This window comes from Streptomyces sp. NPDC005962, assembly GCF_040629205.1.
Lineage (GTDB): Bacteria > Actinomycetota > Actinomycetes > Streptomycetales > Streptomycetaceae > Streptomyces.
On record NZ_JBEXVE010000015.1, the window covers coordinates 55,977 to 113,647 of the forward strand.

Below are 57,671 nucleotides of genomic sequence, written 5' to 3' on the forward strand. Positions count from 1 at the left end.
TCGGCGACCACGGTTTCGGCCACATTGATGAGCATCTTCATGGGGGCGTTCGTCCTCCACCGGAAGGGGGCTGTGCACCGCTGCAACAGCGTACGGACCCGACGCGGTCATGGCACCCCTGGGGCGCTGAGCCGAACGGCCTAATAAGCAGAAAAAGGTACATAGGCATCATATGGTGCGCGCATGGAGAACACTGCCGCACCGGCGGCCGCCACCGCGCGCCCGCGCCCGCATCCACCCCGGCCGCCGCGCCACCGGCGCCGCGCGCCGTGGCTCGCGGTGGTCGCCGTCGGCTACGCGGTGGTCCAGCTCGCCGTGGTCGTCCCGCACGTCGGGCACGCGCTGGGGTGGGACGAGTCCGTCTACGTCTCCCAGGTGGACCCGCGCGGCCCGGCCGCGTACTTCAGCGCACCGCGCTCCCGCGGCATCAGCATGCTGGTCTCCCCGGTGGTCGCCGCCACGTCCTCCATCACGGCGCTCCGCATCCTCCTCACGGTGCTTTCCGCGGGCGCGCTCTACGCCGCCTTCCGCGTCTGGAACAGGTTGCTGCCGCGCGGCCCGGTCGCGCTCGCCGCGCTCCTCTTCGCCGGGCTGTGGATCACCACGATCAGCGGCCCGGCCGTGATGCCCAACCTCTGGGTCGCGCTCGGTGCGGTGGCCGCCGTCGGCTGGTTCCTGCGGCTGCCCCACGAGCGCCACGCCCGCTGGTGGCTCGCCGCGGTCGTCGCCGGTGTCACGCTCGTCCGCACCCCCGACGGCGGCTGGCTGGCCCTTCCGCTGCTGGCCGTCGCCCTCCGGGTGCGGATCTGGCGGCCCGCCCTGCCCGCGCTGGCGGGCGGGCTCCTGCTCGGCGCCGCGCAGTGGATCGGCGAGGCCTACGACCGCTTCGGCGGCATCGGCGGGCGGCTGGACGTCTCCAGCGAGGTCGAGGGCGGCATGGGCCTCCACTTCGCTGTGGGCGCCGCGCTGCGCAGCCTCAACGGGCCGCAGCTGTGCCGCCCGTGCGAGGTGTCGCTGAGCCATCCGGAGCTGACCCTGTGGTGGCTGTCGCTGCCGGTGCTGACCCTCGCCGCCGCCGGCCTCGCCCTGCGGGACCGTCACGAACGGCGGACCCGGGTGCGCGTCGGGCTCGGTCGGCCCCAGATGCAGCGCGACCCCGGCCTTCCGGTCACCGTGCTGCCCATCGTCTGCGCGGCCTCCCTCGCCGTCCCCTACCTGCTGCTCATCGACTACTCCGCGCCGCGCTTCCTGATGCCCTCCTACGCCCTGCTCGCCCTGCCCATCGCCGCGCTCGGCTTCCGCGCCGTCCGCGACGCGCGCTCGCCGCGCCACATGGCCACCGCGCTCGGGATCGTCGTCCTGCTCCACCTGGCCAGCCAGTTCGCCGTCCTCGCGCACACCTCGGCGGTGTCCGAGAAGACCACCGGGCGCTACCGCACCGCCGCCGACGGGCTGAAGCGGCTGGGGCTGCGGCCGCCGTGTCTGGTGGCCGGTGACCGGGCCCTGCCCGTCGCGTACCACGCGGGCTGCGGCTCCGCCCAGACCAGCGGGAACAACCGCTCCACCACCGTCACCGGGCTGCTGCGCCGGGCCGCGCACGAGCCCACCGCGCTGCTCGTCCGGCGCGACGGCGACGCCCGGCCGCCGTCGTACGCCCGCACCTGGATCGGTTTCCCGCTGCCGGGGACGGCGTGGAGCGCCTATCTGCCGCCGGACCAGGCGCGCCAAGTGGCCTCGCGCGGCGCGGGGGAATCGGGGGAGTCTCTCCAGTCGCGTAAATCCGGACAGGAGGCGTCGGAAAATCCCGCGAACATGGGCGCCATGACGACGTATCCGATCACCAGTTGGGCCGGATTCCAGACGGCGGAGCCCGGCTTCGCCACGGCCGCGCAGGAGCGCTTCGAGGCCTACCGCACCCATGTCCTGGCCACCGTGCGCCAGGACGGCTCCCCGCGGGTGACCCCTCTGGAGGTCAACTTCCGCTTCGGGGAGCTGTGGCTCGGCATGATGCCCGACTCGCGCAAGGCCGTCGACCTGCGCCGCGACCGGCGCTTCTCCCTCCAGGCCAACCCGGGCCCCACCGGCACCTCCGGCGGCGACATCCGGATCAGCGGCCGGGCCGTCGAGGTGACCGACCCGGATTCGCTCGCCCGCTTCGCCGCCGAGGTCCACCCGCCCGAGCCCTTCCACCTCTTCCGCGCCGAGGTGACCGAGGTCGTGCACACCGCGGTCGAGGGGTCCGACCTGGTGCTGCGTACCTGGCGCCCGGGCCATCCCGTACAGGTCGTACGGCGCGGTACGGACGACAGCCCGCCCCGGACGGACGAGGAGAGCTGAGCACCGGCGGTCCGGGGCGGAATGCCCGATGGCCCATGGCCCTTCCGAATTTTTGGAACGCGTTCTACCGTGCCCCTCGATCCCAGGACGCTCCCAGACCGCCGTCGTGGCGCACGCGAGACTCCAGGAGGGGCCGTGGACCTCGAATACACCCCTGAACAGCGGCAGTTACGAGCCGAGCTGCGCACCTATTTCGCCGAGCTGGTCCCCGACGACGCCTACGCCCGCTACGCGGACCCCGCCGGGCAGAAGCGGTTCTACCGCGAGACCATCCGCCGCCTCGGCACCGACGGCTGGCTGGGCGTGGGCTGGCCCCGGGAGTACGGCGGGCGGGGGCTGGGCCCGGTCGAACAGTTCATCTTCTTCGACGAGGCCGCCCAGGCGAACGTACCGCTGCCGCTGATGGCCCTCAACACGGTCGGCCCCACGCTCATGCGCTACGGCACCGACGAGCAGAAGCGGTACTTCCTGCCGCGCGTCCTCTCCGGCGAGATCGACTTCGCGATCGGCTACAGCGAACCCGACGCCGGAACCGACCTCGCCGCCCTCACCACCCGCGCCGTACGCGACGGCGACGACTACGTGGTGAACGGCCAGAAGACCTGGACCACCAACGGCGACACCGCCGACTGGGTCTGGCTCGCGGTCCGCACCGACCCCGACGCCAAGCCCCACAAGGGCATCAGCATCCTGCTCGTGCCGACCACCGACCCCGGCTACTCCTGCACCGTCATCACGACCCTCGCCTCGCACGACACCACCGCCAGCTACTACGAGGACATCCGGGTCCCGGCCGCCCGCCGCGTCGGCGCCGAGAACGAGGGCTGGCGGATGATCACCACCCAGCTCAACTACGAACGCGTCACCCTCGCCGCCCACGGCACCATGGCCATCCGCGCCCTGCGCGGCGTCCGGCAGTGGGCCGCCGACACCAAGCTCCCGGACGGCCGCCGGGTCATCGACCTGGCCTGGGTCCGCGCCCGGCTGGCCCGCACCCACGCCCGGCTGGACGCCATGAAGCTGCTCAACTGGCAGATGGTGGACGCCCTCCAGCGCGACACCCTCACCCCGTACGACGCCTCCGCCGTCAAGGTCTACGGCTCCGAGGCGCGCCGTGACGCCTACGCCTGGCTGATGGAGGTGGTCGGCGCCGCGGGCCCGCTCAAGGAGGGCTCGGCGGGCGCGGTCCTCCACGGGGAACTGGAGCGCGGCTACCGCAGCAGCGTCGTCTTCACCTTCGGCGGCGGCAACAACGAGATCCAGCGGGAGATCATCTCCTGGCTCGGCCTGGGCATGCCACGGGTGCGCCGCTGATCCGCTTGTGACCAGGCTTTTTAGTTGGCACAAAAGCAGGATAGTTGGCATCGAGATCACCATCATCTCAGAGGTGGCGACGCATCATTTCGATGCAGGAGGCTCGGGCCGCGTTTGAGTGATCCCGGGGGTCCGCGGCCCCAAGGTTCACACGCTGTCGGTGGTGATCGGCGGCTGCTCTCAGGCGAGACTCATGTGCGCGCCGGCTTCCGATCGTGCCGTGGCCACAAGGATCGCGTAGGGGCCGGCGACGGCCGATGCTTCGATCTGAAGCCACGCCTGGTGGAAGGCCATGCGTGCCAGCAGGCCGCTGACCTCGTCGGTGAGCCGTTGCCGCACGGCGGACGAGGAATCGGGGCGCCGCCGTATACGGTACGGAATCTCCAAGTACTCCTCGACCGCCGTCAGGGCTTCGGATTCAGCCTAAGACATGGTTTAGGAATGGTTCGATGTCACGCCCTGTGCAGTGATGATCCGGGTGTGGGACGTCAGGATCTCTTGGACCGCGGTGACAATCTGTGTTGTCGAGACACTCACGGGCCGGACGATGTCACTGATCTGTGCGCCAGGTGAAGCGATGCACGTGTTGTCGGCGTGGCCCAGGCTTATCACAGTGCCCCCGACCAGTGCCGGGACGAAACGCCAAACTGTAGTCCACCGGGCCCGCCGGCTCGAAGGCTCTGGACTTGCTCGCTCTATGGACTGTCCGCGCCTCGGCTGCCCCAAAGGTAGCCGAGATGACGCAGTAGGCATTCCCGCGCGCAGGCTGTCCTTAAATTCGAAGATTGAAGATTATGCGCTCTCTGGCTGGTCCATGATAATCGGCTACAGGTTCCGAGATGTCGAACCCCAGCGATCGATGAAAAATGATCGACTGCTTATTTATAGTCGGAGTGATAGCTCGAATGGTATCTCGCCCGTCGTCTCTTGCTGTGTCGAAGAAGCGCTCATAGAGACTGCGTCCTATGCCAGTGCCTCTGTGAATGGGGTCGACTCCGGAGAAGTGTATGTACGCCTCGCGTTGCCTTGCGGGTGAAAAGAATCCCACCAAGAATCCGGACAGAGTTCCCTTGGATTCAGCGATGAAGCTGGTTTCGTAGAAGTGATCGAGGAAGAGTCGAGGGAGAACGGGGCTCACGGTGCGCCCCCACCAGTCATCCATGACCGAAACGATGGGATCGTAGTCTTCGGGAGTGGCCTTTCGGATGTGAATCGCTTCATCCATGGGGTGTACTTTCTGTGCGAGCTTTTCTGCGGCGGCCTCAAATAAGTTCTGGCAACGGGTGTTTGAATGAGGGCATTGATGTGTTGCGCACTGTCGTCTCTATGGCTGCGGCTGCTGCGACGAGGTCATGGTCGCGGTAATGGTGGCCGATGAGTTGGATACCGATGGGAAGGCCTTCGGCAGTTGCAGCACACGGGAGTGTGAGGGCGGGGTGTTCGGTGAGGTTGAAGGTGTAGGTCAGCCATGCCCAGTCCAGGTAGTTCGCGGGACGGCCTCGCACAGTGTCGGGGTGGTCTGCTCCGGGGGCGAAGGGTGGGACGGCGCAGGTGGGGGTGATCGCGACGTCGTACGGAGCGAGGAACTCGCTCATCTCGGCCTTGTACTGCTGTCGTTGTAGATGAGCTGCTGCGAGGTCGGCCCCTGTGAAGCAGGCGGCCTCGCGTACAACGGCTGCCAGCCCGGTATCGAGGTCCTCTCCCGGGTCAGGGAACAGAGTGGCGAATCCGGTGGTCCAGATGACGTGCAGCAGGTCGAACCGGTCGTGAGGAGTGGCGTCGAGGACGTTCACTGTGTGGCCTGCGTCTTCGAGCCTGGCGACGGCCTGGGCGATGGGGCCGGAGACTGTCTCTTCTGGGGTACGGCCACCGAGTGTTGGCAGATAGGCGATCCGCAGCGAGCGGGGCGGGCGCTTGCACGCTCGGACGAAGCCTCCGGGAGAGTGGGGAAGGGAGGTGGGGTCCCGGTGGTCGGGGCCGCTGAGGACGTCCAGCAGGAGTGCTGCGTCGGCGACGGTGCGGGCGAGAGGGCCGTTGGCGACTATGGGGCCCAGCGGTGTGGGTGGAAAGTACGGGATGATGCCGGTGCTGGGCTTGATGCCGACGGTTCCGCAGAAGGATGCGGGAATTCGGACGGATCCAGCACCGTCCCCGCCCTGTGCCACCGGGGTGAAGCCTGCGGCGACAGCTGCGGCCGCCCCGCCGCTGGATCCTCCCGCCGTATGCGTGAGTGAGTGCGGGTTGCGGGCCGGGCCGTTGACCCGGTTACCGGAGTCCGCTTTCCAGCCCGCTTCGGAGGTGGTCGTCTTGCCCAGGAGTGCTCCACCGCTGGTCAGCAGTCGCTGGGCGAGTGGTGAATCGGCCGACGGGATCCAGTCCCTGGTGCGGGCGGAGCCCTTGGTGGTCCGTATCCCCGTAGTTGGGACGAGGTCTTTGAGCGCGAAGGGGATGCCCAACAGTGGTCGGGCAGGGGCGGTTTCTGAGGTACGCCATTCGTCTTCGGCCGCGCGGGCGTCGGCGAGGGCACGGTCGGCGGTGATGGTGACGAACGCGTTGACATGCTCGTCGTACTGGGCGATCCGGTCGAGATGAGCCTGCGCAACCTCGACTGGAGAGACCTCCTTGCGCGCGTAGAGCTCTCGGAGCTGGGCGGCGGTCTTCCAAGTCAGGTCGTCGGTGGGGGCGGTCAGGTCGGCCTCGCGGGGGACGGTGTCACTCATGCGTGGGCTCCGGGAGTGAGATCGGCGTCGGCGGCCCGCTCCGCCGGATCTGGGGTGACAAGGTCGACGCCGGACTTTTCCGGTGCCGTCTCGCGAAGGTTGAAGAGGGTGGCGAGCGATATGGCGACGGCCACGATCACGTACCAGGCGGGGGCGAGGTCGCTGTGGATGACCTCGGTAAGCCAGGTAAGGACGAAGGGTGAGGCGACCGAGGCGACGACGGCGAGACTGAATCCCAGAGAGACTCCTGAGTAGCGCACCCGGGTGGGGAAGAGCTCGACCCAGGCGCACACCAGCGGGCCGGTGTAGCAGCCGAGTGCCAGACCCCCGACCGCGACTTGGAGAACCATGGCGACGCCGGGGCCGCTGCTGGGGATAATGGCGTACATCGGCAGCACCAGGACGAGCATGGCGAATCCGCCGATGAACATCAGGGGTTTACGGCCGACGGTGTCCGAGATCCGTCCGGCGAGCGGGATGGTGAGGGCATAGACCGCGATCGCCACCGATGCGGTGATCAGCGATGCGCCTGCAGTGTAGTTCAGCTCGGTCCGCATAAACGTTGGGGTGTAGACGAGCACGACGTAGTAACAGACGGTCTGGCCCAGGGCGATGCCCGCGACACGTAGCACATCCCGGTGGTGCGTGCGCAGTACTTCCCGCAGCGGGGACGACGCGACGGTGTCGGTCTCCACGAGCTGCTGGAAGGCGGCAGAGTCTTCGAGCCGTAGCCGGATGTAGAGGCCGATGGCGCCGAGGGGAAGGGCGAGCAGGAAGCCGACGCGCCAGCCCCAGGACTGGAGCTGTTGTGCTGTGAGGCTCTGGGTGATGAGGAAGGAGAAGAGGGAGCCCGCGAGCAGACCGAGGCCGGTGCTGGAGGGCATGAAGCTCACGAAGAATCCTCGCCGGGAGCTCGGTGCGGCCTCGGCGATCAGAGCTGCGCCGCCCGCGTACTCGCCGCCGGCCGAGAAGCCCTGCACGATGCGGGCCACGACCAGCAGGATGGGGGCAGCGACGCCAATGGTGTCGTAGCTGGGTATCAGACCGATCGACGCACTGGACAGCGACATGAGGATCAGCACGATGGCCAGAGTCTTCCGGCGGCCGATCCGGTCGCCGTACCGGGCGAAGACTATGCCGCCGAGGGGCCGGGTGATGACAGGCAGCGCGAACACGCCGAAGGTCGCCAGCAGAGCGCCAGTGGGATTGCTCTGCTCGAAGAACACCGACGAGATGGTCACTGCCATGAACCCGTAGATGCTGTAGTCGAACCACTCGATGAAGTTGCCTATCGCGCCTGCGGTGATGGGTCTGCGTGTCGAGCCGGGGAGGGGAACGGCCATGATCGTGGAGCTCCTGTCGGAGCAGCGGGTGCTGCTGCGTGGTGTGGAGTCGGTTGATCGAAGGTGTCGACCCGCTGACCATAGGGCGACCTGAGCCACAGGACTAGGCCGATGATCCTGGCCTAAGGGCAGGGTTGTCCTATAGTGCGGGCCATGCCCACCCCGAACCGTCCCAGCGGCCGGCCTGGCCTTGCCTATCACCGGACCTGCGGTGATGCCGGAACCCCCGGCGTCCTGATGCCCTGCCGCGTGCAGCCGGCGGCCATGATCCGGCGCACCTTGCCGGGAGGGCCGGGATGACCCTGAACCAGCTCAGAGCGTTTGTCGAAGCCGAACGGCTCGGCTCGTTCACTGCGGCTGCAATGGCGATGGACATTGCCCAGGCCTCAGTCTCCGAACTTGTGCGGCGCCTTGAGGAGGAGCTGGACGCGGTCCTTTTCGTCCGCGGTAGCCGACGGTTGACGCTCACCGCAGCGGGCCAAGAACTTCTGCCGTTCGCGCAGGAGACCCTGCACGCGGCGGACGGCGGCGTCCGAGCGGTTCGGTCGCTGGGGTCCCTGGGCGGAGGGACCGCGACGTTCGGGGTTCTGCGCAACGCGGACTATTACTTGCTCTCCAATCTCGTACAGACGTTTCATGCCCAGTACCCGTCGGTCCGGGTCCGGCTGGTGGGCCAGAACTCCGCTGAGACCGGAGCCGCCGTAGCGGCGGGCACGATCGAGGCCGGCTTGGTCGTTCTACCGATCGATGACGAAGGGCTGAGCGTCAGGCCGCTGATGCGCGATGAGGTCTTCTTCGTCAGCGCAGACCGCGACCGCACGCGCGCTCCGGTGACCATTGAGGCGCTCGCCGCCGCACAGCTGGTGCTCTACGACGCGCACTACGGCTGGAAGGACCCCACCCGGCGGCAGATCGCTGAACGGGCTCAGCTCGCTGGGGTGCGCATCGATCCGATAATTGAACTGGAGCATGTCGAAGCCGCACTGCACTTGGCCGCCTCCGGGGTCGGCGACACGATCGCCAGCGCCGCTGTGATCAACAGCTCCGCCTTTCCGGCCGGCCTGCACACCGTGTCGTTCGCGGACCCGCTCTACGACACGATCGCGCTGGTGAGGCGCAGTGGGCACCCTCTCTCGCGTGCCACCAGGGAACTCGCCCGTCTGGCTGAAGACACCATCCGGGGGCTTTCGGACGGCGCGTAATCACCGTCTCCCGCCATGCTGCATGACCATCGGGGCGCTTTGGCTCACCTGCAGTCCTGCGAGCTCAGCCATCGCCTGACACATAGGTTAACCCTGTGGAAAGGGCAGGAAATGCTCCTCTAGTCCTGTGGCTGGATGTAGGCCTACGGTCCGGTGTCATGCAGATCACCTCCAGCGAAACCCAGGCACTCGCCCCCTTCCAGTGGCTCAAGCAGCCCGCTGTGGACGGTCCGCCCGCCCAGCGCGACCCGAAGGTCGTGGAACGCGTGTCGGAGATGCTCTCGAACATCGAGCGCAAGGGTCTTGACGCGGTACGCACCTACGCCCAGGAACTCGACGGCTGGTCCGGCGATCTCGAGATCAACGCCACCGAACTGAAAAAGTCCGGCGATGCCCTGCCTGTCGATGTCCGCTCCGCCCTCGAGCTCGGATACGAGCGCACTCACCGCTTCGCCTCCGCGCAGCGCGAGCATCTGACCGACTTCGAGATCGAACTCGCCCCCGGCGTGGCCGGCGGACAGCGCTATGTCCCCGTCACCCGTGTCGGTGCCTACCTCCCCGCCGGCCGCTTCCCGCTGCTCGCCAGTGCGTTCATGACCGTCGGTGTGGCCAAAGCCGCCGGCGTGCCCACGGTACTGTCCTGCACTCCGCCCTCCGGCGAGCACGGCGCGCATCCGGCTGTGCTGTATGGCGCCTACCTGTCACGCGCCGACCGCGTATTCGCCATCGGCGGTGTCCAGGCCCTGGGCGCGATGGCCTTCGGCCTGCTCGGCGACGCACCGGTCGACATGCTGGTCGGAGCCGGGAACGCCTTCGTCACCGAGGCCAAGCGACAGCTGTTCGGCCGCGTCGGCATCGACCTGCTGGCCGGCCCCTCCGAGGTCGCAGTGATCGCCGACGAGACCGCGGACCCGGAATGGGTCGCTGCCGACCTGCTCGGCCAGGCCGAGCACGGGCCGAACTCCCCGGCCGCGCTGATCACCACGTCGGCAGAGGCCGGGCGCAAGGTCATCGCGGCGATCGACAAACAGCTCGAGTCTCTCGCCACCCGTGAGATCGCCGGCGCTGCCTGGCGGGACTTCGGCTCGGTCATCGTGGTCCGCGACGCTCACGAGGCCGTGGCCGTGGCGGACGTACTCGGACCAGAGCACCTTGAGATCCAGACCGCTGACGACGACTTCTTCCTGGAAAACCTGACCAACTACGGTTCGCTGTTCCTCGGCCCCTGGAGCACCGTCGCCTACTCCGACAAGGGCATCGCCGGCACCAACCACGTGCTGCCGACCGGTAAGACAGCCCGCTACAACTCAGGGCTCTCCGTCTCCCGCTTCCTCAAGCCCCTGACATACCAGCGGGTGGCCAAGGAAGGCACCGCCGCCCTGGCCCCCGCGGTCGAGCGGATCTCCGCATTCGAGGGCCTGGCCGCTCACGGGGCCACCGCCACCATCCGTATCGACAAGGTCGGTCGTCACTCGGGCGCCTTCGACGGAACCTCCGCGGTCGACCGCGACTAGCACCACCTGCTCTCCTCGCCTCTGCACCGCGCAGAGGCGAGGGGCCTCGACACAAGAGATGCTTCCAGACGGCTGCGGCAGAGGTGTCTTCGTCGCTCATGCCGTCGCCGCCTGTGACCAGCAGGTGCCGAGCGACCGGCCGGCAGATTTGTGGTCACATACTCACCAGGACCATCCCATGCCAGATCAAGGACGTATTGCCTCGTCGTCGCACGGCTCAGGCACACAACTCACCCAAGGCCTCAAGAGCCGCCAGATCACCATGATCTCCATCGGAGGCGTGATCGGGGCCGGGCTCTTCGTCGGTTCGTCCAACGCCATCGCCACCGCAGGCCCCGCGGTACTGATCTCGTTCCTGGCCGCCGCCGCACTGGTGGTCCTGGTGATGCAGATGCTCGGAGAGATGGCCGTCGCGAACCCTGACACCGGATCCTTCTCCACCTACGCCGACCGCGCACTGGGACGCTGGGCCGGGTTCTCCATCGGCTGGCTCTACTGGTGGTTCTACATCCTCGTCATCCCCATCGAAGCCATCGCCGCGGGCGAGGTACTGAGCGGCATCACCGGCGTCCCGAGCTGGATCCCGGCGTTCGCCGTCATCGTCATCCTGGCGGGCACAAACCTCCTTACCGTCCGTAACTACGGCGAATTCGAGTACTGGTTCGCGCTGCTCAAGGTCATCGCCATCGTGGGCTTCCTCGTCCTCGGCGCACTGGCCATCTTCGGCTTGCTTCCAGGCTCCTCGACCGGCGGCATCTCGCACCTCTGGAGCAATGGCGGATTTACTCCCAAGGGCACGACCGCGATCCTCGCCGCTCTGCTGACCGCCATGTTCAGCTTCCAGGGCAGCGAGATCGTCACCATCGCCGCAGCTGAGTCCGAAGAGCCGAAGAACAACATCAAGAAGGCCATCCGCGCCGTCGTATGGCGCCTCGGCCTGTTCTACCTCGGGTCGATCTTCATCGTGGTCAGTCTGGTGCCCTGGAACGCCGACGGCTTGGCTTCCGGCTCCTACCAGGCAGTCCTCGAACGCATGAACATCCCGGGCGCGCGGCAGATCATGGACATCGTCGTCATCATCGCGGTCTGCAGCTGTCTGAACTCCGCCATCTACACCGCCTCCCGAATGGCCTTCTCACTCGCCAAACGCCAGGACGCCCCGTCCGCCTTCGCAGTCACCTCCTCTGGCGGCGTGCCACGCAACGCCGTCGTCGCGTCCACTGTCATCGGCATGGCAGCCGTCGTCGCGAACTACCTGCTACCGAGTGTCTTCACGTATCTGCTGGCATCCAGCGGAGCGATCGCACTGATGATGTACATGGTCATCGCGATCACCCAGTACGCCACCCGACGCCGCCAGAACCACTCGCCCGAAGTGCGCATGTGGCTCTTCCCCTACCTCACCCTGGCAACCATCGCCTTCATCGCCGCCGTCCTCATCCTCATGGCCATACTCCCCGGCCACCGCCTCGAACTCTGGCTGTCACTCGGCCTCGCCGCGATCCTGGTAGCCCTCGGCCTGCGGGTACAGCACAAGCACGGCACTCGCCCGCCAGCGCAGGCAGACCGCGAGCTGGCAACCACCTCCATCAGCGGCGAAAAAGCCGAGAGCACACACGAACCACAGCGGTGACAACGCGTCGCAGCGCCAACTTACGGTTCCCCGTTCCTGGGGTCCGTCTTCAACGCAGCGTCGTCCGCCAGGAAGGCGGGCCCCACGGCGGCTGGTGCGCGCGATCGCATGGCGGAGGACCGTCCTCGTAGCTGGTCTGCTGGGGCGATTCCGACAACACAGCGAGCGTGCGTTCCAGCCACCGGCGGTCCAGAGGGGCAACAACGCCCCCACCAAAGACACCCGGGGGATCGTCAAGACCGGAATGCAACATGAAGCCGACATGCCACTGCACACATGAACCCACCCTCTGCTTCACCTCCCGCGGGCGGCAACACCTGCGCGGTTACCCCTGTCTGCCCGAAGACCGCGACAGCAGGAACTGAACAGAACCATGGACGAGACTTCTAGGAATCAAGACGCTGGAACCTTCGTCATCATCGGCGAGACGAACCTCGCACGCCGCGTGTGCGCCTCCCTCAAGAATGACGGACACAGCGTCCAGCACCTGACCAGCCCCCGCGACGACGAGCTGCGCACAGCCCTGGCGGATGGGCCCAAGGGTGTCGCTGTCCTCCTGCACGACGATGTCGCGGCCCTTCGTTACGCCCTGGCAGTGGCTCACCTCTCCCCCCGCGTGCCCATGGAGGCGACGATCTTCGATCGCACTGTGGCCGATGAGTTGATCCGCCTCCTGCCACAGTGCGATGTCACATCGCCGGCCGATCTTGTGACACCGACCCTGGCCGGACAGTGCATGGATCCGGAACTCGTCTCCCTCCATACCACCGGGCACCAGGCTCGAGCAGTACGCATGACCGATGGCCGACTGCGCACCGAGTCCTGGACAGCCCGCCGCCGGCTCCGCTGGCAAACCCGACTCGGCAGGATCACGGGGCAGCTCAGGCCCCACGACAAGGGGACGCGCATCATGCTCACCGGCCTGCTTGGCATGGTGGCTGTGCTGTTGGGCGACACCACATGGCTGACACTCCACGGGCACCCTCCGGCGCAGGCATTTTTCGACGCCGCCCGCGTGATCGCCACCGTCGGCCCGGCCACCGCCCCGTCTTCTTCCTCCGGGTACTACGTGGTTTCCGCCGCGGCCATGCTCGGCACAGTCGTCCTCAGCGCGATCTTTACCGCCGGCATCGTCGAGCGCCTCCTCGGCCCGAAGCTGGTCGGACTGATCGGCCCCCGCACACTGCCCCGCTTCGGCCACGTGATCATCGTCGGAATGGGGCAGGTAGGGCTTCGACTGTGCAGCGAACTGCAGCGTCTGGGCGTGCCGGTGGTCGGTGTCGAGCGGAATCCGCATGCCCCCCCAGGTCCGGCTTGCCCGGTCACTCGGCATCCCGGTGCTGACAGGGCATGGCGGCGACCGGGCTGTGCTCGAACAGCTGCATATACGACGTGCCAGAGCCCTGGCAGCTGTCGGCTCGGATGACCTGGACAACATCGCTGTGGCGATCGCAGCCCACGGAGTCTCGCCCGCAACCAGAGTCGTGCTGCGCGCAGGCGAGCACGAAGCAATCGCCGAGACACGATCGCTGCTTCGGGTGGGCTCCATCCGCGACGTCACCAGTCTGGCCGCCGCCTACATCACAGCGCGCCTGCGGGGAGGGCAAGCCGCAGGTGTGCTCGCCTACAAGCACGACGTGTACGTGGAGGCACAAGACGCGACGTTCGCGAAGTGGCCGCTCGCAGCGCGCGATCTGTGTCCGCACGTGGATGTCGCAGTGTCCACGGCCCCTGCCGAAGGCGGCGGCTCTCCCGTAGCTCAGACCTGGCCATGAGCACCTTCGCGCCCTCCACTGATCGCTCACGGCCGTGCCGTAAGCAGCCCGTCTACCAGTCTCCGAGGCCAGTTCAGGACAAGCACCTCATACGGGCTTTGGGCAGTCCGGTCCGATCGGCCCTGGCCATCACCCGCGCCTGCACGCCCGGCGGCCAGCCGAACCCGACACCGCAGAGCACGCGCCCAACTTCGTCGTAAGAGCTCCAGGCACGGCCCGGGAGCCCCTGACCGATCGAGACCACCGGAAATATTGGCAGGTGAATGAGTCATGACATCACCCGTTTCGGACTCTGCAGGCGCCGTTGGCGGCGGCTGGAACGAACGGCGCGAGGACTACGCGCTGCGGCGTGTACCGCTGTCCTACCGGCAGTGGGGGGCCATCTCCCTGACCGGTGTCATGTTGGGCGTCGCCACGGCGATGTTCTTTCTGGCCTGGGGAGGACAGCTCATCATCGCCTACGGCACGGTCAACACGCTGATCGGCATGATCTTCGGCACGGTACTCATTGGCGGTGTCGGGCTCGTCCTTACCCGGATATCAGCCGCCACCGGACTGGACTCCGACCTCATCACCCGTGGTGCCGGGTTCGGCTTCATGGGCTCGGCGTTCACGTCTCTGATCTACACGTTCAACTTCGTGATGTTCTTCGCCTTCGAAGGCGAAATCATGGCTGCCGCCATCCACGACTATTGGCCGGTCATCCCGTCCTGGTCGGTCTACCTCGCGGTCGGGCTGGTGTTCATCCCGCTCACCTGGTGGGGGATCACGGCGATGAACTGGCTGATGTGGGCCACCCTGCCGGTCTATCTCGGGTTCCTCGTATGGACGATCGTCCTTGCCGCAACCAGTGACACACACGCCGCGTTCTGGTCCCACGTCCCGACGACAGTCGCCAACCCCGCAGCGGGCCCGGCGCTGCTGCAGGTGATGGCGGCCAGTCTCGGACTCATCTCCATGGCCACCGGCGCCGCGGACCTGGGCCGGTTCCTCCCGCCCGGCAAGCGGACCGGCGGTGCGGTCGCGCTGGGGTTCGGGTCCATGTTCGTCACGCTGTGCGTCCTGACCATGCTCGGTGGCTGGTTCACCCTGCGATTCGACGGGTCGACCAACCCTGGCGCCTACCTGTCCGGGCTCATGGGCATCTGGGGAGTCCTCTTCGTCATCGTCACCCAGCTGCGCATCAACACCACAAACGTCTACTCGGGTTCACTGGCGTACGCCAACTTCTTCTGCCGCATCTTCCACATCACACCGGGCCGCCAGTACTGGGTCATCCTGACCACAGTCGTTGGCACCGGCCTGATGTTCGGAGGGATCCTCGACCACCTCAACGCGATTCTGACGTTCGAAGCAACCTTCATCATGGCCTGGGTGATGGCCGTCGTCTCCGACATCGTCATCAACAAACGCCTGGGCCTGTCGCCGAGCAACTTCGTCTACAAGCGCGCCCACACGTACAAGTACAACCCGGTCGGGGTCGGAGCCCTGGTCTTCGCTCTGGCCATTGCTCTGCCGCTGGCGTTCAACGTGGCGGGACCTCTCGGGAAGACGCTGGCCCCCTTCGTGTCCGGGATCGTCGCTTTCGCCGCGGCCCCGGCCATCGCCGCCCTTACACGGGGACGCTACTACCTGCCTGCCACCGCTGCCTCCAACATCGACCCGGCGCTCCCCGCGGTCGGCACGGGCTCCATCGCGAACATCGCCTCAGCGCGGGCAGACGCGCACACCCAGGAGGTGAACGGTACGAGCAGGTGCACGACATGCGCGGATTCCTTCGAGCTCGCCGAGTTCGTCAGCTGCCCCTTTCACCAGGGACCGGTCTGCTCGGTCTGCTGCTCTTCCGAGTCCAGATGCAAGGAGATGTGCAAGAGCGAGCAACAGGCTGTCCTGACCATCAAGTCGGCTCCCACACAGTCGGCCTGACACCAGACGTGCCACCAGGGGGGGACCGCCCACCAGAAAGACCAACTCGCCCAGCCTTCGAGGTGATCATGTATTTCCCGTCGACCAGCAATGACCTGCCCGAGACCGCCGACGCACTGGTCATCGGCGCTGGTGCCTCCGGAGCCGTAGCAGTAAGAGAACTCGCCGCCCGTGGGTTCAGCGTTGTGTGCCTGGAACAGGGCGGGTGGACACCGCGCAGCGATTTCGCGGGCGCCACCGCAGAGTGGGAACTGCTGTCCCAGAAGACGTGGCACCCCAACCCGAACGTCCGCTCCGCCACTTCGGACTACCCGATCGAGGTCAGCGATTCCGATGTCAACCCCCTGATGTACAGCGGCGTCGGCGGCAGCACCATCCTGTACGGGGCGCACTGGCTGCGCTCGCTTCCCTCGGACTTCCGGGTGCGCACTCTGGACGGCGTCGCCGACGACTGGCCACTGACCTACGAGGATCTGGAACCTTTCTACGACCGGGCGGACCGGGACATCGGCGCCTCCGGGCTGGCTGGCGACCCCGCCTACCCGGAGAGCACCGCTTACCCGCTGCCGCCGCTGCCGATCGGCAAGGCCGGCCTGAAGGCAGCACGTGGAATGGACAAACTCGGATGGCATTGGTGGCCGGGAACCAACGCCATCGCCTCACGCTCCTACCGCGGTCGCTCGGCCTGCGTACGCCGCGGAACGTGCCAGACCGGCTGCCCCGAGGGCGCCAAGGCGTCCACCGACATCACCCACTGGCCGCAGGCGATCGAACATGGCGCGCGATTGGTGACAGGAGCGCGCGTCACCGAGATCACGGTCAACGCCCGAGGACTGGCAGACGGGGCCGTCTACACAGACCGCTCTGGCATGCAGCACCGTCAGAAGGCGTCCGTAGTTATTGTCGCGGCCAACGGCGTCGGCACACCGCGCTTGCTTTTGCTCTCGACATCGCCGCGCTTCCCCGAAGGCCTCGCGAACTCCTCCGGGCTCGTCGGGAAACGACTGATGATCCACCCCTACGCCGCGGTGGTCGGCACCTACGATGAGCAACTCGAAAGCTGGCTGGGACCAGCCGGCCAGACCATCACCTCCCTGCAGTTCTACGAGACCGACAGCTCGCGCGGATTCGTACGCGGCGGCAAGTGGCAGACCATGCCGACCGGAGGTCCCCTGGGACACCGGTCCGGCTACGGCGGCCGGCCCAGCACCGAGGCGTGGGGGGCCAACTTCCACCGAGCAGCACGCAACGTCGGGCACTCCTTCGAATGGGGCGTCATCGCCGAGGACCTCCCCGACGAGGCCAACCGGGTCGCCCTCGACACCCAACTGACCGACACGGACGGCGTCCCCGCCCCCAAGATCGTCTACAGGACGTCGGAGAACACCCGTCGTCTGCTGGACTTCCACATCGACAGGATGCGCGAAGCCCACGAAGCGGCAGGGGCCGCCTCCACGGTCGACACCCCGCTGATGCGCGACTGTGGCTGGCACCTGCTGGGCACCGCCCGTATGGGCTCTGACCCCGCGACCAGCGTCGTCGACGAATGGGGTCGCGCCCACGACGTACCCAACCTCTACGTGATGGACGGCAGCACGTTCGTCACCTCGACCGGAGTCAACCCGACGGCCACCATCATGGCGCTCGCCCTGCGCTCGGTCGAACGCCTCATCGCGCAACGCATCGACCAGGAGATCCCGGCATGACACCGCACGACCAGTCCGACGACACCCTCATCGAGGGCGACCGCACTCTGTATGGGGCCCTGGCCGACGTTCTCATCCCATCCGCCGAGGGCATGCCCTCGGCCACTGAGGCCGACGTGCCTGGCACCTGGCTCGACCAGGCACTGCGTGCCCGGCCAGACATGTACCGGGCACTCCGCCACACCCTGGACTCGGCACGAGACGCTCCCGCCACGCCCAAGGCTGTACTCGACCATCTCGCCGAGATCAGCCCGGCGGACTTCGAGTCGTTCGCAATGCTCACGGCCGGTGCCTACTACCTCAACCCCTCGGTCCGTGAACGGATCGGCTACCCCGGCCAGGAAGACCGCCCGGCGACCGAAGACGTCGACGCCTACCTGGACCTGCTTGAACATGTCGTCGACCGCGGTCCAGTCTGCCGTCTCACCCCACCTGAGGCGGGCAGCACGCATGCCGAGGATCCCACACGCGGCAAGGAGAACTAGCGCCATGCGCTTGGCCAACAGGACAGCGGTTATCACCGGCGCGGCCACTGGTATTGGTCGCGCCACAGCCCTGCTATTCGCCCGCGAGGGCGCCAATGTGATCGTCGCTGACATCAACGACCCCGAGGGCAACGCGACCGCCGCAGCCATCACCGGGGCGGCCGGACACTCCCACTACGTGCACGCTGACACCTCCCGCGCAAAGGAGGTGGAGTCGCTGCTGCAGCATGCCGCCAACCGCTTCGGGGGGATCGACATCATCGTCAACAGCGCCGGAGTGCAACGCTCGGGCAGCATCACCGGCTTCCCCGAAGCGGACTGGGATCTCATGATGCAGGTCAACCCCAAGACCTGTTTCCTCACTGCCCGCTTCGGCACGCCACTGCTGCAGAAACGCGGCGGCGGGACCATCGTCAACATTGCCTCGATCGCCGGGCTGAAAGGTGGCCCCGGACAGACCGCCTATTCCGCCTCCAAGGGGGCTGTGATCGCCTTCTCCAAAGCACTCGCAGCCGAACTTGCTCCCGACGGCATCCGTGTCAACGCACTGTGTCCAGGCTGGGTGGACACCCCGTTCAACGAGCCGGCCATCGCCTTCATGGGCGGGCGCGCCGCACAGGAGGAGATGGTCACCCGCACCGTCCCTTTGCAGCGCCAAGGCACCCCCGAGGAGATCGCTGCGGCAGCCCTGTTCCTCGCCTCCGACGCCTCCTCCTACCTGACCGGGCAGGCCCTCATCATCGACGGCGGTGTCCTTTGACCGCCCCCACCCTCCGGACACCTGGCTGGGCTCGGCCAGGACCACCATGAACAGGAGCGCCTTGTGACCATCACCCTCACCCAAGCGGAAGCCGCGATCAATGCCGCCAAAGGTCGGGCCGTTGAGTTGGGCGTGCCGATGTCCATCGCTGTCGTAGACGCCGGAGGACACCTCGTCGCTTTCGCCCGCCAGGACGACGCCAACCTCGTCAGCCTGGACATTGCGATCGGCAAGGCATACACCTCAGCTGTCATGCGGATGCCCACCGCTGACATCACCGAACTCGTCCAGCCCGGCGCGCCTCTCTACAACCTCGCCATCGCCAACACCAGCCGCCCCCTGGTCACCTTCGCCGGCGGCCATCCCCTTGGCCACCCGGTCACCGGCGCGATCGGCATCTCTGGCGGAACGGTAGAGCAGGACGACGACGTCGCCCGCGCCGCCCTCGACCCCCGCTGACCCACCCAAAACCGTTGGCCCCCACGGTGTGCACGCCGTACCTGGTCACAACCCCAGAAGGGAGGGCACGTCACGGCGTTGACCACCCCCGGCAGTCGACCGCGGCACAGCAGTGCGCGCTCGATGCGGCTGGTCTCGACCCGCCGTTGGATTCGTGGAGATCAACAGGGACCAGGGCCCGTGCCCGCTCTGCTTTCTGTGTGCCGCTCCTTCGCGTTGCCGACAGCCGACTTCGCAGGCCTGAGGCCAAGCGCTCCGAGATCAGTTGGCTGGGAGGGGTAGGGAGAGGAACGAACTTGATCTCCGGCGGCCTCTTGATCCCGCTCTTCGACGATCAAGGTCATGCCCTCGGCCGTCGCGGAAGCCTTCTGTAGTCCTACCCAACCGTGGGGACAACGTTCGCTGATCTGCGGTCGCGCCCGTAATGTTTCGTCAGTGCCCAGCACAGATCTCCAGACGACGCTGTCATGCTCCATGAACTGAGGATCGTTGCGGCTTCTAACTGATTGAGGACATCGAGTAGCGCGGTGGATGCCAGACCGCACTCACGTGCCAGTCGCTCCGCTTCGGCCATCCCGTGATCGCCTCCTGGAGCAGTGTGGGCCGCGAGACACAGGGCAACAAGTCGGGGAAGAGGCACGCAGCCCGTACGGACACAGCTGGAGGCGCGTAGCGCCCAGTCGGCGGCGCTCAGTCTGTCGGGGCGCTGGGTATTGGGTGAACAATCCGGTGTCGAGCAGGTGGACGACCACGACACGATCACTGGAGCGCGGCTTGTGCAGGGTCGTACGCAGCCACTGTGCCTGTTCGAGTTCCCGCCAGGGGTCCGTGGCCGGTGCCAGCCGAAGGCTGCGCAGCACTCCGAACGGCAAGCGGACTTGGGCCGAGTCGTTCATCCGCAAGGCGCACTGTAGAGCGATCAGCCGGCCAGCGGCTCCTGTGTCGGCCGGTAGTGCCGCGGCGAGGTAGCTGAGCATCTCGCGTACCCGGGTCTGCCCGTCCGGGCTTCTGGGGCGGCGGTGCTTGCGACGGATGTTCGAGTGCGTGGAGGGCGCTGCCGTCGCGCCTGCGATTGCGTCGGGCACGACGGATGCCTGCGAGGTGGCCGCGGCGCAGGCTGTACAGGCGTCGGCGAGACGCCATAGCCGTCCGCCTTGCTCTCGTGCCAGCAAAAGCCGGATGGGCCCGCTGCAACCACGGTGGCGGGGGTGCCAGTGACAGCCGCGCTCGTGGCATTGGCAGGTGCGGAGGTGCGCCGGGATGGGATCGCGGCGGGCGTGGCGAGCCAGGTGAGCCAGGAGTTCCGATCGGGCCGATCGACCGCTCAGCGGTCGCCGACTGTGGGGGCACTGCTGGCACACGAGGATCGGCCCGCCGGGCTGCGGGCGCAGTTCTGCTGTCCAGGCACGGCGGACTCCGGGTCGTGTCGTGCGAAGTCTCATGGGGCGCTGGTCCCTCCCGTCGTTTCCGCGCCGCCCCGCAGAAATCTGGGGGTGGCCGCACACGCTAGTGCAGACCTCTGCCCTGTGCGTGGCGCCATCGCTCGCAAAAAACAGGGCAGAGGTCTGCACTGACAGGGCAGGGCTCTGCACCGTCGGATGGTTAGATGAATTCTTCCGCCCGATCCGGACTTCCATGAGCTGCGTCTGGAACTCTCGCGGCTGCGGGCGGCGCGAGGCTGGAGCTATGACCAGCTCGCAGCAGGCCGTCGAGCTTCTCCTTGGATCGCGAGATGAGGGCGACGTCGAAGCCGTGGCCGCCGAAGACAGCGAGTGCAACCCCGGCGTGGAAGGGCTTTTCACGAGTCCGAACATCGCCGAGGGCCGTTCCGGCGTCGCGCTCCACCTGCGCATCACCGTGCTGGGTCCGGACGCGGCACCCGTCATCGGCGGTCAGGAGAGGTATACGGGGCAGGTGTACCTGCCTGAGGAGTACAACGAGGCCGTGGCGGGGCTCGCACCCTACAACCAGCACACGACCCTGGAGCGGCTGCGCAACGAGGACGACTTGGTCTACCAGTCGGCGGGCGGGCCGGACCTGCTCCTTGACGTGGCGCCGGTCGACCCGCGCGACGTTGAAGCCGGACTGACCGCATCGTTCACCTTGACCGTCGCCTCCGCCTAGGTGCCGCACCCGGGCCCTGGATAGGCGCCGTTCGGGGTCGCGCGCAGGGATCGCCCAAGCCACCCGGCGCCTGCCCCGCGCAGAGCATTGCTCTGCCGGGCAGGAGGATGGTGGTGACCGGTGCGACATCCAACAGAGGTCGTTGGGCCGGGGTTACGGCTTGGCGTTGGCTCCCTGGCGACGGGCCTTGACGGGCTCGGGGAGGAACCGGTTGAGGAAGGCGGTGCGCTGTGTGGCGCGGTCGCCTCCGACGACGTGGTCCTTTCCGGCGAGGAGGGCGTCGACGCCCTGTTTGGCGACGAGCCGTTTGTCATTCTTCCGGCCCTTGCCGATGGAGGTCTGGCCCATGCCGGCGCGGGCATGGAAGTCGCTGTCGGTGGCACCGGGCAGGAGAGCGGTGACAGTGACGCCGGTTCCGCGGAGCTCTTCGCGCAGGGACTCGGCGAAGGAGTAGCCGAACGCCTTCGACGGCCCGTAGACGGTCTCGTAGGGCGTGGGCGTCGTGGCGGAGATGGAGGAGGTGATGAGTATGCGGCCGGCGCCGCGGGCCAGCATGTCGGGCACGACGCGTTTGGCGAGGTGGACGACGGCGTTGATATTGAGGGCGATGAGGTTGAGTTCGTCGTCGAGGTCGGTGTCGGTGGCGAAGGCGCCGCCGATGCTGATGCCGGCATTGAGAACGGCGATGTCCAGGGACCTTCCGGTCTCGTGGACCTGCTTCCAGAGGTTTTCGACGCCGTCATAGGTACCGAGGTCGGCGCGGAGCGGATAGACGGTGGCGCCAAGGGCCCGCAGTCCTTCGGCGACGGTGTCGATGGAGTCGCTGCGGCCGGTGCCGATGATGTCGTAGCCGCGGTTGGCCAGTTCGAGGGCGACTTCGGTGCCGATGCCGTTGGAGGCGCCGGTGACGAAGGCGAGCGGTCGGCGAACGGTGGACGTGGGCATGATGGTTCCTCCCATGAAGGGGGCGTTCGGAGCGCGAGAGAGCCCGTACGGTCGGGCACCGGAACGCTCCTCCTACGGGTTCGAGCCCCGGCGCTCGTGTGGCGGTGCGTCGGCCGGGGTCTGGTCTGTCCGGCGGATGCTCCAGCTGGCGAGGATGCGGAGCTTTTCGAGGTCGGCGTTGGTCTTGCCGGCGTAGATGAACAGGATTTGGTCCGGGTCGCCGGGGAGAGTGAGGGCCTCGTAGGTGATGTCGAGGCGGCCGACCAGGGGGTGGTCGAACCGCTTGGTGCCCCAGGTGCGTTCGACGACGGTGCGCTCGGCCCACCAGGTCACGAACTCGGGGCTCGCAGCCTTGAGTTTGTCGACGAAGCGGGCTGTCTGCGCGTCGTTGGGGTAGCGGCCGGCTTCGGCGCGCAGGACACCGACGACTTCGGAGGTGACCTGGGCCCAGTCGAGGTAGAGGTCGCGAGCGGCAGGGTCCAGGAGCATCCAGCGCAGCAGATTGCGGTCGTCGGTATCGCGCTCGTTGAACGGGGTCAGCAGCGCATCGAGGAGGGCGTTGGAAGCCAGGACCTCGTTGCGGCGCCCGAGGACGAAGGCGGGCTGGTCGTGCATGCCGTCGAGGATGCGCATCAGGTCGGGGCGTACCTGCTGGCGCGGTGTGGGTTCCTTTGCCGCCTGCCGGGGCTGGGGGCGGAGCAGATCGCGCAGGTACTGGGTTTCGGCCTGGGTCAGCTGGAGCGCTTCGGCGATGGACAGGATGACGCCTTCGGAGGCGCTGGTCAGCCGTCCCTGTTCGAGGCGGGTGTAGTAGTCCACGCTGACGCCGGCCAGCTGCGCGACCTCCTCGCGGCGCAGGCCCGGGACGCGGCGGCCCGGGTGGTTCGTCAGCCCGGCCTGTGAGGGCCGGAGCGCGTCACGCCGGGTGCGCAGAAACTCTTTGATCTCCTCGGCTTTCTTCGCCATGTCCTCCAGTGTTCCCCGGCCCCGGGTGAGGTTCCACTGCTGAAGGGGGGCAGGTCTTTCCCGGTCAAGACCAGCCCCCGCTACGGCCTTGGCCTGCGGCTTTGTCGTCACCGGCTGCTCGACCGGCTTCGGCCGTGCCCTGGCCCGGCAGGTTCTCGCAGCCGGTCACCGGGCGGTCGTCACCGCCCGCAGCGCCGACCAGGTGAAGGACATCGTCGATGCCTATGCCGACGACGCGCTCGCACTGCCGCTGGACGTCATCGACCCCGCCGCAGGTGCCGGCCGCGGTCGTCGCCGCCAAGTTCGCCGTCGAGGGCCTCACCGACGCTGAAAAGCCCCGTCACCACCCGCGCTGTCATGAGGTGTCATCGACTGTCGTGACCTGTCACGGGCTCAGACGGGCCGGTGCGTGGGTTGTCGGGTGGCATGACACGCAGTGGTCCGAGCGCTGGTCGGAGTGGTGAGGCCAGTCGGCCTCCGGACGTCCCCGCGACGGGCTCGGGGTGTCCTGTCTGAGGAGTGCGGCATGCGCCTCGCGGAGCTCGGGGCCCGGGTATAACCCCAGTTCATCCGCCAGGCGCCGCCGTACGGAGTCGTACATGTGCAGGGCGTCGACCTGCCGTCCGGCGGCGTGCAGACAGGTCATCAGCTGCGCCGTCAGACTCTCGCGCAGCGGATGCTGGCCCACGGCGTACCTCAGGTCCGCCACGGCCTCCGCCGGCCGGCCGGCCCGCAGTAATCGCTTGGCCAGCGCTTCCAGCGCGTTGAGGCGCGCGTCCTCCCAGGGGATCGCCAGGTCGTGCCAGCAGGCGAATCCCGCCAGGTCGGTCAGGACCTGTCCGCGCCACAGCGCCAGGGCCTCGCGCAGGAGGGAGACGGCGTCGACGTCGTGGATGCGCTCGGAGGCGGCCTCCGCCAGCTGTGTGAACAGGTGGGCGTCCACCCGGTCCGCGTCGATGACGAGCGCGTATCCGGGAGAGCACGTCTCGATCGACACACGGGGTCCGAGTGCCTGTCTGAGCGCGGATATGTGGCCGTGTACGACGGTCCGGGCGTGCTTGGGAGGGGCGCCTTCCCAGAGCACGTTGACCAGCCGGTCCATGGAGACGACCCGGTTCGTGTCCAGCGCCAGCAGGGAAAGCAGCGCGCGCCGCTTGCGGGTCTCCACCCGGATGAGAGTTCCGCTGTCGGTCACCAGCTGCACGGGTCCCAACACGTTTACGCGCAATGGACACGCCTTTCTCGAACCCCCTGCAATACCGGACGCCACCGTAACTTCGCTTCCCTGTCGCGCACAACGGTGCCGTGGGATCTGGGAATCCCCTAGGGAATGTTTACGGAGCGGAAAGGGCGAGGGCCTTGGCCGCTTCGATGCCCCGTGCATCATGTCGGCAAACGAGACCCACATCACCATCACCGGCGCCGTGCCGGAGCTCTTGCGGTCTCGCCATGGCGGGACGGTGCGCTATTGAATTTCCGGTGGAATGCCATTTAGGGTTCGCGATATGGCGAATCAGACCGCAGCCGGTCCGGAGCTTCTTCAATACGTCAGGGACGTCTCCCTCAGGGAAGATGAGATCCTGCGCGATCTGCGCCTGCTGACCGCGGAGCTGCCCGGTGGGGAAGCGATGCAGGTCATGGCCGAGGAGGGGCAGTTCCTCGCGTTTCTGATCGCGTCGACCGGAGCCGCGGAGGTGCTGGAGATCGGCACCTTCACCGGTTACAGCACCCTGTGCATGGCTCGCGCTCTTCCGCCGCACGGGCGATTGGTCACCTGTGACATCAGTGAGCGGTGGCCGGAGATCGGCGCCGATTACTGGCGGCGGGCGGGCGTTTCCGAGCGGATCGAGGTTCGTATCGGTGCGGCGACCGACACTCTTGAGAAGATGATCGCCGAAGGCTGTTCCGATGGTTTCGGTCTTGTTTTCATCGATGGAGACAAGGCGAATTACCCGCGGTACTACGAGCTGGCCTTGCGACTTGTGCGGCCGGGCGGACTGCTGGTGATCGACAACACGCTTTTTTTCGGCCGCGTCATCGACCCCCTCGCCGACGACGCGGACACCGCCGGTGTGCGTGAGGTCAATGCCAGAATCCGCGACGACCAGCGGGTCGATGTCTGCATGCTCCCGGTGGCCGACGGCATCACTCTGGTCCGCCGGAAGTGAGCTCGCAGGCGATCAGCTTGGTCATGGTGGGGGCGTCCCGCCGCTCGGCGGCGAGGTGCAGCAGCTGGACGTCCTCGCCGGAACTCACCGGGACCTGACCCCGGCAGTCGCAGGGCTGCTCGTCGAAGCCGCCGAACCGGTAGGCGATCTCCATCATCCGGTTGCGGTCGGTGGCGCGGAAGTCCGCCAGCAGATGGACACCGGCCCGGGCGGCCTCGTCTGCCAGCCAGTTCAGGATGATCGTCCCGGCGCCGAACGCCACCACCCGGCACGAGGTGGCCAGCAGCTTGAGATGCCACGCCGCCGGGTGCTTTTGGAGCAGCACCACCCCCACGGCGCCGTGCGGCCCGAAGCGGTCGGTCAGCGTCGTGACCAGGACCTCGTGGCCGGGGTCGGCGAGGAGCGCGCGCAGCACCCCGTCCGGGTAGTGCACCCCGGTCGCGTTCATCTGGCTGGTGCGCAGGGTCAGTTCCTCGACCCGCGTCAGCTCGTCCTCCGTGGCCCGCTCGATGCGCATCTCCATGTCCAGCGAGCGCAGGAAGTCCTCGTGCGAGCCGGTGAACCGTGACTGCTCGTCCGTGCGCCGGAAGCCCGCCTGGTACATCTTCCGGCGCTGCCGCGAGTCGGCGGTCACCGACCCCGGGCTGAACTCGGGCAGGCCGAGCAGCGCCGTGGCGTCCTCCGCCGGATAGCAGCGCACATCCGGGAGGTGGTAGGCGACCTCGGCCCGCTCGGCCGGCTGGTCGTCGATGAAGGCGATGGTGCCGGGGGCGAAATTCAGCTGCTCGGTGATCCGGCCTACGGCGTCCGACTTACGCCCCCAGCCGATCTCCGGGAGGACGAAGTAGTCGGCGACGCCGAGCGCCTCCAACCGCGACCAGGCGAGGTCGTGGTCGTTGCGGCTGCACACCGACTGGAGTATGCCGCGCGCGTCCAGAGCGGCGATCACCTCGCGGATCGCCTCGGGCAGGACGACGTTCCCGTCCTCCAGCAACGTGCCCTGCCAGAGCGTGTTGTCGAGGTCCCAGACCAGGCACTTCACGGTCACGGGCGGGACCGCCGGGGCGGTGTCGCTCATGTTCGGCTCCTCGTGGCGGCGTCGGCCAGGATCAGCTGGCACACCTCGTTGCTGCCCTCGATGATTTCCATCAGCTTGGCGTCGCGGTACGCCCGGGCCACGACGTGACCGTCCTGCGCCCCGGCCGACGCGAGCACCTGGACCGCGGCCGCCGCGCCCTTGGCCGCCTGCCCGGCGCTGACGTACTTGGCCAGCACGACGGCGGTGGCCAGGTCGGCGGCGTTGTCGTCCCAGCAGCGGCTGGCGTACTCGCAGGCCCGGGTGGCGACCTGCTCGGCGGCCCACAGGTCGGCCAGGTGCCGGGCGACGAGCTGGTGCTGCCCCAGCGGTTGGCCGAACTGGTGCCGGGTCGCGGCGTGGTCGACGGCCGCCGCCACACAGGCCCGCAGAATCCCGGCGCACCCCCAGGCGACGGAGATCCGGCCGTACGCCAGGGCCGTCGTCACCAGCAGGGGCAGCGGCTGCCGCCCGCCGCCCAGCAGGCTGTCGAGCGGCAACCGCACCCCGTCGAGCTGGACATCGGCGTGCCCGGCCGCGCGGCAGCCCAGCGGATCGGCCACCCGCCGCACCCGGACCCCGGGGGCGGTCCGGGGGACCACCACCACGGCGGCGCCCTCGTCCATCCGGGCGATGACCAGGAGGAGATCGGCGTAGTCGGCGGCGGTCACCCACTTCTTGCGGCCGGTGAGCACCAGGGTGTCCCCGTCGGTGGTGACGGTGGTCTCGATGGCCGACAGGTCGCTGCCCGCCTGCGGTTCGCTGAAGGCCACGGCGGCGGTGTCGCCCGAGGCCAGCCGCGGCAGCAGCGCCGCCGCCTGCGCCGGGTCACCGAGCCGTTCGACCATCCACGCGGCCATGCCCTGCGAGGTCATGACGCTCCGCAGCGAGCTGCACAGACTGCCGACGTGCGCGGTGAACTCCCCGCTGTCCGCGCTGCTCCACCCCAATCCGCCGTACCGGGCCGGGAGCTGGGTCGCGAGCTGCCCTGCCGCACCGAGTTTCCGCACCAGCTCCTCGGGCAGCAGGCCCGCCCGGTCCCAGTCGGACGCCCGGTCGCCGACCAGCTCGGTGACCGCCGAGGCCGCCGCGGCGACGGCTTCACGCACCGGAGCCCCCGGAGCCGCCGGGCCCACCGGAGCCGCCGTGGGCCGGTTCCCGGAGCCGTTCGACCAGCGCGGCCATCCCCAGCACCGTGCGGAAGTTCTCCATCCGCAGATCGGCGCCGCGGATGGCGATGCCGTACGTCCGCTCCAGGTGCACCACCAGCTCCATGGCGAAGAGCGAGGACAGCCCACCGGAACCGAAGACATCCGAGTCGGTCGCCCAGGTCTTCCCCGTGCGCTTCGCCAGGAACCCCAGCAGGTCCGTCTGGACCGTGCCGGGGCCGCCGATGGGGTCGGATGACGTGGTCATGCCTGCTCTCCCTCGTAGTCGTAGAAGCCGCGCCCGCTCTTGCGGCCGAGGTGGCCCGCCCGCACCAGCTCCAGCAGCAAGTCGCAGGGGCGGCACCCTTCGTCGCCGGTCCGGCTGTGCAGCACCCACAGCGAGTCGACGAGGTTGTCCAGCCCGATGAGGTCGGCGGTGCGCAGCGGGCCCGTCGGATGACCCAGACAGCCCTGCATCAGCCGGTCGACCGACTCCGCGCTCGCGGTGCCCGCCGCCACCACCCGGACCGCATCGTTGATCATGGGGTGCAGGATGCGGCTGGTGACGAAGCCCGGCGCGTCGTCCACCACGATCGGCTCCCGGCGCAGCGCGGCGAGCAGGGCCCGCAGCGCGTCCAGGGTGGCTTCGCCGGTCCGCGCACCCCGGATGACCTCGACCGTCCGGATCAGATACGGCGGGTTCATGAAGTGGGTGCCGACCAGATCCTCCGGCCGCGCCACCGCCCCGGCCAGTTCGTCGATGGGGATCGCCGACGTGTTCGAGATGACCGGGGTGCCCGGCGGGACCAGCGCGGACACCTCCGCGAGGACCTTCGCCTTGGCGTCGGCGTTCTCGGTGACCGCCTCGATCACCGCGATGGGCGCCGCGTCGTCGCCCGTGACCAGGTCGGCGAGCGACAGGCCGGTGACGAGAGCGCCGGGGTCGGCCTCGTCCGGCAGCGCGCCCATCAGCCGCGCCATCCGCACCTGGTGGCCGATGCTCGCCGGGACCTCGTCCAGCCGCCGCCGGTCCAGGTCGATCAGCGACACCGCCATCCCGTGCCCGACCGCCAGCGCGGCGATGCCCGTCCCCATCACCCCCGCCCCGAGCACAGCCAGTCGCTGCCCGGCGCCGGGCGTACCGTACTCCGCTGCCATGTCGCCTCTCTTTCGGTCCCGAGCCGTTGCCGCCGGTGGTCACGCCTCCGGGCGGCTCACCTCGTTCCGGGGCGGTCGCGGTGGCACGAGGTCGCCCGTGGGTTGGGTGTAGAACTGCTGCGCCCAGTGCCGGTACCGGCCGATCGGGCCGTCGCCCTTGGCCAGCTTCGGCTGCTCGACGTGTTCCTGGTGGTGCCACATCAGCAGGTCCGCGCCGGTGTCGACGCTCGCCACCCGCTGAAGGACGGTGCTGAGCAGCCGGGCTACGGGCATCGCCGTCGCGCGCGCCAGCTTCTCGGGCACGCCGGGGACGCCGTTCAGCTCCAGCTTCGTACCGAAGCGGAGCTGGATGCGCCCCGGGCCGGTCGGGGTCGCGTGGAGCATCACATAGAGGTTGCCCGCGCCCAGCGGCAGGACCGTCCGCGCCGCGATGGTGGCCAGCCCGATCACGGTGAGCGTGTAGGACTGCCGGAAGCCGCGCATCATGGTGCCGCGGGCGGTCGCGGTGACGGTGCTGACCGGCTCCCCGGTCACCGGGGAACCCTCGATGTCGAGCCCCTTGAGGCCGTGCAGCGCCGGGAGATGGCCCCAGTCGAAGGCGTTCTCGATGACGTCCTGCGGGTGACCGGCGATATCGAAGGTGTCGTGGCTGTACGGCTGCCGGTCGTCCATGGGGAAGACCGGGATCTCCCACTGCGGTGGCAGGCCGAGGGCGTGCCACCACACATAGATCGAGCCGTTGGCCTCGCACACCGGGTACTGCGTCAGCGACGCCTTCGGCGGCGGCTGGTCGTAGCCGGTGCGCACGCAGACACCGGCCGGGTCGAACGCGAACCGGTGGAAGGGGCAGACGATGTCCTCGCCCTCGACCGATCCGCCGACCCCGAGATGTGCTCCCAGATGCGGGCACCGGGGCTTGACGGCCCGCAGCACGCCCTTGGCCGTGCGGTAGAGCACGACCTCCGCGCCCGCGAGCGGACGGGTGGTGAGGGAGCCCGGCCGCACCTCGTCGGTGAAGGCCAGGCAGAACCACCCGTTCGGGTAGGGGCGGGAGGCGGCGTGCAGGGTGTCGGCCGGAGCCGCCACCGGCAGATCGACCTTCCGGGAGCTGAGGAGCTGCTTCACGAGGGGCAGCAGATGAGGCTTCATGGCATCACTCCTGGTGCTTCACCGGGCAGGCGGCGGCGCCCGGCTGCGTAGACGGCTGGGCGGACGGCTGGGCGGACGCGGACCGCGGCGCGGCCGCGCGCAGCCCGGCGTCGTCGGCGCCGCCCGTCCGCCGCTCGCTGAGCCGCAGGCGCAGCCCGCGCGAACTCAGGCTGGTCTCCACCTTGGGCTGGAACGGCTGGTCGCCGACGGGGGACAGATCCCAGCGGGCGACGATGGCGGTGAGCGCCAGGATGGCCTCGTTGAGGGCGAATTGGTCCCCGATGCACTTGCGGGCCCCGGCGCCGAACGGGATGTAGCTGGCCCGGTCGGGCTGGGCGTCGAGCCAGCGGTCCGGGTCGAACCGGTCGGGCTCGGCGTAGAGGTCGGACCGGCGGTGCAGGAGATACGGGCTGAGGACGAGGGTGCTGCCGCCCTTGAGCCGTACTCCGCCGAGTTCGGCGTCCTGCCTCAGGGTGCGGGTCATCATCCAGGCGGGCGGATACAGCCGCAGCGTCTCGGTCACCACCCGGGCGGCCAGGCCCAGCGAGGGCAGATGCGCGGGATCGAGCTTCCCACCGGCCAGGACCTCGTCGGTCTCGGCCTGGAGGCGCCGCTGGATCTCCGGGTTCGTGGCGAGCAGATGCAGCGCCCAGGCCAGGGTGATGGCCGTGGTCTCCATGCCGCCGAGGAAGAACGTGAGGGCCTCGTCCGCGAGTTCGCTGTCGCTCAGTCGCTTCTGGCCGCCCTCGCTCTCCTCGTCGACCGCCCCGATCAGCGTGGAGAGCAGATCGGCGTGGTCGGTCGGATCGGCCCGCCGCTCGGCGATGATCTGCTCGATGGTGGCCGACAGCCGGTGCCGGGCGGCGTCGTAGCGCCGCTTCTGCGGAGTGGGCAGCCGGCGCAGCAGCGCCGGTGTCATCATCCGGCGGAAGAACGCGCTCACGACGACGGCGGTGTCGGCCAGGGCCCGCCGCATGGTCTCCGCGGGCAGCGCGCCGCTGAACATCGTCTCCATGGTGGCCCGCGTCGTCAGCGTCATCATTTCCTGCGTGACGTCGAGGATGTCGCCGTCGCGCCAGGAGTCCGCCTTCAGCTGCCCCGCCCGGGCGAACACCGCCCCGTACCCGGGGAGCCGGGTGGGGTGGAACGACGGCTGGCACAGCCGCCGCTGCCGCCGGTGGAGGTCGTACGAGCAGGTGGACAGGCCGTCGCCGATGACCTCGCGTATCCGGTCGTAGATCGGGCCGCCCTTGTCGTAGACCCGGTCGTTCAGGAACACCTGCCGGGTCAGGGCCGGATCACAGACCATCACGGCGGAAGTCGGGCCCAGCCGGACGCGGACCATCGTGCGGTACCCGGACAGGGACATGATGAACGCCAGCGGATCGCGCAGCAGCGGCAGCGCGTGGCCCAGCAGCGGCAGGGCCCGCGGCGCGAGCGGGACCGACGCGGCGGTCGCCGTACTCGTGTCTGTCATGGTCAACCTCATTCCGTTGTGGATCGACCGGCCGACGGCGCGGCGACGGGATCGCGAGTGATCTCCAGCAGCGCGGTGGTCCAGCGGAACCCGAGCCCGAAACTCACCACGAGGACGCGTTCCCCGGCCCGCAGCGTGCCGGAGCGGAACGCCTGGTCGAGGGCGAGCAGGACATCGGACGGGCCCGCGTGGCCGAGATGGCGGCCGAACGTCCAGCTGGTGTCGTCGGAACGGAGGCTGAGCGATGAGCCGGAGAGCACCAGGTCGAGCACCACCGACCCGATCGCGATGGCCACCACATGAGAGATGTCGGCCGGTTTCACCCCGCTTTCGTCGAGGACCGTCTCGACGCAGCGGCGGGTGGACCGCTGGAGCGCGTCGATATGGGGCATGAGCCCGGTCTCCTCGATGAGGCCGACACCGGCGCGCCCCTCCCTGGCCCGGGTCAGCACCTCCAGCTGCGGTTCCATGGCCTGGGCGGTCGCCACCAGGCGGGCGAAGCCCGTCCCCCGGGTGAGGACGGCGGCGGCGCCCGCGTCACCGGCCACGTAACCGGTCTCCCGGACGTGGCCCCACCGCTTGTCCGGGAACCGGGCACCGGCCGTGACCAGCGCGGCTTTCGCCTCCGGCCGGGCGGTGAGGTGCCCGGCCGCGGTGACGAGCGCGGCGGCACCGCCGTCACTGGCGGCGCCCAGCTCGATCCCGGTGGTGTCCGGTCCGCCGAGCACCCGCACCAGATAGGGCGCGGGCGTGTAGTGGTCCTCGTCCTGGAAGTTGGCGTGCACGAGCAGACCCACGTCGGCCCCGGTGACGTCCGCGTGGCGCAGCGCCTTGAGCCCGGCGCGGGCCGCCATCTGCGCCGCCGTGTGGTCCGTCGAGACGGCGGCCGAGGTGAATCCGTTGAGCGCCGCCATGGAGGGCTGCCCGGAGACCGGTTTCTCCCACGGCACGTGCTCGGGCCTGATGGGCGGTATCCACGCACCGGTCCCGGCGATCGTGATGTCCTGCCACAACACCGCTGTCTCCTCGGCTGTCACGAATGGGTGGGCTGGGGAACGCCGCCGTGCGGCCGGACCAGTTCTCCGCTGTGGTCCAGGGCGTGTGCGCTGACGCCGGTGATCCGGGCCAGCACCCGGCCGTCACCGGTCACCGCGGTCAGGGCCCCGGTGGCGAACTCGCAGTGCAGCCGGATGGCCGGGTTCTCCGCGCTGAGCCGGCAGTCGTCGCCCGGCCCGCTGAGATGGACCTCGTCGAGACCGGCCATCGGGCCGACCCGGGGCGGGTGGTCACCGCGCGGTGGCAGCAGGAGCAGGTGCACCATGGCGTCCAGCAGGATCGCGGGCACGGTCATCCCGGCCAGGGCCGGGGCCCAGGCGGCGTGGTCCAGGGTGAACCGGGCGCTGTTCCCGTCCGGCCCGCGCGTGTAGTCGCTGGTACCGGCGAACGGGCCGGTGAGCGAGATCGGCGGGTCGGGGGAGTAGACCGGCATCGCGAAATCCGGTTCGGGTTCGTAGGACGAGCAGTCGGGGGGCCCGGGGAGCGCGGGGAAGCGGTCCGCCAGCACGACCGTCGTCTCGCACAGCAGGTCGTTGAAGCGCAGCACCTTGCCGTTCTTGCCGGTCCGGTGCGCCGTCATTTTGACGGCCACCTCGGCGCGGTCCCGCGTCCGGCTGATGACCCGCGCTTCCACCGCGACGGTGCGCGGCGGCCCGGCGAGCCTGACGGTGATCGACGACCGGCAGACGAGACCGCGGAACCCGGTGACCACGAGGCCGGGGCAGAGGGTCGCGGCCGCACCGGCCGCGGCCTCCAGGGTGAAGGTGCCGGGCAGCATGTACTCACCGTTGACCCGGTGGTGGCGCATCCACCGCCCGTCCTGCTCGGCCAGCGTGCCCGGTTCCCAGGTCTTGGTGAAGACGGCCCAGCTCTTGCCACGGTGCAGGACACCGTCGAGCAGCGGCGTGGTCAGCGCCGGGTCCGGCGGGGCGGGCGGCGGCGCGTCCGGGGCGGGGAGCGGCAGCTCGCCCGAGGCGCCGTGGGTGCTGATCCCGCGCCGGGCCAGCAGGACGCGTTCCTCCTCGCGGAGGAAGAACGCCACCCCGCTCGCCGGCGGCCGGGTCACGGCGGAGAGGAACTGCGCGCAGCCTTGCGCGGTGCTGATGTACGCGTCCATCTGGTTGCGCTTGAGGGTCTCCCGCATGGTGACGCTGCTGGCGACGCCGACCTCCCGCCAGCCGCTCCAGAGGATCGCGATCTCCTGATGGCCGTCCGGCCCGTGCCGCTGGGCCCGGGCGCTCGCGTACGCGAGGTACTCGTTGACGGCGCAGTAGTCGATGTCGCCGGGTGCGGGGGCGAGCGTCGCCAGGGTGCTGAAGTTGCACCAGATCTTGGGCGGACGCCCGGCCAGGGCCCGTTTGAGGTTGCGGTAGCCGGTGGCCTTGGTGGCCCGGACCGCCCGGAAGTCGGTCAGGGTCTTGGCGTGCAGCGCACGCGACCGCAGGTCGAGGACGGTGTTGATGAGCAGGTCGATCTGTCCGTGCCGGTCGAGGATCTCGCCGAGGACGGCGGTGGTGCGCTCGGCGTCGAGGACGTCGCACACCCGGTGGTGGACCCGGTCCGGGCCGCACAGCTCGGCCAGCCGCCGCACCGTGGCGCGTACTTCCAGGCGCGCCTGGGCCTTCTCGTAGAGGGCGCGCAGCTCACGCACCGAGGCGCCGGGGCGTTCGCGGCGTTCGGCGGCGATGAACTCGGCCTGCGGCGGCAGCGCTTCGCCGGTTTCCGGCAGCGGGGTGCGGCCGATGACGTACACCTGCGGCCGGTCGCTGGTGCGGGCGATCGCCTGGAGGAGCTCGGGGGTGATGCCCCGGGCGCCGCCGAAGGCCACCACGACCGCGCCGGGCGGCAGTGAGGCCTCGCCCGCCGGGGGCGGCGCCGCGTGGTCGTCGGCGACGGCCAGGGCGAACCAGGCGCCCCCGCGGCAGGCCAGGGTGTGCGTCGGCACCTGGGCGGTGGTCGCCCGGGCCAGTTGGTCCAGGGCGGTCGCGGCGTCCGGCGCGTCGCTGAGCAGGGTCACCCCGCCGCACTGCGGAACCTCGGCCCGGACGGAGCGTACGAGACCGGTGAACAGCCCGCTCAATGGGGGCGGCAGGTCGTCCGGCAGCGCCCCGAGCAGGACCGCGCCGAGCGAGCCACCGCTGCGCAGCGCGGGCAGCGCCGCTTGGAGCGTGGTGAAGGTGAGGTCCTGGAGGTCTTCCAACCGGGTCGCCTCGGCCTCGTCGCTCCCGTCGCTGCTCCGGGCGCCGCCTCCGCCTCCGCTTCCGTCGCCGCCGTCGGGCAGCCGGGAGAGGACCCGGATGTGGCGCGGGATGAACGGCAGGCCGCTCAGCGCGTCGGGCGCCTCTTCGGCCCGCACATGGGTGGCGGTTTCGAGGCCCGGCCGAGGTGACCAGACGGCGATGTCCGGGCCGGTGACCGCCGCGGCGAGATCCGGGGCGTCGGTGATGACGACGGTGCCCGGCGGGATCGGCGGCGTGTCCGAGCCGCCCTGCGGCGGGGCCGTCGGGACGAGCTGGAAGGTCTGGCGGCGGCCGGTGAAGTCCTCGGCCCGCTCCGGCTCCTCCCGGGCCGGGTCGTGGTGGGACGCGTCGCCCGGCCCGGTGAACCGGATCAGCGGCGATCCGGCGGCGGCGGGCGTCACGACGGTGTCCGTCCCCGTGACGACGCCCTTGAGGACGGCCAGCAGGGCGTCCAGCGACAGGTAGGTGTGTCCGGCGCCGTCCAGCACGGGAAGGGAGTGCGCGGCCGTGGCCGGGGACCGGACATCGTCGCCGGCGACCGCGGTGGAGAGCGTGCCCAGGACGGGCAGGTTGTGCTCCAGCGCGGTGGAACGCCGGGTGACCGCCAGGACGGCGGCGCCTTCCGCGATCGACCGGCCCTCCGGCACCAGACCGGTGAGGTGGCGGTCCCAGCCGCTGATCGGCCGCAGGCACACCGCGCCGATCAGGGCGAGGTCGCAGGCCCGGTGCCGCAGCTGGCGCAGGGCCAGATCGGCGGCGGAGTGCGCGGAGTCCCGGTGGGCGTAGATGCTGGTCCCCAGGCCCCGGAAGTCGTAGTAGTTGGCGGCCCGGCCCGACAGGATGCAGGAGACGGCCCCGGTGAAGTCGTCCTCGTTGAGGTCGCCGGGGATCACCCCCGCGGCCTCCGCCATCCCCTTCGCCAGGTATTCCCTCAGCGTCTGTGCCTGCGCCTGGTCGGGCAGGATGTCGAACGCGGTGGCGCACTCGTTGGCGTGCACCCGCAGCGCGGCCCGGGTGTTGTGGGTGGTCGGCAGCGTCGATCCCACCACTATCGCCGTGGTGGGTCGCAGGGTGGTGCCCGGCTCGCCGAGCTGGTCCAGCAGCGGGCCGAGGGCCTGGAGCATCATCAGGTGGGCGGCGTCCATGTGCCGCATCGTCAGCGGCGGGATGCGCACCTCACGCGGCGACGGCAGGGGGTACGGCGTACCGAACCCCGCCTCCGGGAGCGGGCCGTCACCCGCCAGCCAGGCGGGCACCTGGGCGGACTCCAGACCGGGCAGGTGGGTGTTCCAGCCCACCACGACCAGGTCCTCCGTGTCGGTGGGCAGCCCGCCCCGTCGCTCCGCGGGGGCGGCCTGCGGCACGCGGTCGGAGAGGACCACGTGCGCGTCCGCTCCTCCGAGGCCGAACGACGACACCCCGACCACCCGCGGCCGTGCGTCATCCGTCGGCCAGGGCGCGTCCTTGACGGGTACGGTCAGCCGCGTGCCGTCTCCCAGCAGCGGATGCGGATCGGTGACCACGGGCTGACCGGGGACCGCCCCGCGTTCGAGGGCGACCAGCGCGTGCGCGACGGAGACCAGGCCCGCCAGTACGCCGGTGTGCCCGAAGACCTGCTTGTTCGACGTCAGCAGGCACGCCCGCTCCCGAGGCCCCAACCGGGAGAGCAGCGACCGCAGTTCGATCTCGTCGCCGACCGGTGTGCCGGTGCCGTGTGCCACGACCCAGTCCACGTCGTCGGCCTCGACGCCCGCGTCGGCCCAGGCCCGGGCGATCGCCAGCTCCTGCCCGCGGGTGGCCGGGGCGTGAATGCCCTTGCCCCGGCCGTCGGCGGCGAGACCGGTGCCCCGGATGACCCCGAGCACCCGGTCGCCGTCCGCCACGGCCCGCGCGTACGACTTCATGGCGATCATGACGGAGCCCTCGCCGATCAGGGTGCCGTCGGCCGCCTGGTCGAAGGGGCGAATCCTGCCGCTCATCGAGATGCCCTGGGCCCGGCAGAAGAGCGTGAACCCGATCGGCTCGATGACCGAGGTGCCACCGGCCAGCGCCACGTCGCAGGAGCCCTCGCGCAGCGCCTTGACCGCCGCGTCCAGGGCGAACAGTCCGCTGGCACAGGCCGCGTCGAGGGTCAGGTGCTGCGCGTCGGCGGGCACCAGCCCGCGCAGCGCGTTGCGGGAGACGGACGCGGGCAGGTAGGCCTGCGGGTCCCCGCCGTCGCCGCCGTACTGCGCGCTGATCGCGTGGTCGGCCAGCTCGGCGAGCCAGTCACCGTCCTGGCCCGCGGGCAGCGCCTCGCGCACCATGCGCCGGTACTCGTCGCCCAGCACGACACCCTGGGGGCCGAGCCCCGTCTGGTCGTGGATGCCGGTGGTCGCGGCGAGCCACCGGTCGGTCGGGCGCTGTCGCACCCCCGCCAGGGCCTGGACGGTGCAGTGCCGCAGCCAGCGATTGGTCCGCGGCCACCCGGGGTGGCCGATGTTCCCGTCCGGTTCGGCGATCGAGGCGGGGTCGGGGACGAAGTTCTGGACGTACCCGGCCTCACGGACGTAGAAGGCGTCGGTGTCCTCCCGGGTGGGCGCCCAGAAGTGCTTCAGGTCGAAGGCGGACGGCTCGCTGGAGATCAGGACGCCTTCGCGCAGCCGGTCCCAGAACTCCGCCGTGTTGTTCGCGCCGGGCAGTGCCACGCCGAGACCGACCACGGCGATGGCCTCGGGGTCCACGTCGGGGGTGGGGTCAGGCGCGTGATCCGGAGCCTGATCCGGTGCTGGGTCCATGGCTTGGTCCGGCGCTTGGTCCGGCGTTTGATTCTGCGCCGGGGTCGCCGCCGGTGCCGGTACGGGCGCCGAGTGGGCGGGCGCCGGTTGTCCGGGGGCGGGCCGGTTCGCCTCGGGCGGCGTCGGTACGACCGCCGACGGGGCCGGTTCCGGCCGGCGCCGGGCGGGCGTACTCACCTGGTCCGCCAGCCTGCTGTGCAGCCGCAGGCCCTGCATCCCGCCGATGCTGATGCCGCCGTCGGCGACGAGGGTCTGCCCGGTGATGAAGCCGGTGTCCTCGTGCAGCAGATGGACGATCAGCTTGGCCGCGTCCGGCGTCGAGAGGGTACGGCGCATCAGCTCACCGGCCTCGGCCGGGTCGCCGAGCGCCGCCGCCGGATCGTCGAGATTGACGACGATCTCACTGGCGACGGAGCCCAGCAGCACGGTGTTGACCCGGGTGCCCTGGGGGACCAGTTCGAGCGCCAAGTAGCGGACGAGCGACTCCAGGGCCGCCTTGGTGACACCGCCGGGGCCGTACCCCGGAACCGGCTGGTGTGCGCCGACGCTGGACAGGCAGAGGATGCTCGCGCCCTCGCGCCCCTCCATCAGCCCGGCCGCCCGGCGCGAACAGTGGTAGGCCGCCATCACATTGGTGGACCAGGCCCGCTGCCAGTAGGTGTCATCGATGTCGAACAGCGGCAGGAACGCCCCGCCCGCGGCGTTGTTGATCAGAATGTCCAGGCCGCCGTGCCGCTCCTGGATCAGGTCGAACATCCGGTCGATCTCGCTGGTCTTGGCCACCGAGGCGCGGATGAACTCGCAGCTGTGACCGGCCTGTTCCAGCTCGGCCTGGAGCAGCTTGGCCTGCTCGTCGGAGTGGAAGTAGTTGACGATCACGTGGGCGCCGCACTGGGCCAGGCGGCGGACGATGTCCGCGCCGAGGCTCTTCGCGGCCCCGGTCACGAGGGCGATCCGGCCCCGCAGGTCGATCGTGGAGGTCATCGCCCGGCAGCCTCCGCCCGGGCCTGTACGACGGTCTCCGCGATCCGGCGCAGCGTGCCGACGGTCAGCAGGGAGGAGTTCGACCGCAGACCGGGCAGGCCGAACCGGTCGGACACCCGGCCGAGCAGGGCGACCTGCTTCAGGGACTCCACGCCCAACTCGGACTCCAGGCCGTCGTCCTCACCGAGCAGATCCGGCGGGTAGCCGAGGAAGTCGCCGTAGAGCGTCCGCAAGTCGGCCAGGACGGTTTCGTAGTCCAGCTCGCCGGACACCGGCGCGGCAGCGGCCGGGACGACGGCGGCCGGGGCCTCCATGACCGCGACGGCGGCTGGAGCGGCTGGAGCGGCTGGGGCCACCGGGGCGGGCGGGGCCACCGGAGCCGCTGGGGCGACCGGGGCGGGCGGGGCAGGCGGAGCCACCGGGGCCGGGGCAGGCGGTGCCACCGGAGCCACGTACACAGCCGGAGCCACCGCGACAGCCGGAGCCACCGGGGCCGTCACCGGGGCCGGGGCGGAGACCGGGGCCACGTAGGACACGGGGGCCGTGGGCGCGCTCACCTGCGCGGCGGGGCTGTGGCCGTTGCTCGACGGCGCGGGCAGCCGCGGGCGGAACGGGCCGGGGCCACCGTCGGCGGACTCGGCGACCAGCGCCCGGACGGCTTCCACCGGGTCGCTCTCGCTCAGCGGGACGACACACTGCACACCCGGGAGCGAGGACTCGACGAACTTGGTGACGACGGGCCACTCCCCGCACTCCACGAAGGCGTCGGCACCCGCCGCGTGCAGGTCACGAAGCGTGTGCAGCATCCGGACCCGGGCGGTGAGCGCCCCGGAGACCAGGTCCACCGGGTCGTCGTCGCCGATGTCCCGCCCCAGCCAGGGGGAGCACACTCGCCAGCGCCCGGCACCGTACGGAATCCGCGGCGCGGTCGCCCGCAGGTCCCGCGCGGCCTGGGCCATCGCCGGAGTGTGGGTCGGATGCGGGACCTCCAGGCGGAGACTCGGCCAGCCGAGCGTGTCGGCCACCCGCTCCACGTGCTCGATCAGCGGCTCGGGGCCGCTGATGACGCTCTGCCGGGGGGCGTTCTCGCAGGCCACCACGAGGTGGGGATGGTTGATCAGCGCGGCGAGCGCCTCCGCCCGGCGGCCGTCCACGCCGACCGCGAGCATCTTTCCGTCCCAGCTCTGCCGGGTCAGCACCTGGGACCGGGCCACGGCCAGGCGCGCGGCGTCCTCCACGGACAGATGACCCGCGGCGGCCAGGGCCCACAGCTCCCCGATGCTCTGCCCGACGATCGCGACGGGCCTGAGGCCCTCGGCGATCAGCATGTGGTGGGTCGCGATGCTGACCGCGAAGATCTCCAGGTATTGCACCTCGGGGCCGCGCTGGTCACTGGTCCCGTTCTGCTCGATCAGCCGGGTGCTGATGTCGGGGAGTCCCATTTCCCGGGCTGCCTTGTCGATACGGGACAGCGCTTCCCGCACCGTCTCGTAGCGGTTGTGGAAATCGCACAGAACGCCACCGCGCGGGGCGGCCACCGTACCGGGCATGACAATGACAGAATCCACGTGCATCACCCTCAATCTCCGCCCCGACTGCGGGCGATGTCGCATCGGCCGGCCGGGGGCCCTGAAACGCCACGACGCCATGGCACGGCGCGACGAGATCGACGACATACGTCCACTTGCTCGGCCGTACCCCGAGCGCTTGCCGCTCTTGGAGGGCCGTCCGGCCGATCGGCCGAGGGATCGTTTCTCCCTGCGGAAACTCTCGCCGAGGCGGCTAACAGCGGGCTAATGGAAAGCTGCCGGTCGTAGCGGGCGCCGGTCTACGAGCACTGCGCGATCCTCGCCCGGAGGACGTTGACGTCCCGCCTCTAGGCTGGCCACCGGGAGGTGGTCGGCCATGGCGGCGGGCATACGCGAGGGTGGGCCGGGTCCCGACCAGGGGTTGTACGGTCCGGAGTCTGTTACGTGGCAGATGCATGGCGATCCGATGATGTGGATCGCCGGGGTCCGGGCGCTCTACCTTCAGGCCCTGCATCCGCTCGCGGTGAGCGGCATCATCCAGAACTCCGACTTCCGCCAGGACGCCTGGGGCCGCTTGCTGCGCACCGCCCGCTTCGTCGCGACCATCACCTACGGCACCACCGAGGCCGCCGAGCGGGCCGGGGCCCGGGTGCGGGGCATTCACCGCAGGCTCTCCGTGACCGACCCCGGCACCGGCGCCCGGCACGCCGTGAACGAGCCTGCCCTGCTGCTGTGGGTGCACTGCGCCGAGGTCGCCTCGTACCTCCATGTCGTACGCCGCTCCGGCTATCCCCTCACCGACGCCCAAGCGGACGCCTATGTGGCCGAGAACCGCGAATCCGCCCGCCTGGTCGGGCTCGACCCCGCCGAGGTGCCGGGCGATACGGCGGCACTGCGCGCGTACTTGGCTGCGGTGCGCCCCGAACTCGCGGCCACCCCCGAGGCCCGCGAGGTCGACGCCTTTCTGCGCAAGCCCCCGGTGCACGCCGTGCTCGTCCCGGCGCGCGACCTGATCTGGGGGCGCTTCGCCGCACTGGCCTACGCCTCCCTGCCCCCGTACGCCCAGGCGCTGTACGGACGCCCCGCGCCCGCCCCCGCCACCGTCACGCGACGGCTGCGGGCGACGGGCCGGGCGCTGCGCGCCATTCCGCCCACGGTGCGCTGGCAGTTGCCGCCGAAGCACATCCTGCGGGCAGTGGAGCGGCTGGGTCCGGGCACGCGTCCCTCGCCCCGCAAGCTCAACGCCGGGTAGCCGGGGCGATCACGCCGTGCTACCCAGAGGGCATGCCTCACAGTGACGCCAGCGGTGCCGGTGACGCCCGCGATGCCAGCGATTCCTATGACGTCGTCATCGTCGGCGGCGGCCACAACGCCCTGGTCGCCGCCGCCTATCTGGGCCGGGCGGGGCGCAGCGTGCGGGTGCTGGAGCGGCTCGGCCACACCGGCGGCGCGGCCGTGTCCACCCGGCCCTTCCCCGGCGTGGACGCCCGGCTCTCGCGCTACTCGTACCTGGTCAGCCTGTTGCCCCGGCGCATCGTCGACGACCTGGGGCTGCGGTTCGCGGTCCGCAAGCGGTCCGTCTCCTCGTACACCCCCACTGTCCGGGGCGGGCGGCCGACCGGGCTGCTGGTGGAGACCGGCGCCGGGGCCCGGACCCGGGAGGCGTTCGCTCGGCTGACCGGCGGGGAGCGGGAGTACGCGGCCTGGGAGCGGTTCTACGCGATGACGGGCCGGGTCGCCGAGCGGGTGTTCCCGACGCTGACCGAGCCGCTGCCGGACCGGGCCGCGCTGCGGGCCCGGATCGGGGACGACGCGGCGTGGGAGGCGCTGTTCGAACGGCCGCTGGGGGAGGCGGTCGAGGCGGCGTTCGAGGACGATTTGGTGCGGGGCGTGGTGCTCACCGACGCGCTGATCGGCACGTTCGCCTCCGCCCATGACCCCTCACTCGCGCAGAACCGCTGCTTCCTCTACCACGTGATCGGCGGTGGCACCGGCGACTGGGACGTGCCGGTGGGCGGCATGGGCGCGTTCACCGACGCGCTCTCCCACGCGGCGAGCCTGGCCGGTGCGCGGATCACGACCGGCTGCGAGGTGACCGGGATCGCCACCGACGGGACGTCGGCCGAGGTGCGGTACGCCGACCGGGACGGCGAACACGCCGTGGGCGCCCGCCACGTACTCGTCGGGGCCGCCCCGCGCGAGCTGGCGCGGCTGCTCGGCGAGGAGCCGCCCGCCCCGCCCGCCGAAGGCGCGCAGCTGAAGGTGAACATGCTGCTGCGGCGGCTGCCCGCGCTGCGCGACCCCGGGGTGGACCAGCGCGAGGCGTTCGCCGGGACGTTCCACATCGCCGAGGGCTACGGCGACTTGGAGACGGCGTACCGGCAGGCGGCCGCGGGGGAGCTGCCGCGGCGGCCCCCGTCGGAGATCTACTGCCACTCGCTCACCGACCCGTCGATCCTCGGCCCGGACCTGGCCGCCCGGGGCTACCAGACCCTGACCCTGTTCGGGCTGCACACCCCCGCCCGGCTGTTCACGGACGACCCCGACACGGCCCGGGAGACCCTGCTGAGGGACACCCTCGCCCAGCTCGACGCGCATCTCGCCGAGCCGCTCGCCGACTGTCTCGCGTACGACGCAGACGGCAGGCCGTGCGTCGAGGTGAAGAGCCCGCTGGACCTGGACCGCGAACTGCGGCTGCCGGGCGGGAACATCTTCCACCGGGAGCTGGCCTTCCCCTACGCCCAGGAGGGCACCGGCCGGTGGGGCGTGGAGACGCGCCACGCCAATGTGCTGCTGTGCGGCGCGGGCGCGGTGCGCGGCGGCGGGGTCAGCGGCATTCCCGGCCACAACGCGGCGATGGCGGTGCTGGGGAAGTGATCCCGCGCCCCGGTCTGCTGCCGCACTCCGCAACAATCTGACGTTCCGTCAGAAAAAGCCTTCCGCTCCCCGGCCCCCTGCGGCATCCTGCCCCGCATGGAGACGGAGCTGAGCACAAGGCTGGGTGTCGAGCACGCCATCTTCGGCTTCACGCCGTTCCCCGCCGTGGCTGCGGCGATCACGCGGGCGGGCGGGTTCGGCGTGCTCGGCGCGGTCCGCTACGCCGCGGGCGAGGACCTCGCCCGCGACCTCGACTGGATGCAGGAGCACACCGACGGCAAACCGTACGGCCTCGACGTCGTGATGCCCGCGAAGAAGGTCGAGGGGGTCGGCGAGGCCGAGATCGAGGCGATGATCCCGCAGGAGCACCGCGCGTTCGTCCAGGAGACCCTGGCCAAGCACGGGGTGCCCGAACTGGCCGAGGGCGAGGCGTCCGGCTGGCGCATCACCGGCTGGCTGGAACAGGTCGCCCGCAGCCAGCTCGACGTCGCCTTCGAATACCCCGTCAAGCTGCTGGCCAACGCGCTCGGCTCGCCGCCCGCCGACATCGTCGCCCGGGCGCACGACCGCGGTATCCTCGTCGCCGCGCTCGCGGGCAGCGCCCGCCACGCCCGTCATCACCAGGACGCGGGGTTGGACGTCGTCGTCGCCCAGGGCTACGAGGCGGGCGGCCACACCGGCGAGATCGCCTCCATGGTGCTCACCCCCGAGGTCGTCGAGGCCGTCGACCCGCTGCCGGTGCTCGCCGCGGGCGGCATCGGCAGCGGCGAACAGATCGCCGCCGGGCTCGCGCTCGGCGCCCAGGGGGTGTGGCTCGGCTCGATCTGGCTCACCACCGAGGAGGCCGAACTTCATTCGGCCGCGCTCACCGCCAAGCTCCTGGCCGCCGGGTCCGGTGACACCGTGCGCTCCCGCGCCCTCACCGGCAAGCCCGCCCGCCAGCTGCGCACCGCGTGGACGGACGCCTGGGACGACCCGCAGGGCCCCGGGACGCTGCCGATGCCGCTCCAGGGGCTGCTGGTCGCCGAGGCCGTATCCCGCATCCAGAAGTACGAGGTGGAACCGCTGCTCGGCAGCCCGGTCGGCCAGATCGTCGGCCGGATGAACTCCACCCGCAGCGTGCAGGCCGTCTTCGACGACCTGACCAGAGGCTTCGAGCGGGCCATCGACCGCGTCAACCGCATCGCCGGACGAGACTGAAGCGGGACCACTGAAGCGGGACCCAAGGAGGGCGACGACCGATGACTGCCACGATCAGCGACCCGAAGAACGCGATTCCGGTCGGCTTCTGGGCCCAGGCCGCGAGCGAACCCGACCGCGTCGTCCTCGTCGCCCCCGACGGCGAGGAGTGGACCGCCGCCCGGCTGCACGCCGCGTCCAACCAGCTCGTCAGAGGGCTGCGCGCCGCAGGGCTGCGGCGCGGCGACGCCTTCGCGGTCGTCCTCCCCAACGGGGTCGAGTTCTTCACCGCCGCGCTCGCCGCCACCCAGGCCGGGTTCTACCTCGTGCCCGTCAACCACCACCTGGTCGGCCCCGAGATCGCCTGGATCGTCTCCGACTCGGGCGCCAAGGTGCTGATCGCCCACGATCGCTTCGCCGCCCAGGCCGCCCTGGCCGCCGACGAGGCCGGGCTGCCCGCCGACCACCGCTACGCGGTCGGCTCCATCGAGGCCTTCCGCCCGTACGCCGAACTCCTCACGGGGCAGCCCACCGAGCCGCCCACCGGCCGCGAACTGGGCTGGGTCATGAACTACACCTCCGGTACGACGGGACGCCCGCGCGGCATCCGGCGCCCGCTGACCGGAAAGCTCCCCGAGGAGAGCCATCTCGGCGGCTTCCTGCGCTTCTTCGGCATCAGGCCGCGCGCCGAGGAGCCCGACCACGTCCACCTGGTGTGCTCACCGCTCTACCACACGGCCGTCCTGCAGTTCGCGTCCTCGTCCCTGCACATCGGCCACCCCCTGGTGCTCATGGACAAGTGGACGCCCCAGGAGATGCTGCGGCTCATCGACGCCTACCGCTGCACCCACACCCATATGGTGCCCACCCAGTTCCACCGGCTGCTCGCCCTCCCCGCCGAGTTACGGGCGTCCTACGACGTCACCTCGATGCGCCACGCCATCCACGGCGCCGCGCCCTGCCCCGACCACGTAAAACGCGCCATGATCGACTGGTGGGGCGACTGCGTCGAGGAGTACTACGCGGCGAGCGAGGGCGGCGGCGCCTTCGCCACCGCCGAGGACTGGCTGAAGAAGCCGGGAACGGTCGGCAAACCCTGGCCCATCAGCGAAATCGCCATCTTCGACGACGACGGACGGCAGCTGCCGCCGGGTGAACTCGGCACCGTCTACATGAAGATGAGCACCGGCGGCTTCAGCTACCACAAGGACGAGGGCAAGACCCGCAAGAACCGCATCGGGGACTACTTCACCGTCGGCGACCTCGGATTCCTCGACGACGACGGCTATCTCTACCTCCGCGACCGCAAGATCGACATGATCATCTCGGGCGGGGTCAACATCTACCCGGCCGAAATCGAGTCCGCGCTGCTCACCCACCCCGCCGTCGCCGACGCCGCCGCCTTCGGCATCCCGCACGACGACTGGGGCGAGGAGGTCAAGGCCGTCGTGGAACCCGCCCCGGGCAGTCCCCCCGGCCCGGAACTGGCGGCCGCCGTCCTCGACCACTGCGGGCGGCTGCTCGCGGGCTACAAGCGCCCCAAGTCCGTCGACTTCATCGCGGAGATGCCCCGCGACCCCAACGGCAAGCTCTACAAGCGGCGGCTCCGGGAGCCCTACTGGGACGGGCATGAGCGACCCGTGTGACAAGGGATGACACCAGCGGCTGCGGCCGTATCCTCTGCCCTATGCACACACTTGACAGTGTCGAGGTGGACGGGGTCGAGCTGACGTACCGGGTGTGGGGCGCCGCGGGCGCCCCGCCCGTCCTGCTGCTGCACGGCCTCGGCGAGGACGGCGTCGACTGGCTCGCCATAGCGCAGCGCCTCGCCCCGGGCCGCCGGGTGTACGCGCTGGACCTGCGCGGGCACGGAGCGAGCGACTGGCCGGGGGAGTACGCCCTGGAGCAGCTGCGGGACGAGGTCGCCGGGTTCCTCGCGGCGGTCGGCCTGGAGCGCGTCACGCTGATCGGGCACTCCTACGGCGGCGTGGTCGCCTACCTCGTCGCCCAGCGCTTCCCGCAGCTGACGGAGCGACTGGTGATCGAGGACGCCCCGCCGCTGCTGCCCCAGGACCCGCCGCTGGAGGCGGGGCCGCGCCCGACCGGGCGAATGGCTTTCGACTGGGCGGTGAAGACGCAGTTCACCGAGCAGCGCAACGCCCCCGACCCCCGCTGGACCGAGGGGCTTTCGGCCATCACCGCACCCACCCTGGTGATCGGCGGCGGCCCGGCCAGCCACATCCCGCAGGAGCTGCTGGCCGACCTGGCGGAGCGCATACCCGACTGCAGCCTGGTCACCATCGACGCGGGCCATTGCGTCCACCAGAACCGCCCGGAAGAATTCCTCGCCGCCCTGGGAGCGTTCCTGGACGCCTAGACTCTCCTCCCCGCGCCGCCGAGAGAGGGGTCCGCCCGTGCGACCGACCAATTCCGTGCGTCCTGTTCTGTCCCCGCGTCTTGTTCTGATTGCCGCCGCGGCCGCCGCCGTGCTGGCCGGGGGAGCCGGGGGAGCCGTCGCGGCGCCCGCGCCGCCGCCTGCGTCCTCGTCCGCGTCCTCGTCCGCTCCGTCGTCCCATGGCGCACTGCGGCCGCTGGCCGGGCTGGCCGCCGACCGGCTGCTGGTCGCGGATCAGGTCGCCGCCGCCAAGTGGGGCACCGACAGCCCGATCGACGACCCGGCCCGGGAGCAGGAGGTGCTGGACGCGGTCGCGGAGCAGGCCCGGGAGGTGGGCGGCGACCCGGTGGCCACGTCGAGGATCTTCCGCGACCAGATCGAGGCCAGCAAGGTCGTCCAGCGCGGCCTGTACCGGCGGTGGCAGGCCGACCCGGCCACGGCGCCCACCGAGCGCCCCGACCTCGCCAAGGTCCGGCTGGAGATCAACCGGATCAACGGCGAACTGGTGCACGCCATCGCGGACTCGGCGGACGCCCGCACCGCCCCCTCGTGCCCGGCCCGGCTGCTGGCCGGGGCCCTGGCCACGGGGCACGAGAAGCGGCTGGACGGGCTGCACGCGGTGGCGCTGACCCGCGCGCTGCCCTCCGTATGCGAGACGACGGCTCCCTAAGACTTATCCCGTATGTGTGTACGGGGGCGGCCGGTGTGCGGTCGTGTCGTTCCGGTGTGGGCCTTGGGCCGCTGGGGTGCGGGTCGGGTCTCATCCGGGGTTGCCACGGTGCAGGGTCCGGCGTTTCGCCGAGCAGAGGCCGTCCGTTGCCGGGGAAGGGTGTTCCGGCGGGGGTCGGCTGCCGCGCGGGTCCGGCCCGAGGGCGCGGACTTCGGTGCGGTTGACTCGGTCAGGGCTTCTTGCAGCCCTTGGGTGAAGAGGATCTGGGCGGTGCGGGCGCGGGTGTGGTCCAGGCGGGCGGTGGTGGGGTTGTCGGGATCGGTGAGGGTGGTGAAGGCGGCCAGGGCGGCGGAGACCAGGTCACGGTCGCCCCTCAGCCCGCAGCCGCCTTCAGCCGGGTCACAGTGATGGGTGCGGTCGCGCAGGGACTTGGGTACGCGTCGGCCGCACAGGCAGTGCTGGGACAGGGCGGTGGTGAAGGTCGAGGCACGCAGGAGCCGTCCGCTGGCGGCCGTGCACTCGGCGGCGAGTTGGGTGATCAGCCGTCCGGGGGTGGTGGCGGAGCAGGCACGGCCCCACAGGCGGAACCAGGTGCGGATGTCGCAGTCCTCGATGGTCAGGTTCGGGCCGTGGGCGGAGACCAGAGCGGCGGCGATGCGTCGCGCACGGTGGTGGGAGGCCTCGGCCGCGCTTGTGGCCGCGGCACTGTGGCGGGCCCGCAGACTCCGGTAGCCGGTGCTGACCGTGTCGCGGCGGTACGCCTGTCGGGGTTTTCCGGTCGCGGTGGTGCGCCGGGGTCCGGCTGGGACGGTGACGGCCTTCGGGGGCAGAGCTGATGCCTGTCGGCGTTCGTCGCGGGCCTTCTGCCGCCGGGAGCGCTGGTACTGCTGGGGGTTGGAGGCGCGCCGCGAACGGTCAAGAGCGCGCTGGCGCCCCCGGGCCTTCTTGCGCCCTGCGGCCAGGGTGTGCTGCTCCTGCTCGGTCAGGGTGATTCGGTCAGAGCACACGCCGCCATCATCGGGGTTGAGCGTGGCGGGCAGGGAGACGACGGCGAGGTTGGAGACGTTGCCGTCCACCCCGCCCACGCGCTGCAGGGCGACGGCCTGCTGGCGCCGGATACGGGTGGCGGTGGAGGCGTAGCCGGGGGCCAGGACCATCAGGTGGGCCTCGTAGGCCCAGCCTCCTGGGGCGGCCGGATCGCGCCGCCGCACCAGGTCGATCTTGTGCCACCGGCCCGGGTCGTCCAGGTAATGCAGCAGATAGGGCCAGCGTCCGGCGCCCTGCGCAAGTCGTACGGGCAGGACGATGTCCCCGCGTCCGGTGGGCCCTCCGGCGAAGACGAGGGTCAGGGGCCCGGTGTGGTCGCACCAGGTCGCCGCCCTGGTGCGGGGGCGGCCTGCGGCGTCGGTCGTCCCGGTGGGAATGCGGCCCGTGGGCCGGGCGGGGACGGACATGCGGCGTGGCTGGGCCAGCACCCGCGTGCCCGGCGTGAGCTGGGCGGCCTGGGCGGGGGTCGTGACCGAGAGCGGCAGTGTGTGGTGGCGGAAGGTGTCCAGGTGTCCGGTAAGGGTGCCGTGCAGGCGGAACGTCTCCCACTTGCGGTCGGTGGTGTGTGAGCGGGCCCGGCCCGGGACGCGGGTGTACTCCCACCAGGTCCCGGCCTTGGGGCGTCCGGCCCGCTGCCTGGACGCGTCCGGGTGCAGGTGCCGGGTCACACCGGCCCACACCTCGTCGGCCTGATGCATCACCAACGCCTTCGACACATGGTCGCTCAGCCACCCCGAGCGTTCCAGATGCCGGTACGCGCGCCGTTCCAGCCCGGTGCGGGACAGGCCCAGTTCGGCCCGCCATGCCTTCACGTCCCTCTCGCGCCGCACGTCACCGGCCCAGTAGGCGTCCACCACATCCCGTGCATCACGCTGCAGGGCCCGTTTGACCTGCCACATCGCCGAAAACAACTGCTCGACCCGGCGGCGGTCATCCGCATCGCCGACGACCAGCGGCAGCCGGATCACCGACACAGGCGCGTCCTTCGCCCGCCGCCACGCCTCACCCCGGTTCGGCCCCCGAAACCGCCGCCCCTCCCCAGGAGCAGGAGCAGCTGGTGATCGACCCGCCACCTCTTTCCTCCTCTCCCGGACCAGCGTCAGCGTCAGCGTCAGCGTCAGCGTCAGGCATAACGTCGTGAAGTCTGTTCGGGTTACGGTCAGTTGTTTGGAACTTCGTCTCGCCACCTGCCGTTCAGCTCAGTTGAAGGCATGGGCGGGGTTGTCCGGGCCGCAGCTGCATGCCCTGATCACCCGTTTGTGGCGGCGCCGCCCGGACGGCGGGTGCGGTCGGCCCTGGTCACTTGCCTTCGGCGACCGGGTGCTGCTGGTCGTCCTGGGCTACCGCACCAACCTCACCATGGAGCAGCTGGCCGGGCTGTTCGCCACCACAGACTCCACGGTGCACCGGGTCACCGCCGACCTCGCGCCACACCTTGCCGCCCTGCTCGGCCCGCCGCCCGCCGACCGGCGGGAGCTGTGGCTGGTGGACGGCACCCTCATTCCGGTGCACGACCAGAAGAAGACGAAGAAGTCGAAGAACTACCGGCGCAGCGTGAATGTGCAGATCGTCTGCCGGGCCCGTGACCGCCGTATCGTCGCGGTCGGCGACGCCTGGCCGGGCAACCGCAACGATGTGGTGGTCTTCCGGGAGACCGTCGGCAAGACCCTGCCCGATCATCCCCGTCTGTCCGGCGATGGTGGTTATCAAGGGATCGAGCGGATCCGCTCGCCCCGGCGCGGGCCGGACCGGAAGATCATCAAGGATCGGGCCTACCGGCGGTTCCGCAAACGCCGCGCCGTCGCCGAACACACCATCGCCCGCCTCAAAGACCACCAGGTCCTCCGCCAGTGCCGCCGCAAGGGAGAAGGGATCAACCATGCCGCCGCCGGCGTCGCCGCCCTGCACAACCTGAAACTGGAGATCAACAGCTGACCACAATCCGGCAACTGCCCACAGGAAAGCACGCCTGACCTGGCGTTACGGGATATCTCCTAGGCCGGCGGTACGGCCGCCCGGCGGCCGCGCAGCAGCCGCACGGCCATCGGGCCGACCAGGGACGCGAGCGCCAGGCACAGAATGGCCGCCGACACCGGACGGGTGAGGAAGACCGTCCAGTCGCCCTCGCTGAACGCCAGCGCACGGCGGAACTGGGTCTCCGTCATCGGGCCGAGGACCGCGCCCAGGATCAGCGGGGCCACCGGATAGCCGGTGCGGCGCATCAGGAAGCCGAGCACGCCGAAGGCCACCGCGATGGCGAGGTCGACGGCGTTCTGCGACAGCGCGTACACGCCGAGCGTGGCGAAGACGAGGATGCCCGCGGTCAGCAGCGGCCGGGGCAGCCTCAGCAGCCTCACCCACAGCGGGATCAGGGGCAGGTTGAGCACGAGCAGCATCACATTGCCGATGTAGAGGCTCGCGATCAGCGTCCACACCAGCGCGGACTGCGTCTGGAACAGCTGCGGCCCGGGCTGTACGTCGTACATCTGAAAGGCGATCAGCAGCACGCTGGCCGTCGCCGACGTGGGGATGCCGAGCGTGAGCAGCGGCATCAGCACGCCGGAGAAGGCGGCGTTGTTGGCGGCCTCGGGACCGGCCACGCCCTCGATGGCGCCCTTGCCGAACTGCTTCTTGTGCCGGGAGAGCCTGCGTTCGAGGTTGTAGCTGAGGAAGGTGGGGATCTCCGCGCCGCCCGCCGGGAGGGCGCCGATCGGCAGGCCGATGGCCGTGCCGCGCAGCCAGGGCTTCCAGGAGCGCCCCCAGTCCTCGCGGCTCATCCCGATCCGGCCGCCTACGGCAAGCATCTGCTCCTCGGGGGCGCGCCGCAGCCGGGCCGCGGTGTACAGCCCTTCGCCGATCGCGAAGAGCCCGACGGCGACGGCCACCACCTGGACGCCGTCGTACAGTTCCGGCACGCCGAAGGCGTAGCGCACCTGGCCGGTGAGGCTGTCGATGCCGACGAGTCCGATCGCCAGCCCCAGGAAGAGGCTGCACAGCCCGCGCGCCGGGGCGTCGGCCACGACGGCGGTGACGGTGGCGAACGCGAGGATCATCACGGCGAAGTACTCGGCGGGCTGGATGCTCTCGGCGACCCGGGCCATGGCCGGGCCGATGAAGGTGATCGCGACAGTGGAGATCGTCCCGGCCACGAAGGAGCCGATGGCGGCGGTGGCCAGCGCGGCGCCCGCCCGGCCGGAGCGGGCCATGGGATGGCCTTCGAGCGTGGTCGGCACCGAGGCCGTCTCGCCGGGGACGTTGAGCAGGATGGCCGTGGTCGAGCCGCCGTACATCCCGCCGTAGTAGATCCCGGCGAACAGCACCAGCGCGCCGACGGGGTCGAAGACGTAGGTGAGCGGGAGCAGCAGGGCCACGGTGGTGGCGGGGCCGAGCCCGGGCAGCACGCCGACGAGGGAGCCGAGCGTGCAGCCCGCGAAGGCCAGCAGCAGGTGCATCGGGCTGAACGCGCTCGCGAAGCCGTCCGTGAGGTGGGTGAGCACATCCATGTCAGAACGCCAATCGGATGATGCCGGGCGGCAGATGGATGCCCAGCACACGGTCGAAGAGGAAGTACACGGCCAGCGCCAGCACGAGTCCGACCAGCGCGTCACGCAGCGGCTTGGCGCTGCCCAGGACGCGGGCGACCAGGGCGAACAGCACGGCCGTGGACTGCCAGTAGCCGCAAGGGGCGAGCGCGAAGAGATAGCCGATCAGCAGCGCGAGCAGGGCGGCGACCGGACGCCAGTCGGTGAGCCGGGCCTCCTCGCGCGCCTGTTCCGCCTGCTCCCGGTCGGTGCCGCGAAAGGCCCGCACGGTGGAGAACGCGGCCGATACGCACAGCCCCACCCCGACGAGCAGCGGAAACGCCCGCGGGCCCACATCCTGGTCGGTGGCCCGCTCGGGGATGGCGAACGCCCAGCCCAGCACGATTATCCCGGCGGCGAGGAAGAGCAGCGCCGCCACGCGCGGGCCCCAGGGCGCCTCGGGGTGTGCGGCGCGTTCCGTGCTCATGAGGTCAGCCCCACGTCGTTCAGCACTTGGGTGACCCGCTTCTGCTGACGGTCGATGAGCGCGCCGAACCTGCTGCCCGGCAGCCACACCGCCTTCCAGTCGTTCTGTTTCAGGGTCCGCTTCCAGCACGAGGTGCGGCGCATCCGGTCCACCATCGTCACGATCGCCCGCCGTTCGCCGTCGTCGAGGCCGGGCGGGGCCATCACACCGCCGGTGCTCACCACGCTCGCCCCGCCGTATCCGAGGTCCTTGAGGGTGGGGGCGTCGAGCCCCTCGGGACGCTCGTCGCCGCTGATCGCGAGGGTCCGCAGCTTGCCCGCCTCGATCTGCGGACGGATCTCCGTCAGTGTCGACATGCCGACCTTGGACGCCCCGCTCAGCAGCAGGTTGAGCACTTCGCCGCCACCCCCGGTCGGCACGTAGGTGATCTTGTTGACGGGGATTCCCTCGGCCTTGGCGAGGGAGGCGACGGTGATGTGGTCGGGGCCGCCCAGCGAACCGCCCACCCAGGACATGCCCTTGGGGTTCCGCTTCATGGCCGCCAGCAGCGACGCCAGATCACGGTACGGGGACCGGGCGGGCACCACGATCACGCTGGGGCTCACGGTCAGCCCGGCGATGGGGGTGAGAGACGAGAGGCCGACCGGGGAGTCGTTCTGCACCGCGCCTCCGGCCATGGTGACCGTGTCCATGGTCATCAGCTGATACGGGTCGCCGCTGCGGCCGACCATCCGGGCGAGCCCGATGGCTCCGCCCGCGCCGGGCTTGTTGGTGACCGTGACGTCCTCATCGATGATCTTGCAGCCGGTGAGCGCGGCGCTCATGCCGCGGGCCCGGGCGTCCCAGCCGCCGCCGACGCTGCCGGGGGCCAGGATGGACAGGCCGCGGGAGGGGTAACCGGCGGCCGCGGTGGAGTCGTCGGCGGAACCGATGGTGCACGCGCTGCTCACCGTGGCCAGCAAGGTGACGGTCAAAGCGACGCGCGGACCGTTCCGGAGGAGAGGGGGCATGGAAACGCTCCGTCGCGGAGAGGTACGGGATCGGGGAGTGGGCGGAGAAGGGGGCGGAGAAGGGGACCGGCCGGGAAGCTGACCGGAGCCTGCGCCCCTCGCGGTCCGGCCACAAGACGATTGACAGCAAGGCGTCAATACCGGACCGTCGACGCATGCCCGTAGTCATCGACCTGGGCCCCGCCCCCGAGGAGCGCATCGCGCCGCGGCTCTCGCCGCTCGCCGAGCTGTGCGCCTGCCTCCACGCGCTGGACGAGCCCCGGCACCATCCGGCCAGCCGCCGCTGGGTCGGCGCCGTACTCCAGGGCGCGGACGAACGGCTGCTGGCGCGGGCCGCGCGGTGGGCGCCGCTGTGGGGCGCGTTCCGCGCCCGCTACCTGCTGCCCCTCACCCCCGGCCCGGAACGCTCCCTGGACGAGGAGCTGGCCGACCTCGGCGCGCTGCCCGAGGCGGTATTCACGGCCATGACCGAACAAGCCCTGATCGGCCAGAACAGCCACCGGCCGCAGGTCGCCGCCGGGCACGCTCCCGAGCGGTTCCTCGGGCGGCTGCGACAGATGTCGGACGGCCGCTTCGCGCTCGGAGTGCGGCTGCTCGCGGGCCCCGCCGCGTTCCGGGAGGACCTCACCGACTTCCTGTCCGCCGCCGCCGACGAGCTGTTCGAGGCGGAGTGGGCCCGGCTGCGCGGCGTGCTGGAGGCGGACGTCCGTACGCGCTTCCAGCGACACCAGCTGGACGGCGCCCGCGCGCTCGCCGACTTCCCCACCGCCCGCGTCGAGGACGATCCGCCACGGGTCGTCTTCGACAAGCTGTACAACGCCCGGGCCAGCCTGGCCGACGTCCCCTGCCTGCTGGTGCCCTCGCTGCACATCAACCCGCATGTCGCGATCAAGCACTACCCCGGATATCCGGTGGTCGTGCAGTACCCGGTGCGGGGGGACGGCGACGGGGAGCCGCCCGCCATGGACGAGGTGCTGCGCCGGGTCCGGGCGCTGGACGAGCCCCTGCGGGTGCGGGTGTGCCGCGTCCTGCTGCGGCAGTCGATGACGACGACCGAGCTGGCCAGCCACTTCGACACCACCCCGCCGCAGATGTCGCGCCATCTGCGCAAACTCCGGGAGGCCGGAATGGTGCACACCCACCGGCAGGGCGCCCGCGTCCACTACCAGCTGGACGAGGAGGCCGTCCGCACCCTCGGCGTCGACCTGCTCTCCGCGCTGCGCCGCTGACTGACGCCGTTGTCGTCATTGACGCCTGTGCGGCAATCATCTTGAGCCGCCGACTGCGTACACGTGATCGTGACGGGCACCGCCCCACGTCGGGTGCGGCGCATCGCAGGAGGACACGTGACACCGCGCATCAAGACCACCAAGGCGTTCTACCGCACCGGCGCCACCACCTTCTTCGCCTCACAGCACGACCAGCGGTTCTCCTACAGCCTGCATGTGCCCTCCGTGCACGAGACGACCACCACTCCGCTCCCGCTGCTGGTGATCCAGCACGGCACCGGCCGCACCGCGGCCGAGTACCGGAACGCGATGGCCGACTTCTCCGAGCGGCACGGCTGCGTCGTCCTCACCCCGCTGTTCCCCGCGGCCATCGGCGACCCGGACGATCTGCACAATTTCAAGTTCATCGAGTACGACGGCATCCGCTACGACCGGGAGCTGCTGGCGATCGTCGACGAGGTCGGGACGCGCTTCAGCGTCGACACCGACCGGTTCATGCTCCAGGGCTTCTCCGGCGGCGGGCAGTTCGCGCACCGCTTCCTCTACCTCCACCCGGAGCGGCTGCGCGCCGTGTCGATCGGCGCCCCGGGCCGGGTCACGCTGATCGACCCGGACCGCGAATGGTGGCTGGGTACGGCCGGGTTCGAGGAGCGCTTCGGCGCGCCGGTGCGGCTGGAGGAGATCCGCAAGGTGGCCGTCCACATGGTGGTCGGCGCCGAGGACACCGAGACCTGGGAGATCAACAACCCGGGCGACTCCAACTGGATGGACGGCGCCGACGCCCTGGGCCGGACCCGGGTCGAGCGGATCACCGCGCTGCGCGACAACTACCAGGCGCTCGGGATCGACGTCACCCTCGACATCGTGCCGGGCGTCGGACACCGGGGCATGGGCGTCCTGGACGCGGTCCGCGACTTCGCCGCCCGCGTGCTGCCCCGCACCACGCCGCCCGCGTCCTGAGAGCGCGCCCTTACGCCCCGGGGCCGTCTCCGGCCGCGACCGCGCGGGCCCAGCGGTAGTCGGCCTTGCCGCTGGGGGAGCGCTGGATGTGGTCGGTGAAGACGACGGTACGGGGGATCTTGTACCCGGCGAGCCGGGCGCGGCAGTGCTCCCGCACCGCGTCGGCGTCAAGGGCCCCGGCCCCCTCACGGGGCTGGACGACGGCCGCCACACGGTGGCCCCAGCGCTCGTCCGGGACGCCCGCCACCAGCGCGTCGTACACGTCCGGGTGGGCCTTCAGGGCCTGTTCCACCTCCTCCGGGTACACCTTCTCGCCACCGGTGTTGATGCACTGGGAGCCCCGGCCGAGGACCGTGATCACGCCGTCCTCGTCGACCGTCCCCATGTCGCCGAGGAGCACCCAGCGTTCGCCGTCCGCCTCGAAGAAGGTCTCCGCGGACTTCTTCGGATCGTTGTAGTAGCCGAGCGGCACATGGCCGCGCTGGGCGATCCGGCCAGGTTCGCCGGGCGTGACGGGCCGGTGGGTCGCCGGGTCCACGACGGTCGTACGGTCGTGGACGCTCACCCGGAAGCCCCGCTCGGGGCCGGAGTCCGCGGTGGCGGTGCCGTTGAACCCGGACTCCGAGGAGCCGAAGTTGTTGAGCAGCAGGGTGTGCGGCGCGAGCGCGGCGAACTCGGCGCGCACGGTGTCCGAGAGGATCGCCCCCGAGCTGCTGACGCTGAGCAGCGGGGAGAGGTCGACGTCCGACAGGGGCCCGGCCAGGGCGTCCACCAGGGGCCGCATCATCGCGTCGCCGACCAGCGACACCGTACTGACCTTCTCCTTCTCGACCGTTCTCAGCACCTCTTCGGGCACGAACTTCCGGTGGAGGACCACCTTCTGACCGAAGTTGAGGCCGATGAAGGCCGTGAGGGTCGAGGTGCCGTGCATCAGCGGCGCGGTGGGGAAGAAGACCAGGCCGTCGCCGGAGATCGCCACCCGCTCGGCCAGCTCCTCGGGGCGGCCGACCGGGATGCCGGTCGGCGCACCGCCGCCGAGCCCGGAGAAGAAGAGATCCTCCTGCCGCCACACCACGCCCTTGGGCATGCCGGTGGTGCCGCCGGTGTAGATGATGAAGCGGTCGTCCGCGGAGCGGGGCGCGAAGCCGCGCGCGGCGTCCCCCGACGCCTCGGCCTCGGCGAACGGGACGGCGCCGGGCGGCCCCTCCCCGGCGCCGACCTGGACGAGATGGCGCAGCGCGTCCGTGCGCGGCAGCGCCGCGGCCACCCGGTCGCCGAACTCCGCGTCGTAGACCAGGGCGGCCAGATCGGCGTCGCGGTAGAGATAGACCAACTCGTCTTCCACATAGCGGTAGTTGACGTTCACCGGCACGGCCCGGACCTTCAGACAGGCGAGGACGGTCTGCAGATACTCCACGCCGTTGCAGAGGTGGAGCCCCACATGCTCGCCCGGTGCGATCCCCGCGTCCCTGAGGTGGTGGGCGAGCCGGTTGGCGGCGGCGTCGAGCTGGGCGTAGCTCAGCCGCCGCTCGGCGCCGGTGCCCGGGTGGTCGGCGTACACCAGCGCCTCTCTGCCGGGCACGGTGTCCACGATCGACTCGAACAGGTCGGCAAGGTTGTACTTCACGGCTCCTCCTGACCTGGCATCGGGCGGGCTCGGCGCTCATGACAGCACCGCGGGGGAGAGGTGGGAAGGGCCGCGCCCAAGAAATCTGACTGAGCATCAGATTTCTCTTGAAGTCGCCCCGCCACTACTGCAACCTGTTCTAGGTCTTAGACGGGAGGACTGCCGTGCCACACGGGACCGAACACCTCATCGTCGAGCGCAGGGGCGCCACGCTGGTGCTCACGCTCAACCGGCCAGAGGCCAAGAACGCGCTCTCATTGCCCATGCTGGTCGGGCTGTACGACGGCTGGATCGCGGCCGACGAGGACGACACCGTACGGTCCGTCGTGCTCACCGGCGCGGGCGGTGTCTTCTGCGCCGGGATGGACCTCAAGGCGCTCGCGGGCGGCGGCCGGATGGCGGGACAGCACTACCGGGACCGGCTGAAAGCCGACCCCGACCTCCACTGGAAGGCCATGCTCCGCCACCACCGGCCGCGCAAACCGGTGATCGCCGCAGTCGAGGGCCACTGCGTCGCGGGCGGCACCGAGATCCTCCAGGGCACCGACATCCGGGTGGCGGGCCGCGGCGCCACCTTCGGGCTGTACGAGGTGCGGCGCGGGCTCTTCCCCATCGGCGGCTCCACGGTGCGGCTGGCCCGCCAGGTGCCGCGCACCCACGCCCTGGAGATGCTGCTCACCGGCCGCCCCTACGCCGCCG

At 70.3% G+C, this 57,671-nt stretch carries 47 protein-coding genes and 1 pseudogene (2 of these 48 cut by a window edge); 26 read left to right on the top strand and 22 right to left on the bottom strand.

Annotation, left to right across the window (positions count from 1 at the left end; all coding sequences use genetic code 11):
- Nucleotides 1-41, bottom strand: the 5' portion of a protein-coding gene (gene dhaK / locus ABZ370_RS24465; RefSeq protein WP_358624635.1) for a dihydroxyacetone kinase subunit DhaK. The gene continues 952 nt to the left of window position 1, outside the view; 41 of the gene's 993 nt are visible here — the first part of the coding sequence; the start codon lies at nt 39-41; its stop codon lies off the left edge, out of view.
- 142 nt (nt 42-183) lie between these two features.
- Between dhaK and ABZ370_RS24470 the strand changes: the two genes are divergently transcribed.
- Complete coding sequence (locus ABZ370_RS24470; protein ID WP_358624638.1) at nt 184-2,337, top strand: pyridoxamine 5'-phosphate oxidase family protein; 2,154 nt, start codon at nt 184-186, stop codon at nt 2,335-2,337.
- Between the two features lie 135 nt (nt 2,338-2,472).
- Nucleotides 2,473-3,651 (top strand): acyl-CoA dehydrogenase family protein, encoded by a 1,179-nt coding sequence (locus ABZ370_RS24475; RefSeq protein WP_358624640.1) that lies wholly within the window; start codon nt 2,473-2,475, stop codon nt 3,649-3,651.
- 180 nt (nt 3,652-3,831) lie between these two features.
- Here ABZ370_RS24475 and ABZ370_RS24480 read toward each other — a convergent pair whose 3' ends face one another.
- The 4 genes from ABZ370_RS24480 to ABZ370_RS24495 all read right to left on the bottom strand — a co-directional run bounded on the left by ABZ370_RS24480 (nt 3,832) and on the right by ABZ370_RS24495 (nt 7,714).
- A complete protein-coding gene (locus ABZ370_RS24480) occupies nt 3,832-4,038 on the bottom strand; it encodes a hypothetical protein (protein WP_358624642.1) in 207 nt (68 codons plus the stop codon).
- Nucleotides 4,039-4,423: 385 nt separating this feature from the next.
- Nucleotides 4,424-4,876, bottom strand: coding sequence for a GNAT family N-acetyltransferase (locus ABZ370_RS24485; RefSeq protein ID WP_358624644.1), 453 nt, complete (start codon nt 4,874-4,876; stop codon nt 4,424-4,426).
- Between the two features lie 37 nt (nt 4,877-4,913).
- On the bottom strand, nt 4,914-6,371 hold the full coding sequence (locus ABZ370_RS24490) for an amidase family protein (RefSeq protein WP_358624647.1): 1,458 nt from the start codon (nt 6,369-6,371) through the stop codon (nt 4,914-4,916).
- Nucleotides 6,368-7,714, bottom strand: a complete 1,347-nt coding sequence (locus ABZ370_RS24495; RefSeq protein WP_358624649.1) for an MFS transporter — start codon at nt 7,712-7,714, stop codon at nt 6,368-6,370. Before ABZ370_RS24495 ends, ABZ370_RS24490 begins: the two co-directional genes overlap by 4 nt.
- 296 nt (nt 7,715-8,010) lie before the next feature.
- Between ABZ370_RS24495 and ABZ370_RS24500 the strand changes: the two genes are divergently transcribed.
- The 12 genes and pseudogenes from ABZ370_RS24500 (at nt 8,011) to ABZ370_RS24555 (ending at nt 21,298) form a co-directional block, all read left to right on the top strand.
- The gene (locus ABZ370_RS24500; RefSeq protein ID WP_358624651.1) at nt 8,011-8,916 is read left to right on the top strand and encodes a LysR family transcriptional regulator; all 906 of its coding nucleotides are present in this window, start codon (nt 8,011-8,013) and stop codon (nt 8,914-8,916) included.
- Between the two features lie 158 nt (nt 8,917-9,074).
- On the top strand, nt 9,075-10,430 hold the full coding sequence (gene hisD, locus ABZ370_RS24505) for a histidinol dehydrogenase (protein WP_358624653.1): 1,356 nt from the start codon (nt 9,075-9,077) through the stop codon (nt 10,428-10,430).
- A gap of 58 nt (nt 10,431-10,488) precedes the next feature.
- Nucleotides 10,489-12,063 carry an amino acid permease gene (locus tag ABZ370_RS24510; protein WP_358624655.1) on the top strand — a complete coding sequence of 525 codons (1,575 nt, stop codon included), beginning with the start codon at nt 10,489-10,491 and terminating at the stop codon, nt 12,061-12,063.
- 373 nt (nt 12,064-12,436) lie between these two features.
- The gene (locus tag ABZ370_RS24515; RefSeq protein WP_358624910.1) at nt 12,437-13,489 is read left to right on the top strand and encodes a portal protein; all 1,053 of its coding nucleotides are present in this window, start codon (nt 12,437-12,439) and stop codon (nt 13,487-13,489) included.
- Nucleotides 13,401-13,838 (top strand): NAD-binding protein, encoded by a 438-nt coding sequence (locus ABZ370_RS24520; RefSeq protein WP_358624897.1) that lies wholly within the window; start codon nt 13,401-13,403, stop codon nt 13,836-13,838. Before ABZ370_RS24515 ends, ABZ370_RS24520 begins: the two co-directional genes overlap by 89 nt.
- A gap of 270 nt (nt 13,839-14,108) precedes the next feature.
- On the top strand, nt 14,109-15,764 hold the full coding sequence (locus ABZ370_RS24525) for a hypothetical protein (protein WP_358624657.1): 1,656 nt from the start codon (nt 14,109-14,111) through the stop codon (nt 15,762-15,764).
- A gap of 68 nt (nt 15,765-15,832) precedes the next feature.
- Nucleotides 15,833-17,470, top strand: a complete 1,638-nt coding sequence (locus ABZ370_RS24530; protein ID WP_358624659.1) for a GMC family oxidoreductase — start codon at nt 15,833-15,835, stop codon at nt 17,468-17,470.
- The gene (locus tag ABZ370_RS24535; protein ID WP_358624661.1) at nt 17,467-17,955 is read left to right on the top strand and encodes a hypothetical protein; all 489 of its coding nucleotides are present in this window, start codon (nt 17,467-17,469) and stop codon (nt 17,953-17,955) included. The genes ABZ370_RS24530 and ABZ370_RS24535 overlap by 4 nt, the downstream gene beginning before the upstream one ends.
- A 4-nt stretch (nt 17,956-17,959) precedes the next feature.
- Nucleotides 17,960-18,715 carry an SDR family oxidoreductase gene (locus tag ABZ370_RS24540; RefSeq protein ID WP_358624664.1) on the top strand — a complete coding sequence of 252 codons (756 nt, stop codon included), beginning with the start codon at nt 17,960-17,962 and terminating at the stop codon, nt 18,713-18,715.
- A gap of 63 nt (nt 18,716-18,778) precedes the next feature.
- Nucleotides 18,779-19,174 (top strand): heme-binding protein, encoded by a 396-nt coding sequence (locus tag ABZ370_RS24545; protein ID WP_358624666.1) that lies wholly within the window; start codon nt 18,779-18,781, stop codon nt 19,172-19,174.
- A 1,610-nt stretch (nt 19,175-20,784) separates the two neighbouring features.
- Nucleotides 20,785-20,877, top strand: a pseudogene (locus tag ABZ370_RS24550) (XRE family transcriptional regulator); the annotation flags it as partial.
- Nucleotides 20,861-21,298, top strand: coding sequence for a hypothetical protein (locus ABZ370_RS24555; protein WP_358624668.1), 438 nt, complete (start codon nt 20,861-20,863; stop codon nt 21,296-21,298). The pseudogene ABZ370_RS24550 and the gene ABZ370_RS24555, both read left to right, overlap by 17 nt.
- A 153-nt stretch (nt 21,299-21,451) precedes the next feature.
- Here ABZ370_RS24555 and ABZ370_RS24560 read toward each other — a convergent pair whose 3' ends face one another.
- Both ABZ370_RS24560 and ABZ370_RS24565 read right to left on the bottom strand, forming a co-directional pair.
- Nucleotides 21,452-22,243, bottom strand: coding sequence for an SDR family NAD(P)-dependent oxidoreductase (locus ABZ370_RS24560; protein ID WP_358624671.1), 792 nt, complete (start codon nt 22,241-22,243; stop codon nt 21,452-21,454).
- Between the two features lie 72 nt (nt 22,244-22,315).
- Nucleotides 22,316-23,209, bottom strand: a complete 894-nt coding sequence (locus ABZ370_RS24565; RefSeq protein WP_358624673.1) for a helix-turn-helix transcriptional regulator — start codon at nt 23,207-23,209, stop codon at nt 22,316-22,318.
- Between the two features lie 88 nt (nt 23,210-23,297).
- Between ABZ370_RS24565 and ABZ370_RS24570 the strand changes: the two genes are divergently transcribed.
- Nucleotides 23,298-23,540 (top strand): SDR family NAD(P)-dependent oxidoreductase, encoded by a 243-nt coding sequence (locus ABZ370_RS24570; RefSeq protein WP_358624675.1) that lies wholly within the window; start codon nt 23,298-23,300, stop codon nt 23,538-23,540.
- A 54-nt stretch (nt 23,541-23,594) separates the two neighbouring features.
- Here the strand turns inward: ABZ370_RS24570 and ABZ370_RS24575 are convergent, their stop codons facing one another.
- The gene (locus ABZ370_RS24575) at nt 23,595-24,413 is read right to left on the bottom strand and encodes an AfsR/SARP family transcriptional regulator (RefSeq protein WP_358624677.1); all 819 of its coding nucleotides are present in this window, start codon (nt 24,411-24,413) and stop codon (nt 23,595-23,597) included.
- Nucleotides 24,414-24,714: 301 nt separating this feature from the next.
- On the opposite strand from ABZ370_RS24575, the gene ABZ370_RS24580 reads away from it, so the two are divergent.
- Nucleotides 24,715-25,377 carry a class I SAM-dependent methyltransferase gene (locus tag ABZ370_RS24580; RefSeq protein ID WP_358624679.1) on the top strand — a complete coding sequence of 221 codons (663 nt, stop codon included), beginning with the start codon at nt 24,715-24,717 and terminating at the stop codon, nt 25,375-25,377.
- On the opposite strand, the gene ABZ370_RS24585 is transcribed toward ABZ370_RS24580, so the two are convergent.
- From ABZ370_RS24585 to ABZ370_RS24625, 9 genes are read right to left on the bottom strand one after another with little or no spacing between them, the layout of a single operon-like run.
- Nucleotides 25,355-26,455, bottom strand: a complete 1,101-nt coding sequence (locus tag ABZ370_RS24585; RefSeq protein WP_358624681.1) for an HAD-IIIC family phosphatase — start codon at nt 26,453-26,455, stop codon at nt 25,355-25,357. The two genes, ABZ370_RS24580 and ABZ370_RS24585, sit on opposite strands and share 23 nt — an antisense overlap.
- The gene (locus ABZ370_RS24590) at nt 26,452-27,561 is read right to left on the bottom strand and encodes an acyl-CoA dehydrogenase family protein (RefSeq protein ID WP_358624684.1); all 1,110 of its coding nucleotides are present in this window, start codon (nt 27,559-27,561) and stop codon (nt 26,452-26,454) included. The genes ABZ370_RS24585 and ABZ370_RS24590 overlap by 4 nt, the downstream gene beginning before the upstream one ends.
- A complete protein-coding gene (locus ABZ370_RS24595; protein ID WP_358624687.1) occupies nt 27,554-27,868 on the bottom strand; it encodes an acyl carrier protein in 315 nt (104 codons plus the stop codon). Before ABZ370_RS24595 ends, ABZ370_RS24590 begins: the two co-directional genes overlap by 8 nt.
- Nucleotides 27,865-28,758, bottom strand: coding sequence for a 3-hydroxyacyl-CoA dehydrogenase family protein (locus ABZ370_RS24600; protein WP_358624689.1), 894 nt, complete (start codon nt 28,756-28,758; stop codon nt 27,865-27,867). The genes ABZ370_RS24595 and ABZ370_RS24600 overlap by 4 nt, the downstream gene beginning before the upstream one ends.
- A gap of 39 nt (nt 28,759-28,797) precedes the next feature.
- Nucleotides 28,798-29,907: a Rieske 2Fe-2S domain-containing protein gene (locus ABZ370_RS24605; protein ID WP_358624691.1), complete on the bottom strand. Its 1,110-nt coding sequence runs from the start codon at nt 29,905-29,907 to the stop codon at nt 28,798-28,800.
- A 4-nt stretch (nt 29,908-29,911) separates the two neighbouring features.
- The gene (locus ABZ370_RS24610; RefSeq protein ID WP_358624693.1) at nt 29,912-31,384 is read right to left on the bottom strand and encodes a cytochrome P450; all 1,473 of its coding nucleotides are present in this window, start codon (nt 31,382-31,384) and stop codon (nt 29,912-29,914) included.
- An 8-nt stretch (nt 31,385-31,392) separates the two neighbouring features.
- Nucleotides 31,393-32,400 carry a 3-oxoacyl-[acyl-carrier-protein] synthase III C-terminal domain-containing protein gene (locus ABZ370_RS24615; protein ID WP_358624696.1) on the bottom strand — a complete coding sequence of 336 codons (1,008 nt, stop codon included), beginning with the start codon at nt 32,398-32,400 and terminating at the stop codon, nt 31,393-31,395.
- A 17-nt stretch (nt 32,401-32,417) separates the two neighbouring features.
- Complete coding sequence (locus ABZ370_RS24620) at nt 32,418-38,441, bottom strand: SDR family oxidoreductase (RefSeq protein WP_358624698.1); 6,024 nt, start codon at nt 38,439-38,441, stop codon at nt 32,418-32,420.
- Nucleotides 38,438-40,009, bottom strand: coding sequence for an acyltransferase domain-containing protein (locus tag ABZ370_RS24625; protein WP_358624700.1), 1,572 nt, complete (start codon nt 40,007-40,009; stop codon nt 38,438-38,440). The genes ABZ370_RS24620 and ABZ370_RS24625 overlap by 4 nt, the downstream gene beginning before the upstream one ends.
- 337 nt (nt 40,010-40,346) lie before the next feature.
- Here ABZ370_RS24625 and ABZ370_RS24630 point away from each other — a divergent pair, with 337 nt between their 5' ends.
- The 6 genes from ABZ370_RS24630 to ABZ370_RS24655 all read left to right on the top strand — a co-directional run bounded on the left by ABZ370_RS24630 (nt 40,347) and on the right by ABZ370_RS24655 (nt 47,091).
- Nucleotides 40,347-41,222: an oxygenase MpaB family protein gene (locus tag ABZ370_RS24630; protein ID WP_358624702.1), complete on the top strand. Its 876-nt coding sequence runs from the start codon at nt 40,347-40,349 to the stop codon at nt 41,220-41,222.
- Between the two features lie 32 nt (nt 41,223-41,254).
- A complete protein-coding gene (locus ABZ370_RS24635) occupies nt 41,255-42,847 on the top strand; it encodes an NAD(P)/FAD-dependent oxidoreductase (RefSeq protein ID WP_358624705.1) in 1,593 nt (530 codons plus the stop codon).
- Between the two features lie 96 nt (nt 42,848-42,943).
- Nucleotides 42,944-44,047 carry a nitronate monooxygenase family protein gene (locus ABZ370_RS24640; RefSeq protein ID WP_358624708.1) on the top strand — a complete coding sequence of 368 codons (1,104 nt, stop codon included), beginning with the start codon at nt 42,944-42,946 and terminating at the stop codon, nt 44,045-44,047.
- 41 nt (nt 44,048-44,088) lie between these two features.
- The gene (locus ABZ370_RS24645) at nt 44,089-45,672 is read left to right on the top strand and encodes an acyl-CoA synthetase (protein WP_358624710.1); all 1,584 of its coding nucleotides are present in this window, start codon (nt 44,089-44,091) and stop codon (nt 45,670-45,672) included.
- A gap of 41 nt (nt 45,673-45,713) precedes the next feature.
- Entirely contained in the window at nt 45,714-46,403 is a 690-nt protein-coding gene (locus ABZ370_RS24650) for an alpha/beta hydrolase (protein ID WP_358624712.1), read from the top strand.
- Nucleotides 46,404-46,440: 37 nt separating this feature from the next.
- A complete protein-coding gene (locus ABZ370_RS24655) occupies nt 46,441-47,091 on the top strand; it encodes a chorismate mutase (protein WP_358624715.1) in 651 nt (216 codons plus the stop codon).
- On the opposite strand, the gene ABZ370_RS24660 is transcribed toward ABZ370_RS24655, so the two are convergent.
- The gene (locus tag ABZ370_RS24660) at nt 47,088-49,112 is read right to left on the bottom strand and encodes a transposase (RefSeq protein ID WP_358624717.1); all 2,025 of its coding nucleotides are present in this window, start codon (nt 49,110-49,112) and stop codon (nt 47,088-47,090) included. The two genes, ABZ370_RS24655 and ABZ370_RS24660, sit on opposite strands and share 4 nt — an antisense overlap.
- Nucleotides 49,113-49,305: 193 nt before the next feature.
- On the opposite strand from ABZ370_RS24660, the gene ABZ370_RS24665 reads away from it, so the two are divergent.
- The gene (locus ABZ370_RS24665; RefSeq protein WP_358624719.1) at nt 49,306-50,073 is read left to right on the top strand and encodes a transposase; all 768 of its coding nucleotides are present in this window, start codon (nt 49,306-49,308) and stop codon (nt 50,071-50,073) included.
- Between the two features lie 59 nt (nt 50,074-50,132).
- Here ABZ370_RS24665 and ABZ370_RS24670 read toward each other — a convergent pair whose 3' ends face one another.
- The 3 genes from ABZ370_RS24670 to ABZ370_RS24680 are packed head-to-tail and all read right to left on the bottom strand — an operon-like array spanning nt 50,133 to nt 53,156.
- Nucleotides 50,133-51,641, bottom strand: a complete 1,509-nt coding sequence (locus ABZ370_RS24670; RefSeq protein WP_358624721.1) for a tripartite tricarboxylate transporter permease — start codon at nt 51,639-51,641, stop codon at nt 50,133-50,135.
- Nucleotide 51,642: 1 nt separating this feature from the next.
- Entirely contained in the window at nt 51,643-52,146 is a 504-nt protein-coding gene (locus ABZ370_RS24675; protein WP_358624723.1) for a tripartite tricarboxylate transporter TctB family protein, read from the bottom strand.
- Nucleotides 52,143-53,156: a tripartite tricarboxylate transporter substrate binding protein gene (locus tag ABZ370_RS24680; protein ID WP_358624725.1), complete on the bottom strand. Its 1,014-nt coding sequence runs from the start codon at nt 53,154-53,156 to the stop codon at nt 52,143-52,145. The genes ABZ370_RS24675 and ABZ370_RS24680 overlap by 4 nt, the downstream gene beginning before the upstream one ends.
- Before the next feature lie 155 nt (nt 53,157-53,311).
- Here ABZ370_RS24680 and ABZ370_RS24685 point away from each other — a divergent pair, with 155 nt between their 5' ends.
- Nucleotides 53,312-54,385: a DUF5937 family protein gene (locus ABZ370_RS24685; protein WP_358624727.1), complete on the top strand. Its 1,074-nt coding sequence runs from the start codon at nt 53,312-53,314 to the stop codon at nt 54,383-54,385.
- A 117-nt stretch (nt 54,386-54,502) separates the two neighbouring features.
- Entirely contained in the window at nt 54,503-55,345 is an 843-nt protein-coding gene (locus tag ABZ370_RS24690; RefSeq protein ID WP_358624729.1) for an alpha/beta hydrolase, read from the top strand.
- 10 nt (nt 55,346-55,355) lie between these two features.
- On the opposite strand, the gene ABZ370_RS24695 is transcribed toward ABZ370_RS24690, so the two are convergent.
- Complete coding sequence (locus ABZ370_RS24695; protein WP_358624732.1) at nt 55,356-56,972, bottom strand: acyl-CoA synthetase; 1,617 nt, start codon at nt 56,970-56,972, stop codon at nt 55,356-55,358.
- A 164-nt stretch (nt 56,973-57,136) separates the two neighbouring features.
- Here ABZ370_RS24695 and ABZ370_RS24700 point away from each other — a divergent pair, with 164 nt between their 5' ends.
- Nucleotides 57,137-57,671, top strand: the 5' portion of a protein-coding gene (locus tag ABZ370_RS24700) for a crotonase/enoyl-CoA hydratase family protein (RefSeq protein ID WP_358624734.1). 272 nt of this gene lie beyond the right edge of the window; only the first 535 of its 807 coding nucleotides appear in the window; its start codon is at nt 57,137-57,139; its stop codon lies off the right edge, out of view.

Coding starts and splice junctions, on each gene's coding strand:
- ABZ370_RS24470 (WP_358624638.1), top strand. CDS start 184: ATGGAGAACACTGCCGCACCGGCGGCCGCCACCGCGCGCCCGCGCCCG.
- ABZ370_RS24485 (WP_358624644.1), bottom strand. CDS start 4,876: ATGGATGAAGCGATTCACATCCGAAAGGCCACTCCCGAAGACTACGAT.
- ABZ370_RS24490 (WP_358624647.1), bottom strand. CDS start 6,371: ATGAGTGACACCGTCCCCCGCGAGGCCGACCTGACCGCCCCCACCGAC.
- ABZ370_RS24495 (WP_358624649.1), bottom strand. CDS start 7,714: ATGGCCGTTCCCCTCCCCGGCTCGACACGCAGACCCATCACCGCAGGC.
- ABZ370_RS24500 (WP_358624651.1), top strand. CDS start 8,011: ATGACCCTGAACCAGCTCAGAGCGTTTGTCGAAGCCGAACGGCTCGGC.
- hisD (WP_358624653.1), top strand. CDS start 9,075: ATGCAGATCACCTCCAGCGAAACCCAGGCACTCGCCCCCTTCCAGTGG.
- ABZ370_RS24510 (WP_358624655.1), top strand. CDS start 10,489: ATGCTTCCAGACGGCTGCGGCAGAGGTGTCTTCGTCGCTCATGCCGTC.
- ABZ370_RS24515 (WP_358624910.1), top strand. CDS start 12,437: ATGGACGAGACTTCTAGGAATCAAGACGCTGGAACCTTCGTCATCATC.
- ABZ370_RS24525 (WP_358624657.1), top strand. CDS start 14,109: ATGACATCACCCGTTTCGGACTCTGCAGGCGCCGTTGGCGGCGGCTGG.
- ABZ370_RS24530 (WP_358624659.1), top strand. CDS start 15,833: ATGTATTTCCCGTCGACCAGCAATGACCTGCCCGAGACCGCCGACGCA.
- ABZ370_RS24535 (WP_358624661.1), top strand. CDS start 17,467: ATGACACCGCACGACCAGTCCGACGACACCCTCATCGAGGGCGACCGC.
- ABZ370_RS24540 (WP_358624664.1), top strand. CDS start 17,960: ATGCGCTTGGCCAACAGGACAGCGGTTATCACCGGCGCGGCCACTGGT.
- ABZ370_RS24555 (WP_358624668.1), top strand. CDS start 20,861: ATGACCAGCTCGCAGCAGGCCGTCGAGCTTCTCCTTGGATCGCGAGAT.
- ABZ370_RS24560 (WP_358624671.1), bottom strand. CDS start 22,243: ATGCCCACGTCCACCGTTCGCCGACCGCTCGCCTTCGTCACCGGCGCC.
- ABZ370_RS24565 (WP_358624673.1), bottom strand. CDS start 23,209: ATGGCGAAGAAAGCCGAGGAGATCAAAGAGTTTCTGCGCACCCGGCGT.
- ABZ370_RS24580 (WP_358624679.1), top strand. CDS start 24,715: ATGGCGAATCAGACCGCAGCCGGTCCGGAGCTTCTTCAATACGTCAGG.
- ABZ370_RS24585 (WP_358624681.1), bottom strand. CDS start 26,455: ATGAGCGACACCGCCCCGGCGGTCCCGCCCGTGACCGTGAAGTGCCTG.
- ABZ370_RS24595 (WP_358624687.1), bottom strand. CDS start 27,868: ATGACCACGTCATCCGACCCCATCGGCGGCCCCGGCACGGTCCAGACG.
- ABZ370_RS24600 (WP_358624689.1), bottom strand. CDS start 28,758: ATGGCAGCGGAGTACGGTACGCCCGGCGCCGGGCAGCGACTGGCTGTG.
- ABZ370_RS24605 (WP_358624691.1), bottom strand. CDS start 29,907: ATGAAGCCTCATCTGCTGCCCCTCGTGAAGCAGCTCCTCAGCTCCCGG.
- ABZ370_RS24610 (WP_358624693.1), bottom strand. CDS start 31,384: ATGACAGACACGAGTACGGCGACCGCCGCGTCGGTCCCGCTCGCGCCG.
- ABZ370_RS24620 (WP_358624698.1), bottom strand. CDS start 38,441: ATGACCTCCACGATCGACCTGCGGGGCCGGATCGCCCTCGTGACCGGG.
- ABZ370_RS24630 (WP_358624702.1), top strand. CDS start 40,347: ATGGCGGCGGGCATACGCGAGGGTGGGCCGGGTCCCGACCAGGGGTTG.
- ABZ370_RS24635 (WP_358624705.1), top strand. CDS start 41,255: ATGCCTCACAGTGACGCCAGCGGTGCCGGTGACGCCCGCGATGCCAGC.
- ABZ370_RS24640 (WP_358624708.1), top strand. CDS start 42,944: ATGGAGACGGAGCTGAGCACAAGGCTGGGTGTCGAGCACGCCATCTTC.
- ABZ370_RS24645 (WP_358624710.1), top strand. CDS start 44,089: ATGACTGCCACGATCAGCGACCCGAAGAACGCGATTCCGGTCGGCTTC.
- ABZ370_RS24650 (WP_358624712.1), top strand. CDS start 45,714: ATGCACACACTTGACAGTGTCGAGGTGGACGGGGTCGAGCTGACGTAC.
- ABZ370_RS24670 (WP_358624721.1), bottom strand. CDS start 51,641: ATGGATGTGCTCACCCACCTCACGGACGGCTTCGCGAGCGCGTTCAGC.
- ABZ370_RS24675 (WP_358624723.1), bottom strand. CDS start 52,146: ATGAGCACGGAACGCGCCGCACACCCCGAGGCGCCCTGGGGCCCGCGC.
- ABZ370_RS24680 (WP_358624725.1), bottom strand. CDS start 53,156: ATGCCCCCTCTCCTCCGGAACGGTCCGCGCGTCGCTTTGACCGTCACC.
- ABZ370_RS24685 (WP_358624727.1), top strand. CDS start 53,312: ATGCCCGTAGTCATCGACCTGGGCCCCGCCCCCGAGGAGCGCATCGCG.